At 63.3% G+C, this 44,391-nt stretch carries 41 protein-coding genes; 18 read left to right on the top strand and 23 right to left on the bottom strand.

Annotated features, from left to right (window positions below):
- From Q0139_RS00205 to Q0139_RS00195, 3 genes are all read right to left on the bottom strand, one after another.
- The coding region (locus tag Q0139_RS00205; protein WP_298015785.1) for a class II fumarate hydratase at positions 1-989 on the bottom strand (989 nt) is incomplete at its 3' end.
- Positions 990-1,034: 45 nt separating this feature from the next.
- A complete protein-coding gene (locus tag Q0139_RS00200; RefSeq protein WP_298015787.1) occupies positions 1,035-1,517 on the bottom strand; it encodes an SspB family protein in 483 nt (160 codons plus the stop codon).
- A gap of 383 nt (positions 1,518-1,900) precedes the next feature.
- A complete protein-coding gene (locus Q0139_RS00195) occupies positions 1,901-2,797 on the bottom strand; it encodes an FHIPEP family type III secretion protein (RefSeq protein WP_298015783.1) in 897 nt (298 codons plus the stop codon).
- Positions 2,798-2,964: 167 nt separating this feature from the next.
- Here Q0139_RS00195 and Q0139_RS00190 point away from each other — a divergent pair, with 167 nt between their 5' ends.
- From Q0139_RS00190 to Q0139_RS00145, 10 genes are all read left to right on the top strand, one after another.
- The gene (locus Q0139_RS00190) at positions 2,965-3,219 is read left to right on the top strand and encodes a hypothetical protein (protein WP_298015781.1); all 255 of its coding nucleotides are present in this window, start codon (positions 2,965-2,967) and stop codon (positions 3,217-3,219) included.
- Between the two features lie 17 nt (positions 3,220-3,236).
- Positions 3,237-3,947, top strand: a complete 711-nt coding sequence (locus Q0139_RS00185; protein ID WP_298015779.1) for a hypothetical protein — start codon at positions 3,237-3,239, stop codon at positions 3,945-3,947.
- A 113-nt stretch (positions 3,948-4,060) separates the two neighbouring features.
- Positions 4,061-6,439, top strand: a complete 2,379-nt coding sequence (locus Q0139_RS00180) for a LysM peptidoglycan-binding domain-containing protein (RefSeq protein WP_298015777.1) — start codon at positions 4,061-4,063, stop codon at positions 6,437-6,439.
- Positions 6,436-6,957 carry a hypothetical protein gene (locus tag Q0139_RS00175; RefSeq protein WP_298015775.1) on the top strand — a complete coding sequence of 174 codons (522 nt, stop codon included), beginning with the start codon at positions 6,436-6,438 and terminating at the stop codon, positions 6,955-6,957. The genes Q0139_RS00180 and Q0139_RS00175 overlap by 4 nt, the downstream gene beginning before the upstream one ends.
- A 199-nt stretch (positions 6,958-7,156) precedes the next feature.
- Positions 7,157-8,686: a hypothetical protein gene (locus tag Q0139_RS00170; protein ID WP_298015773.1), complete on the top strand. Its 1,530-nt coding sequence runs from the start codon at positions 7,157-7,159 to the stop codon at positions 8,684-8,686.
- Positions 8,687-8,690: 4 nt separating this feature from the next.
- Positions 8,691-9,206 (top strand): SMI1/KNR4 family protein, encoded by a 516-nt coding sequence (locus Q0139_RS00165; protein ID WP_298015772.1) that lies wholly within the window; start codon positions 8,691-8,693, stop codon positions 9,204-9,206.
- A 124-nt stretch (positions 9,207-9,330) separates the two neighbouring features.
- On the top strand, positions 9,331-10,029 hold the full coding sequence (locus Q0139_RS00160) for a transposase (RefSeq protein WP_298015769.1): 699 nt from the start codon (positions 9,331-9,333) through the stop codon (positions 10,027-10,029).
- A gap of 71 nt (positions 10,030-10,100) precedes the next feature.
- Positions 10,101-10,559, top strand: a complete 459-nt coding sequence (locus Q0139_RS00155) for an MgtC/SapB family protein (RefSeq protein ID WP_298015767.1) — start codon at positions 10,101-10,103, stop codon at positions 10,557-10,559.
- 60 nt (positions 10,560-10,619) lie between these two features.
- Entirely contained in the window at positions 10,620-12,743 is a 2,124-nt protein-coding gene (locus Q0139_RS00150; RefSeq protein WP_298015765.1) for a penicillin acylase family protein, read from the top strand.
- Between the two features lie 92 nt (positions 12,744-12,835).
- Positions 12,836-14,224, top strand: a complete 1,389-nt coding sequence (locus tag Q0139_RS00145; RefSeq protein ID WP_298015763.1) for a porin — start codon at positions 12,836-12,838, stop codon at positions 14,222-14,224.
- 155 nt (positions 14,225-14,379) lie between these two features.
- On the opposite strand, the gene Q0139_RS00140 is transcribed toward Q0139_RS00145, so the two are convergent.
- The 3 genes from Q0139_RS00140 to Q0139_RS00130 form a co-directional block, all read right to left on the bottom strand.
- Complete coding sequence (locus Q0139_RS00140) at positions 14,380-15,351, bottom strand: SDR family NAD(P)-dependent oxidoreductase (protein ID WP_298015761.1); 972 nt, start codon at positions 15,349-15,351, stop codon at positions 14,380-14,382.
- A 105-nt stretch (positions 15,352-15,456) separates the two neighbouring features.
- Positions 15,457-16,155, bottom strand: coding sequence for a phosphate signaling complex protein PhoU (phoU, locus tag Q0139_RS00135; protein ID WP_298015759.1), 699 nt, complete (start codon positions 16,153-16,155; stop codon positions 15,457-15,459).
- A gap of 157 nt (positions 16,156-16,312) precedes the next feature.
- Entirely contained in the window at positions 16,313-17,356 is a 1,044-nt protein-coding gene (locus Q0139_RS00130) for a substrate-binding domain-containing protein (RefSeq protein WP_367180710.1), read from the bottom strand.
- A gap of 162 nt (positions 17,357-17,518) precedes the next feature.
- Here Q0139_RS00130 and Q0139_RS00125 point away from each other — a divergent pair, with 162 nt between their 5' ends.
- The 3 genes from Q0139_RS00125 to Q0139_RS00115 all read left to right on the top strand — a co-directional run bounded on the left by Q0139_RS00125 (position 17,519) and on the right by Q0139_RS00115 (position 20,302).
- Positions 17,519-18,613: a sensor histidine kinase gene (locus tag Q0139_RS00125; protein ID WP_298015755.1), complete on the top strand. Its 1,095-nt coding sequence runs from the start codon at positions 17,519-17,521 to the stop codon at positions 18,611-18,613.
- Complete coding sequence (locus Q0139_RS00120) at positions 18,610-19,410, top strand: LytTR family DNA-binding domain-containing protein (protein WP_298015754.1); 801 nt, start codon at positions 18,610-18,612, stop codon at positions 19,408-19,410. The genes Q0139_RS00125 and Q0139_RS00120 overlap by 4 nt, the downstream gene beginning before the upstream one ends.
- A gap of 118 nt (positions 19,411-19,528) precedes the next feature.
- Positions 19,529-20,302: an isocitrate lyase/phosphoenolpyruvate mutase family protein gene (locus Q0139_RS00115; protein ID WP_298015753.1), complete on the top strand. Its 774-nt coding sequence runs from the start codon at positions 19,529-19,531 to the stop codon at positions 20,300-20,302.
- A 6-nt stretch (positions 20,303-20,308) separates the two neighbouring features.
- Here the strand turns inward: Q0139_RS00115 and Q0139_RS00110 are convergent, their stop codons facing one another.
- The gene (locus Q0139_RS00110; RefSeq protein WP_298015752.1) at positions 20,309-21,385 is read right to left on the bottom strand and encodes a PAS domain-containing protein; all 1,077 of its coding nucleotides are present in this window, start codon (positions 21,383-21,385) and stop codon (positions 20,309-20,311) included.
- A 162-nt stretch (positions 21,386-21,547) separates the two neighbouring features.
- Between Q0139_RS00110 and Q0139_RS00105 the strand changes: the two genes are divergently transcribed.
- From Q0139_RS00105 to Q0139_RS00095, 3 genes are all read left to right on the top strand, one after another.
- Entirely contained in the window at positions 21,548-22,789 is a 1,242-nt protein-coding gene (locus Q0139_RS00105) for an adenylate/guanylate cyclase domain-containing protein (protein ID WP_298015750.1), read from the top strand.
- Positions 22,790-22,849: 60 nt separating this feature from the next.
- Positions 22,850-25,633 (top strand): ATP-binding protein, encoded by a 2,784-nt coding sequence (locus tag Q0139_RS00100; RefSeq protein WP_298015748.1) that lies wholly within the window; start codon positions 22,850-22,852, stop codon positions 25,631-25,633.
- Positions 25,634-25,713: 80 nt separating this feature from the next.
- Positions 25,714-26,103, top strand: coding sequence for a response regulator (locus tag Q0139_RS00095; RefSeq protein ID WP_298015746.1), 390 nt, complete (start codon positions 25,714-25,716; stop codon positions 26,101-26,103).
- On the opposite strand, the gene Q0139_RS00090 is transcribed toward Q0139_RS00095, so the two are convergent.
- From Q0139_RS00090 to Q0139_RS00065, 6 genes are all read right to left on the bottom strand, one after another.
- Positions 26,100-27,368 carry a cytochrome P450 gene (locus Q0139_RS00090; protein ID WP_298015744.1) on the bottom strand — a complete coding sequence of 423 codons (1,269 nt, stop codon included), beginning with the start codon at positions 27,366-27,368 and terminating at the stop codon, positions 26,100-26,102. The two genes, Q0139_RS00095 and Q0139_RS00090, sit on opposite strands and share 4 nt — an antisense overlap.
- Positions 27,369-27,554: 186 nt before the next feature.
- On the bottom strand, positions 27,555-28,838 hold the full coding sequence (locus Q0139_RS00085; RefSeq protein ID WP_298015741.1) for a cytochrome P450: 1,284 nt from the start codon (positions 28,836-28,838) through the stop codon (positions 27,555-27,557).
- Positions 28,839-29,058: 220 nt separating this feature from the next.
- Positions 29,059-30,429 (bottom strand): cytochrome P450, encoded by a 1,371-nt coding sequence (locus Q0139_RS00080; protein ID WP_298015739.1) that lies wholly within the window; start codon positions 30,427-30,429, stop codon positions 29,059-29,061.
- A 115-nt stretch (positions 30,430-30,544) separates the two neighbouring features.
- Entirely contained in the window at positions 30,545-31,837 is a 1,293-nt protein-coding gene (locus Q0139_RS00075; RefSeq protein ID WP_298015737.1) for a cytochrome P450, read from the bottom strand.
- Positions 31,838-31,892: 55 nt separating this feature from the next.
- Positions 31,893-33,140, bottom strand: a complete 1,248-nt coding sequence (locus tag Q0139_RS00070; protein WP_298015735.1) for an ABC transporter permease — start codon at positions 33,138-33,140, stop codon at positions 31,893-31,895.
- Positions 33,137-34,075, bottom strand: coding sequence for an ABC transporter ATP-binding protein (locus tag Q0139_RS00065; protein ID WP_298015733.1), 939 nt, complete (start codon positions 34,073-34,075; stop codon positions 33,137-33,139). Before Q0139_RS00065 ends, Q0139_RS00070 begins: the two co-directional genes overlap by 4 nt.
- A 162-nt stretch (positions 34,076-34,237) precedes the next feature.
- Here Q0139_RS00065 and queG point away from each other — a divergent pair, with 162 nt between their 5' ends.
- Positions 34,238-35,272: a tRNA epoxyqueuosine(34) reductase QueG gene (queG, locus tag Q0139_RS00060; protein ID WP_298015731.1), complete on the top strand. Its 1,035-nt coding sequence runs from the start codon at positions 34,238-34,240 to the stop codon at positions 35,270-35,272.
- Between the two features lie 120 nt (positions 35,273-35,392).
- Here the strand turns inward: queG and Q0139_RS00055 are convergent, their stop codons facing one another.
- Together Q0139_RS00055 and Q0139_RS00050 are read right to left on the bottom strand one after the other, a co-directional pair.
- A complete protein-coding gene (locus Q0139_RS00055; RefSeq protein ID WP_298015729.1) occupies positions 35,393-35,734 on the bottom strand; it encodes a hypothetical protein in 342 nt (113 codons plus the stop codon).
- Positions 35,735-35,756: 22 nt separating this feature from the next.
- Positions 35,757-36,479: an EI24 domain-containing protein gene (locus Q0139_RS00050; RefSeq protein WP_298015727.1), complete on the bottom strand. Its 723-nt coding sequence runs from the start codon at positions 36,477-36,479 to the stop codon at positions 35,757-35,759.
- A 248-nt stretch (positions 36,480-36,727) separates the two neighbouring features.
- Here Q0139_RS00050 and Q0139_RS00045 point away from each other — a divergent pair, with 248 nt between their 5' ends.
- The gene (locus Q0139_RS00045; RefSeq protein ID WP_298015725.1) at positions 36,728-37,726 is read left to right on the top strand and encodes an adenosine kinase; all 999 of its coding nucleotides are present in this window, start codon (positions 36,728-36,730) and stop codon (positions 37,724-37,726) included.
- Between the two features lie 164 nt (positions 37,727-37,890).
- Here the strand turns inward: Q0139_RS00045 and Q0139_RS00040 are convergent, their stop codons facing one another.
- From Q0139_RS00040 to Q0139_RS00005, 8 genes are all read right to left on the bottom strand, one after another.
- Positions 37,891-39,456, bottom strand: coding sequence for an amino acid permease (locus Q0139_RS00040; RefSeq protein WP_298015723.1), 1,566 nt, complete (start codon positions 39,454-39,456; stop codon positions 37,891-37,893).
- Between the two features lie 103 nt (positions 39,457-39,559).
- On the bottom strand, positions 39,560-40,099 hold the full coding sequence (locus Q0139_RS00035) for a GrpB family protein (protein WP_298015721.1): 540 nt from the start codon (positions 40,097-40,099) through the stop codon (positions 39,560-39,562).
- 8 nt (positions 40,100-40,107) lie between these two features.
- Positions 40,108-41,559, bottom strand: coding sequence for a sodium-dependent transporter (locus tag Q0139_RS00030; protein WP_298015719.1), 1,452 nt, complete (start codon positions 41,557-41,559; stop codon positions 40,108-40,110).
- Positions 41,560-41,605: 46 nt separating this feature from the next.
- Positions 41,606-41,986: a histidine triad nucleotide-binding protein gene (locus tag Q0139_RS00025; RefSeq protein ID WP_298015717.1), complete on the bottom strand. Its 381-nt coding sequence runs from the start codon at positions 41,984-41,986 to the stop codon at positions 41,606-41,608.
- 62 nt (positions 41,987-42,048) lie between these two features.
- Positions 42,049-42,366 (bottom strand): phosphoribosyl-ATP diphosphatase, encoded by a 318-nt coding sequence (locus Q0139_RS00020; protein WP_298015715.1) that lies wholly within the window; start codon positions 42,364-42,366, stop codon positions 42,049-42,051.
- A gap of 33 nt (positions 42,367-42,399) precedes the next feature.
- Positions 42,400-42,648 carry a hypothetical protein gene (locus tag Q0139_RS00015; RefSeq protein WP_298015713.1) on the bottom strand — a complete coding sequence of 83 codons (249 nt, stop codon included), beginning with the start codon at positions 42,646-42,648 and terminating at the stop codon, positions 42,400-42,402.
- Positions 42,649-42,806: 158 nt separating this feature from the next.
- Positions 42,807-43,568: an imidazole glycerol phosphate synthase subunit HisF gene (gene hisF / locus Q0139_RS00010; RefSeq protein ID WP_298015711.1), complete on the bottom strand. Its 762-nt coding sequence runs from the start codon at positions 43,566-43,568 to the stop codon at positions 42,807-42,809.
- A gap of 409 nt (positions 43,569-43,977) precedes the next feature.
- On the bottom strand, positions 43,978-44,391 hold a 414-nt coding region (locus tag Q0139_RS00005), incomplete at its 5' end, for a HisA/HisF-related TIM barrel protein (protein WP_298015710.1).

Raw genomic sequence — 44,391 nt, 5'->3', positions numbered from 1 at the left:
TGGGTCGGGTTGACCTTGCCCGGCATGATCGAGCTGCCCGGCTCGTTCGCCGGCAGCGAAAGTTCGCCGAGGCCCGAACGTGGGCCGGAGCCCAGGAAGCGGATATCGTTGGCGATCTTGGTGAGGGCCACGGCGAGCGTGTTGAGTGCGCCCGAGAAGAAGACGAGCCCGTCCTTCGCCGCCAGCTGCTCGAACTTGTTCGGCGCAGGTTTGAATTTGAGTCTCGTAATATCTGACAATGCTTGAGCCATATCTTCGGCCCAGCCGCTCGGTGCATTCAGACCCGTTCCGACCGCAGTTCCACCAATCGCAAGATACAGCAGATCTTCGCCCGCAATATCCACTCGGTTGCGGCACGATGCCAATTGCGCTGCATAGCCGGAAAATTCCTGACCCAGCGTAAGTGGGGTTGCATCCTGTGTGTGGGTGCGGCCTATTTTGACCAGATGTTTCCACTTCTCGGCCTTCACGGTCAAAGAATCAGTAAGTTTATCGAGGGTGGGAAGAAGTTGGTCTCTTAACGCGAGCAGCGTGGCGATGTGCAGCGCGGTCGGGAAGCTGTCGTTCGAGCTTTGCGACATGTTGACGTGGTCGTTGGGGTGGACGGGCTCCTTGCCGCCGCGCGTTCCCGCCAGCGCCTCGTTGGCGATGCCCGCGATCACCTCGTTGACGTTCATGTTGGTCTGCGTGCCGCTGCCCGTCTGGAAGATCGTCAGCGGGAATTCGCCGTCGAACTCGCCATTGCGGATCTTCGTCGCGGCGTCGTCGATGGCGTCGGCGACCTTGCCGTCGAGCCCGTGCTTGCGGTTGGTCCGTGCCGCCGCCTGCTTCACCGCGGCCTGTGCATGGACGATGCCGATCGGCATCCGTTCGTGCGGCGGGAAGGGAAAGTTCTGCAGGCTCCGCTGCGTCTGCGCGCCCCAATAGGCGTCGGCGGCGACTTCGATCGGGCCGATGGAATCGGTTTCGGTGCGGGTTTCGGTGGTCATCGTGATTCGTCTTTCCCCTTAGTCAGGCGGGCGGGAGGACGAATGTCACTTCTTCCGCTTGAAATCCACCGCGACGACGTTCGATCCGTCCTCGATCGGTTCGGCTTCGGGCGGGTCGTTTTCGGCATGGTCGGCCGTTTCGGGACCGCCGCCCTCGCTGAGCGCCTGGAACTGGAGCGCGAAATTGACGGCGGGATCGACGAAGCCGGTGATCGCGGCGAAGGGGATGATCAGCGTCTGCGGCATCTCGTTGAAGCTCAGGCCGACCGAAAAGCCTTCCTCGGTCACCGTCAGGTCCCAGAAACGCTTTTGCAGCACGATCGTCATCTCGTCGGGAAAGCGCTCGATGAGGTGATTGGGCACGTCGACGCCCGGCGCCTGCGTCTTGAAGGTGATGTAGAAATGGTGCTGGCCGGGAAGGTCCTCGGCATCGCTGACCTCGCTGAGCACGCGGCCGACGACCGCGCGCAGCGCCTCCTGGACGATCTCGTCATAGGGAATCAGGCTGTCGGGCGGCGTTTCCGTCATACCCGACAGGTGGACGCGCGGACGGCGGGGGTCAAGAAGGCTTGTTGGCGTCTTTTGCGTCGTGCCCGGCGACCGGGCCGATGGGCTGGACATCTTCGCGTGGCTGCACGCAGCGGCAACGGTGACCGGTCACTATTCGAAATAGTCTCAGACCGGTCGTGGTGTGGCCCATGCATATCATGGCCCGACATCACCGAACCAGCCCTGCACCTGTGAGTCATGGTTATCAGCGAGGCCGTTCGGCGCGGGGCGAAGGTCTGTCGGGAGTCCGATGGGCTGGTCCAATCTTCATCTCGAGTAGCGTAACCGGAGAAATGCCGGACGAATTCCCGGTGATTTGTCGGCGAGTGAGCTGCTTTTAGAAGGGATATCCGCCATCTTCTCTAATCGTTTTCAGAGATCAGCGCGAAAGATTGCAGCGTAACCGAAACCGGTACTTCGTTGACTGAAATCACATGGAGCTTCGGCACCGTGCGGCGAATAAAGGCTTGAAGCTGGCGCCGGATTTCGGGACCGCAGAGCAGCACCGGCGACAAACCGCTGGAGAGCATGTTTTCGGTTTCGCCGGCGAGTTTGCGCAACAATGTTTCGGCGATCGACGGATCGATGATGAAGCCGGTCGAGGCGTCGTTCCGTTGCACCGCCGCACCGATCTTCGCTTCCAGCCGGGGGGCCAGGCTGATCACGGACAATGCTTCGCCGTCGCCGCGCAGCCGATGGCAGATCGTGTGTGCGATGCGCGTGCGGACGAGTTCGGTCAGTTCGGCGGGATCCTTCGTCTGTCGGCCGACATCGACAAGCGCTTCGGCGATCTGGTCGATGTTGCGGATCGACACATTCTCGGCGAGCAGATTGCGCAGCACCTGCTGTACGTCGGACACGGTCATCAGATTGGGGATCAATTCCTCGATCAGTCCGGGTTGGCGGTTGCGGACCTCTTCGAGCAGCTCGACGACATGGTTGCGCGACAGCAGCAACGGCATTTCCCGTTTGAGCAACTGGCCGAGATGCGTGATCAGCACGGTCACCGGATCAACCAGCGTGTATCCCGACGCAGCGGCGCGATCGCGTTCGGCATCGTCGATCCAGACGGCGGGCAGGCCGAAAGCCGGATCGGTGGTCGCGGCGCCCTTTGGCTCTTCATTCGCCTTGTCGCCGCGAATGGCGAGCGTACGATCGGGGTAGAGCGTCGCGCCGCCATGATGCGCCCCGAACAGTTCGATGCGATAGCTGTCGGAATCGAGTTGCGGCGCGTCCCTGACGAAATGGCCGATCCTCATCCTGCTCGCTCTGCCCTTCGCGCTCTGGTTCGGGTCACGGCAGCGCGCGCGAAGCGGAGCGGCCCGGTGAACCGCTCGGCGAGGAAGACGCACAAGCACTTGCCGACGGCGCGGTCAGCCCGATTGCCGTCCTGCTCGGTTCGTCGATCAGCGAATCCTGGCAGGGCATGAAGGCGATCCTGGGCGAACGGATGGCCGAGCTGCGCACCCAGACGTCGCAGGAGCGGGGCTTTGAACTCCCGCCCGTCACTCTGACTCCAAGGCAAGCTCAACACTATCCTTTCTTTGAAAGAAATGGTGGAATTATCGTAGGCAATGTAGGTGAAGCTATTGGTTTACCGGCGGGCACGCGAATCTCGCCGGCAGCAGTTACGCAAATTGATGGACCATCGATTATTGACGGGGCCTGGTGGGGAAGATGAAGCAACCGAATCGGACATTGGCCGATGCACTAAACCCATTTTTTGAGAAGCATGGATTCAAATTTATCAAATCTAGAAATTGTTTTATCCGGAAAAATCCCGCTGGCTTTGATAAATTTGGGTGGTCAACATATTCTTTGCCAACGGGCCCTAAATGGCAAGCCGGTTATTTTGAAGGCTATTATGGAATCGGGTTGCGGAATGATGCTGTCGAGACCGTGAGTCGTGTCACCATGCCAATCCATGGAGCTGACAACCAACGCTACGCTTTCACTATCTATCGAGCGATGGGCTTTCAAGGAGACTATTTTTCGTTTGATCCGTCCCGTGACCGTGGATTGTGCCTGCGGTTCGACCATCTGGAAGAAGATGTTGAAGAGACGGCTATTCGCATTGAATCAATGATGACCAACGATGGTTTTGAGTGGTATGAGCGGTATTCGGATCCCGTCACGCTCTCACAAGACTTGAATGCGAATTTCGATTTCCTGTCTCCCAATGCGTTGGTCAATAACCCACAGTTTTTGCCTTTGGTTGCGGTTTCCGCCGCTTGTGTGGCCGAACCGGAACGGGTCCAGACTTTGATCGGGTCGTGGCTGAAAGCGGCAAAGGAGCGCGACGAACGGTTTGCGGATGATGGTCAGGCAATGGCCCCAGAATTTGAGAAGAAATTCGGTATGATCGTTCAACGTGCGCGAGAAATCGGATACGAGGTTGCGTATGGTTAGGACTGCTGGAATCCTGGATTAGCCCGCCCGCGCCCGTCTTCACCGCCGACTTCGATCTCAACTATGCGCCGGTCAACCCCGCAACGCCGGGCGATGCGGCAACGCGCTAAACGGTGCGGTCGGGCGAGACGCTGGCGAGCATCGCGGGCGGACTGTGGGGCGATGCGGGGCTGTGGTACAAGATCGCCCAGGCGAACGGGCTGACCGGCATCGACGCCAACAGCGCGCTCGCCGCCGGCAGCACGCTCACCATCCCCAACATCGTCACCAACGTCCACAACAATAGCGGCACGTTCCAGGTCTACGACCCCGCGCAAGCCCTGGGCGACACCAGGCCCGACGCCATCGCGCCGCCCATCGACGATGGCGGGCAGTGTGCGGTCATCGGCCAGATCCTGATCGTCGCGGTCACGGTCGCGGTGACGTCGGCGCTGGCGGGCCCGCTGGGCAATATCGTCGGCAGCCAGGTGATCGGCGGCGCGCTGGCGGGCGCGGCGGGCAGCATCGCGGGACAGGGGTTCGGCGTGGCGACGGGCCTGCAGGAGAAGTTCAGCTTCAAACAGGTCGGGCTCGCGGCGATTGCGGGCGGCGTATCGGGCGGGCTCTCCGAACTAACCAGGCCGGGCAATCTGCTCGGCGGCGCGGGCGCGTTTGCCCGGGCGGCGAGCGATGCGGCGCGCGGGGTGATCGCCAGCGTGGCGAGCCAGGGCATCGGCGTGGCGACGGGGCTGCAGGACCGGTTCAGCTGGAGCAGTGTCGCGGCGGCAGGCATCGGCGCGGCGGCAGGCGGCTATGCCGGATCGCGGATCGGCGGGACCGGGCTTCCGGCCGAGATCGGCCGCAGCCTCGCCTCTGGCACTGCCGACGCCATCGCCCAGGCCGCGACGCGCACAGCACTCTCCGGCGCCAGCTTCGGCGACAATCTGCTGGCGAGCATGCCCAGCGTCATCGGCAACACGGTCGGCCAGACGATCAGCATGCAGATATCGGGCGGCAGCGCAAGCGCCTATGCCGCCGACCGGCGCGCGATCATTGAGGGCAAGGCCTTCGCTCGCGACTTCACCATCGCCAACAAGATCTTCGAGGCTGATATGCAGGCCAGCGGCACCGTGGACATCAACCTCGCCGACGGCGCGAGCGATTTCATGGCCGATTGGACCGCCGAGTGGCGAAGGATGGAGCGTGTCGCGGACATGCAGATTGCGGCCCTATCGGACGAACTCGGCGTTCGTATCGATGGCCCGGCGACGCTAGCCGGTATCCTGCCGGAGCGGATTGCGCGGCTTGCTCCCGCTGGGGCTGGATTGACGGAACTCGGCGCAAGTCACTTCACGCTGGAATCGGGCAACCGGTACGGGACATCGGCGGACGGCGCAGGGAGACTGACGGACTATGTGTTCGATGCGGCCACGGCTTATGAAACTGGCGCGTTCATCTCCGGATGGCGGGGGCTGTTCGACCCGACCAACCTCAACACCCGTATCGCCAGCCAGCTTCTGAGCGAGGTCGGCGGGGACGATGTCTTGCGGAAAGGAGTAGCAGCGCTGCTTCTCTATTCGCGCAATGCCGATGGCTATGAGATCGGCAACATCGTTGCGCCGGAAGTCGACCACTTCAACAGCCAACTCGGCCTCCCGCAACTCGAGCTTGCATCCGATCCTACCGGGTTCGGCATGCTCGACAGATATCCGCTCTTTACCGACCGCGACATCAGCCGTGTTCGGCTTTCTATGGCCGCCGATGCCTATCGCGATTTTCAAACCCATATGAGCGGTTATGAAAATCACTCAAGCGAGTGGTTCAGGCGCCGGGGAGCGCAGCTACGGCGAGAGGCGACCGACGCCGGATTTGTGCGTTCCGCCTTCGCCTTCGCGAACCGGGGCACCGCCCGTGATATCCGTCAAGAGCAGTATGCCGCCAATGTCGCACGCGAGAACACGCGATTGGGAATGGCGCTTGGTGCCGGGCCGGCGTTGGGCAGTCTGCCGACAACCATCGGCGGTAGTCTCATTACTGCTTACGGGGTAGGCCAGCTTGGCTATAATTCCTACCAGAACGGTACCGTCCCGTCGTCATTCGATATCGCAATGGTTCTGCCTGGTGCGAAACCAGTCCGCGCGATCGATGAAGTCGTTGATGTCGGGCGTGCAGCTAGCGGATTATACGGCTCACGTGATGTGGCAACAGACGGTATTGTCTATCTTCGAGTGGATCGTTCGGGAAATCTCGCAGACTATGTTGGTCGAACGACGGAGGCGAACCGGATTGCTAGGGAAGCCGCGCACAACAGGGCTCATCCAAATTCCCGATTTGAATTTTTTGAAATCGAAAGTGGTATACTGCGGGGTCGCCAGCTAGATATTGCCGAGCACAATGCGATTCAGGAAATCACCGATGGGGTTGCCGCGCGACATTCATCAGCTGTTTCGAATCAAAGGGATCCTGTTGGGCCGCTCCGTCGGCCGGAATTTGGGTTGCCGGAGCCAAGATGAATGGAGATTTTATGGCGGTTAAGCCAAGTGCGGGGGATGTCTTTTTTATCCCATTGAATGACCACTTAGGCGTTGGTGGGCAAGTTATTTCTATCCGAGAGGAAGAAGAGCTATACATAGCTGTTATGGGTGAATTAATAGAAAAAAATATAAATGATATTGGAATTATAATTGACCAAGAACCAATATTACTTACTTTAACATTCGACGCCAAGATTTATAATGAAGACTGGCCAATTTTGGGAAATTATATTGAAAATTTGAAATTTTATCCTGATCTAGCTTTCAAAATAAAACACACGGGGATTATGAGTGTCCAGTCAAGAGATAAGACATTTATACGCCCAGCGAAGGCAGATGAGCTAGATGAATTGGAGTATAGATCAATTGCGTCTCCGCAGATTATAGAAGACATAATTCGATCATATTTATACAATTCCGATTGGAATGAAGATTACGAAAAAAGACTGGCAAAATATGCTTATAGATCATCGAGATTAATTAATTTAATATCTTGAGATAAAGTATATAATTGCCATCAGAGGCGGTGTCGAAATGCGCCGTGTTCTTAACGCATTGTTTTGGCTTTTCCGTTTTATCAAAATGCCCAAGTCATAGCGGCAATTATGAATTACGGTGGCAGCCGCGGGCCTGTCGGCGGGCGCGACCGGGGCGACGGGACGCGCGCTCCACGATCCCTCCGGCGCGATCCCGGGCATGACCGGCGCCATCGCCAACGCCGCCACCCGCACCGCCCTCTCCGGCGGCGCCTTCGCCGACAACCTGTTCGCGAGCATACCGGATGTCATCGGGAATACCATCGGCAGCACCATCGCTCAGGGCATAGCAGCGGCCTCCGCGCAATCCGCACGAGAGGGAGATTTTGGGGATGTGCAGCTAAGCGGGCATCCGATGCTCTCCTGGTTCGGTGGCATATCCATCGATGATATCACCGCCGCCTATTACGAGACGTTGGGCGAATATCATCGCGAACATCCGATCGTCGTGACCGGTGCGCGGATGAGCGAAGGCGAGATGGCCTTCTACGATTCCAACCATGAGGCCTATGCCTGGGCGCGGCGGCTCGGCCTGACAGGCGTGTTCCGCGAGCATGGCGTCTGGGACGCACTGGCAGATTATCAGCGATCGCCGGTCGGCAGCAACGTGCTTTCCCTGGTCGGACGGGTCCGCTCGATTTCATCAACCGACTGGCTTCGGACGGTGATGCCGCGCACGCCGGATGGCGTCCGCGCACCGGTGACGGCGCCGGCCAACGCGCAAAGCAATGGCTGGGACGGGTTCTGGCTCGGCCAACTGGAAGCCAATCAGCGCCATGCGGGATCCTATGTCCAGACCCGGCAGGGCATCGACCATCACCTAGGCATTTTGAACTACGATCCACTTGCTCAGGGCGCGTTGTTTGCATATGACGTTACGACCGGGATGTCGCTGGGCGGCTCCGACACGATCTCATCGATAGCCTATGCGTTTGGCGACCCCGCCGGCCGGATCGCGCAGCCGGTCGCCGACGCCATCGACTATCTGATCGATACCACGCCGGCGCAGGGATGGCGCGATTTCAGCGGCTTGGCCGCGCGCGAATGGCGCGACGGCGCGGACTGGCTCCGGGACAGCAATTATATTGAGCGGCGCATCCTTGCCGGCCGTGTCGGAGGCGCCGGCGGCGCAGGTGCGATCATTGCCCGCGGCGTAATCGGCCGAGCCTTTCGCGGCGCCAATGAGCGGTTTGAGGGAGCTGGGACAACCGTGCATGTCGCTGATCGTGTAATCGTGGATCTAGATCTCAGGTCGACCAGCCTTTCGTTCGACACGCCTCATCTAGGTGGTTTTGAGCGCACGGCTGGCACCCTTCAGGCAAATGCTGGCCCAGTACGATTTGCAACTCCGCAGGGAGCGACACTTGAGGAGATAGCGCAAATTCAAGCATATGTATCCAATAGCAACAACGCCTCTCTAGCAGGGTCACTTTCGCCAACGGGACGTGTCAGCACAGAGGGCGCACTTCGAATTGAGGCATCACGCCAGGCGGCGCTGGAACGAGCGCGGGCGGAGGCGGCTGGCGCTCCCTACATTGGCCATGCGGGACACGTTCCTGACACGACTTGGACCGGCAACCCTCGGCCTCATTCCTGGATGGACTTAACACCGCGTGTGAACTCTAGCTTGGGTGGTCAAGCAGCTAGATACCCGGTAGGATATCGACCGACCATGTTCATCTTTGAGTGAGCAAATGAAACAAAATTTGAAAGCCTCGATTGTAAAAATCGTTGGGTGGAAACAGCTTGCTCATGAGTGTGACAAGCTTAACGCTCTTCCTTGGTATCTTCCCAAAGTTGCCGCGACCGGAGCTCAGATTGTCGAGGCGGAGAGGTGTATGGGAAAGCCATTCTCTGCTCCCTATCGTGAATTCTTGACTCTGGCCAACGGCTGGAAAGGTTTTATTGTCTCCACAGACCTGTTCGGGACAGAAGATTTCCAAAGTGGGCGCGCACTGGCTGTCAGAAATAGACCGGATGTGCAAGAATATATGTCCTCGCTTGAACTTGCCGAACGAGATGTAATACCTATTGGTGCTTCCGATGCTGACATGGACGTCTTTTTACTTATTTCGGAGAGCTCTCCCGAACGCCAAGGGGAAGTGCTCTGGCTTGCTGGATTTGAAATAGACAAATTTAAGGATTTTCAAGACTTCTTTGAATCTATGGTTAATTACAATGCTGATTTAGCAAAGAATATGAAATTATAAAAATAAAAGGTGTAAAATCTGATATTTCGACGAAACACAAATACAATGACATCGCGATAAATTTCCTGCATTTGCAATAACTCCAATATCTGGAATTACGGTGACAGTTTACTAAATGCACAAAATGCTGGAGGGATTGGGGATGGCGCGTCTGGCTCGTCTTGTGCTGCCCGGTCTGCCGCATCATGTGACCCAGCGTGGCAACCGGCGTATGCAGACCTTTTTCGAAGACGAAGACTATGCGCTGTACAAGCATTTGCTGTGCGAGGCGGCAGCGAAGGCGGGCTCCGAAATCTGGTGCTATTGCCTGATGCCCAACCATGTCCACATCATCATGGTGCCGTCGCATGAGGATGGCCTGTGCGCGACCTTTGCCGACGCGCACCGGCGCTACACCGGGGCGATCAACGCCCGTCTGCGGGAAACCGGGCATTTGTGGCAAGGCCGCTATGGTTCGGTGGTGATGGATGAGGCGCATCTTGCCCATGCGGTGCGCTATGTGGCGCTCAATCCGGTGCGGGCGCGGCTCGTGGGTCGGGCCGAAGAATGGCAATGGTCGAGCGTGAGGGCGCATCTTGACGAAGAGGATGACGGCCTGGTGAGCGTGGCTGCGATCAGGAAGCGGTACGGCAGGTTCCGTGAATTTCTGGGGGACGGCGAACTGCCGGAAGCGGCCTACCGTGCGCTGCGGCAATCGGAGACGACCGGGCGGCCGCTGGGTAGCGAGCAGTGGCTGGAAGAGCTGGAGAAGCAAACGGGCCGGCGGATCCGGCCGCGCAAGAGAGGGCCCAAACCGAAAACCGACAATAATTCGTATATTTAGCAAACTGTCACCGTAATTGCGGTCACCGTAATTGCGGAACCACCGCGTCACTTGCGCGTAGCAGAACTGTCATGCTCAACGATCCGATCCAGTTCGGCCCGCTCGCCTGGGATATCCTGTTGAGGCTCGGCCTTGCGGCGATCGTCGGGATGGCGCTCGGCTGGGATCGGGAGCGGCACGGTGTCGATGCCGGGCTACGCACCCACGGGATCATCTGCCTGTCCGCCGCCGTGGTGACGGTGACGGCGCTGCTGCTCTGGAACCAGCTCGGCGGCGTCGAATCGCGGCTCGATCCCTTGCGCGTGATCGAGGGGATGGCAGCGGCGGTCGGCATCGTCGCGGCGGGGCTGATCATCGTCAAGGGCGGCGACGTCAAGAACCTGACCAGCGCCGCGCATATCTGGCTGACCGTAACGATCGGCATCGCCTGCGGTGCGGGATACTGGCCGGTCGTGGCGATCGGCGGCGGGCTGGCGCTGCTGATGCTCGTCGTGCTGAAGGCTGTCGAGCGGCATATCGGGCCGGATTGATCCGGCTGGCCCGCGCTTCGCCGCGCTGCTAACATCGGTGCAAATAGTCTGGAGGATGCGATGCGGTTCAAGGCGTTTGCGGGAATGTTCGCGGCTGCGCTTGCGGTGGGCGGCGCGGCGGAAGCGGCCGAGATCGCCTGGGACAATTGGGGGGTGCCGCATATCGCCGGCGAGGACGCCAACGATGCGACCTATGCGCTGGGCTGGGCGCAGGCGCGCGGACGGCCCGACCAGCTGCTCGAACTGCTCGGCCAGGGACGCGGGCGCGCGGCGGAATATTGGGGCGAGCCCTATTATGAAGGCGATGCGCTGATGTGGCGCACGGGCATCCCGCAATCATTGGACGCGATCTACGATGTGCAGGGCGCGGACTATCAGGCGCGGCTCGAAGCCTTTGCCGCCGGGATCAACGCCTGGTTCGAAGCGAATCCGGAAAGCGGCAGCGAAGAGCGGCGCCGCATTCTGCCGGTGACGGCGCGCGATATCCTTGGCCACACCCAGCGCTCGATCAACCTCTATTTCATGGCCGGCGGGGAGCTGCAGGCGATGCAGCGTCAGCTTGCCGCGGCACGCGAAGCGACGCTGCAGGAGACGCCCGAGCCGGATGCCGACGAGCGCGGATCGAACGGCTGGGCGATCGCGCCCTCGCGCTCCGAAAGCGGCCATGCGCTGCTCCTCCAGAACCCGCATTTGCCCTGGACCGGCTTTTTCACCTGGTTCGAGGCGCATCTGCAAAGCCCCGGTCTCAACGCCTATGGCGTCGGCCTGCTCGGCCAGCCCTTTACGAGCATCATGTTCAACGAGCATCTGGGCTGGACGCACACGGTCAATCGCCACGACCCGGCGGACGTGTTCGCGGTGACGCCCGAAGGTAACGGCTATCGCTTCGGCGAGGAGGTCCGCCCGTTCGAAGTCGAGCAGGTGTCGCTCAACGTGCGCGGCGAGGATGGGACTATCGAGGCCCGCGACCTGACGATCACGCGCACGGTGCACGGACCCATATTGGGTCAAGGCAACGATCAGCTCTACGCCTTCCGCGTTGCCGGGCTTGCCGATCCCGCGCATGCCCGAACCTTCGCCCAGATCGATGCGATGTCGCGGGCGGAAAACCGGGAGCAATGGGAAGCCGCCTTCTCGGAGATCCAGCTGACCATGTTCAACGCCATCTATGCCGACGACAATGGCGAAATCCTCTACGTTTCGAACGGGCTCTATCCCGTCCGCTCGACGGGCGACGAGGATTATTGGGAAGCGCCGGTCGACGGTTCGGACCCGGCGCTGCTCTGGACCGAATACACGCCCTATGAAGGTCTGCTCCGCGTCGCCAACCCCGAAAGCGGGTTCGTCCAGAATTCGAACGAGACCGGCTTCACCGCGACGATCCCGGTTGAGCTCGACCCGGCCGATTATCCGGCCGACTGGATCCAGCCCGATATGCGGACCCGGCCCCAACACGGTCTCGAAATGCTGCTCGGCGACGAGAGCATCGGCTTCGACGAGTTGATCGCCTATGCCCATGATACCCGGCTCACCATGGCGGACAATGTGCTGCCCGATCTCGTCTCGGCGGCACGAACCGTCGGCAGCGAAGAAGCGGTGCGCGCGGCCGATGTGCTCGGGGCGTGGGATCGGCGGACCGATGCCGATAGCCGGGGCGCCTTGCTCTTCACGCTATGGGGCTTCGAATTCGCACGCGGCGAGCCGGTCTCGCTCTACGAAAATCCGTGGGACTTTCTCGCGCCGACAAGCTGGTCGTCGGGCATCGCCGACGATGTCGGTGCGGTGGAGGCGCTCGTCACCGTCGTGCAGCGTATGGACGCGGCAGGCGTTGCGCTCGACACGCCATGGGGCGAGGCGGCGCGCATTCCGGACGGCGAAGGCGGCAGCCTGCCCTCCGCGCTCGGCCTTGGCCGTTTCGGCGCTTTCCGCGTCGGTAGCTTCACACCCGATGAGACCGGCGTCGCATTCACCTTCGACGGCGGCACGACTTGGGTCGCGGCGATCGAATTCGGCGAAACGCCGCGCGCCCGCGCGATCCTGCCCTATGGCAATTTCGCCGATCGGCCCGAAGGGATCGAGAACCAGCTTCCGCTGCTTTCGCGCGGCGAATTGCGCGACGTGAACTATACGGCGGAGGCAATCGAAGCGGCGACGGTGATGGCCGAAACGGTCGAGGCGGAATAGGGGCCTGTCATTGAACTGTCATTTCGGACTCATGGGGCTGTAACAAAAAGTCCATAGACGCGCCGCATCCCCGTCACTGGAGTTACACCGAAATGAAACGGATCGCGTTCCTGCTGACCGCATCGGCGGCCGCCATCGCCGCACCCGCCATGGCGCAACAGACGCCGGCGGAGATGCAGGCCGAGCTCGAAGAATTGCGCAACCGCGTCCAGACGCTCGAAACGCTGGTCGAGCGGCTGACCCAGGACCAGAGCCGGACCGCCGCACAGGCCGCCGAAGCGGGACAGGCTGCCGCCGCCGCGCAGGCGAGCGCCGAACAGACGGCCGCCACCGTCGCCGCCGCCCCCGAAGTCAGCTTCGGCGCCGCCGCCCGCGCGAGCGACGACAATGGCTGGAGCTTCCAGCCTTTCGGCCGCCTCCAATATGATTTCGCCCATGTCGGCGAGCCTGATGGGATCGCCGATCCGGGCCTCGGTTTCTCTAACGAACTGCGCCGCGGCCGCGTCGGCGTGCAGGGCGATATTCCGGGCGGTTTCGGCTACAAGCTCGAAGTCGATTTCGCCGACAACGATGTCGCGGTCACCGATGCGATCATCACCTATGAGACCGGCGATTTCGATTTCACTGTGGGCCAGCACAACAATTTCCAGGGGCTCGAAGAGCTGACGTCGAGCCGCTTCACCAGCTTCATGGAGCGCGCCGCCTTTACCGACGCTTTCAATTTCGAGCGCCGCGTCGGCGCGTCGGTCGGCTATGCGGCGGGCGATGTGCGGGTCAATGCCGGCGTCTTCACCGACGATATCGACGCACTGACCGATGACGGCAATAACGGCCACAGCATCGACGGGCGGATCGTCTTCTCGCCGCAAGTCGGCGACACCCAGCTACATTTTGGCGCCAACGCGCATTGGCGCGAGCTGGCCGAACTGCGCGATGTCTCGGTCAATCCCGGCGCGCGATATCGCCAGCGGCCCTTCGTCCATACGACCGACACGCGCTTCATCGATACCGCCGGCCTTGCCGTGCAGGAAGAAACGAGTTTCGGCCTCGAAGCCGCCGTCATCTCCGGCCGTTTCCACGCCGTTGCCGAGGGACATTGGCTGACGGCCGAACTCGCGAACGCCGCCGATCCGACCTTTTTCGGCGGATATGTCGAGGCGGGCGTTTTCCTGACCGGCGACCGGCGCGGCTATCGCGGCGGCCGTTTCGATCGCACGCGGCCGAACAGCCCGGTCGGCGAGGGCGGGATCGGCGCGATCCAGTTCAACGTCCGCTACGACTATCTCGATCTCAGCGATGCCGGCGTCATGGGCGGCAGGCAGAACCTGATCGGCGCATCGCTCATCTGGACGCCGATCGACTATGCCCGGATCTCGATCAATTACGGCCGCGCCGAATATAACGATACGCCCATTCCCGGGCTGATCGACAATGATTTCGGCGTCGATGTGTTCGGCCTGCGGACCGAGGTGGATTTTTAGGGAGCTGTGTTTTTGTCAGACCTTGGCTATCGCCAAGGCGCCGCACCAGCCCGCACCCCCACCCGGCCTCCCATTCAGGATACTCACGTGGGAGGCCGGGTGGGGGTGGGGGTGCGGGCTGGTGCGGCGCTCGACCGTCAGGTCGAGTCTGACAATCAATACCCGAATTTCTCCCCCACCATCTCCTCCGACAGCGTCCAAAGCGCCTCGGCCTTGCCGGGATCGACAGCATAGGACCGCACGCCGTCCTGCCGGCTTTCGTCGTCGACTTGGGCAACGTGGCAATCCTCGAGATAGACCCCGCCCTTTCCTTCCAGCTCCGGCGCGGTGGCGGCGAAGCAGGTCGTCGCGGCGCCGGCGGGAATCGACTTGAAGCCGCCGCCGGACGAGGGCGACTGGCTCGCATTGTCCTCGATCCGCTTGCGCAGCATGGCGATGTCGTCCTCGGTCAGATGGCGGCCGAGATTGGTCATGATACCACCGGGATGAACGGCATAGGCGTGGACGCCCTTGCCGCCGAGCCGCTTTTCGAGGCCGACGGAGAATTGCACATTCGCCGTCTTCGACTGGCCGTAGGACGCCCATTTGTCATAGTCGCGGCGCTCGAAATTCGGGTCGTCGAGATGGACATCGTCGAATTGGTGACCGCGCGAGGAGAGGTTGACGATCCGTGCCGGCGCCGATTTTTCGAGCAAAGGCGCGAGCCGGTTCGTCAGCAGGAAATGGCCGAGATGATTGGTCCCGAACTGCATCTCGAACCCGTCCGCCGTGTGAGCGAGCGGACAGGCCATGACGCCGGCATTGTTGATCAGCAGATCGAGCCGGTCATATTTCGCGGCAAAGGTGTCCGCGCATTGGCGGATGCTGTCGAGCGAGGCGAGGTCGAGCTCGATGACGTCGACCTTGTCGCTGCCGCTGCCCTCGCGAATTTCTTTCGCCGCCGCCGCGCCCTTCTCCGTGTCGCGCACGGCGATCACCACGTGCGCGCCTCTTGCCGCCAACGCCCGCGCCGTCTCGGTGCCGAGCCCCGACGCGCCGCCGGTGACCAGCGCCAATTTGCCCGTCAGGTCGATGCCCTCCAGAACCTCGTCTGCCGTCGTGTCATGTCCGAAATTGTCGCGCGCCATGCCGCCTCTCCTTGCTGCGGGCGAGTGTCATCGGCCCGCCCTTGTTGAGGCGGTCATGTTCCACAGATGGAAAGCGAGTGCGAGTCCGGACCGGCCCAGTCGCGCTCAGGCGGCGAGGCGTTCGCCGTCGGTGTCGCGGACGGGCGGCTGGCGCCCGGTTGCGGCATAGGTGACCATTTCGGCGATATTGGTCGCCTGGTCGCCGATGCGTTCGATATGCTTGCCGATGAAGAGCAGGTGCGCCGCCTGGCCGATCTGGTCGGGCCGCTCGATCATGAGCTGGATCAGCCCTTCGGTCAGCTCGTCGTGCAACGCATCGACGATATCGTCATGCGCCGTCACCGCTTCTGCCAACGCAACGTCGCGGGTCGCGTACGCCTTGACGATGTCGGTCAGCATGGTTCCGGCCTCATCGCTCATCCTCTCGAGCGTCTGGCGCAGCGGCTTGGGATATTTCGCCGTCACTTCGGGAACGCGGCGGGCGATGTTGCGGGCATAGTCGGCCGTGCGTTCGAGCAGCGCGCTGATCTTGATCGCGGCGACCACGGTGCGCAGGTCGTCGGCCATCGGCGCGCGCAAGGCGATGATGTTGACGGCAAGCGCCTCGGCCTTGGCCTGCAACGCATCGATCGCGCCATCCTTCTCGACCACGCGGGCGGCCGCCACCGAATCCCGGTCGGCAAGCGCGGCCATCGCCTGGCGCATGGCCGCAGACGCACGGTCGCCCAGTTCGAGGATCATCGCCTCGAGTGCGGCGAGCTCTTCGTCGAAAGCGGTTACGGTATGGCGCGACTGTTCGTTCATATAATCCTGCTGGACACCCTGACTGACATTTTTGTTACAATAATATTACATCATTGTGACAGCGGCCGCAAGGGGCTCGTAACCATTGCCTTTTTGCCAAAAAAGAAGGCCGAACGGTCGCCCGCCCGGCCTTCATGGGATCGCATGGGAGATACGATCAGTTTGCGAGATCGGCGCGAGTCAGCGCTGTCATCGCCTCGGCGATCCCGGCATTGCGCTCGCGTACATCGTCGGGGCTGGCGATCATGCCGTGCTCGACAAGATAGCCGTCCGGGCCCCAGGCCGAGGCATATTCGGCGACGAATTCGCGCAGCCCCGGAATGGCCTCCAGATGGTTGCCCTTGATGTAGATGAAGAGCGGACGCGCACCGGGATATTCGAAGCTCGCGATCGTCTCATAGGTCGGCATCACGCCGTCCATCGCCACGCCGATGACCGCGCCCTCATTCTCTTCGAGGAAGCTGTAGCCGAGCAGGCCGAGATAGCCGGGATTCTGCGTCACTTTCTGGACGATCAGATTGTCGTTCTCACCGGCTTCGATGAACGCCTGGTCGGTGCGGATTGCGGTGCAGACAGCGTCGTGCCGGTCCTCATCGCTTTCGGCGAGCGCCTCCATGGCGGGATTGCTGTCGCAGCCGGGCTCCATGATCAGTTCGAGAAACGCGTCGCGCGTGCCGCTCGTCGTCGGCGGGCCGTAGACGCGGATCGGAATATCGGGGAGCGAGGGATCGATGTCCGACCAGTTCTCGTTGGTCTGCTCTTCGCCGAAGGGCTCGGCGGCCAGCGCCTCGTAGAGCTGGGCACGGGTCAGAGCGAAGGCCGGGCCATCGGGCGAGGTGACGACGGCAAGCCCGTCGATGCCGACCTGCAGCTCGATAATCTGATCGACGCCATTTTCCTGGCAGGTGTCGAATTCGGTATCCTTCATCCGCCGCGAGGCGTTGACGACATCGGGATGTTCGGTGCCGACACCGGCGCAGAACAGCTCGATGCCGCCGCCCGTGCCGGTCGATTCGACGACCGGCGCGGAAAATTCGGTGTTGCGGCCGAAGGCTTCCGCCACCGCACGCGTGAACGGATAGACGGTCGAGCTGCCGACGACGCGGATCGTGTCGCGCGTGCCGGCATCGCCGCCGCCACCGCCACAGGCCGCGACCGTCGCGGCGATAGCTGCAAAAAGTCCGATAATGCGAGAGCGCACTGAAACCTCCATGGGAAATGCGAGAAATTCGTGTCGGGCGCCGCCCCGGCGATACGCCCCTGATCCTGCGCCTCATGCGACATTCTTGTGACAGTTTCATGAAAGATGGCGCGATTGCACGCTCGCTTTCCGCGCATCGGCAAATCGACTAAGGACGGCGCTATGGCGTTCCAGAATCTTCGCCCGCGGGCGATCATTGCCGACAAGAACCGCGCATTCTGGCTGCTGCAGTCGATCGGCTGGACCGGCTATTTCACGCTGCGTTCGCTGGCCGGGATATCGAATGCGATGGGGCCGCTGTTCATCCTGCCCACCGCGATCGCGACGGCAACCGGCTATTGCCTGACGCTGATCATGGCGGTGATATTCCGTCAGCTGATCACCAAGTCTCCGCGCGTCACCTGGGGCGGCACGATCGTCGTCGTGCTCGTCGCATCGGCCTGTTTCTCTGCCATCGAAGTCTGGGCGCATGCCGCCTTCTATCGCGGCGGAGAGATGCCGACGGGGTTGCAGTTCTTCGGCGCGATCCTGCTCGATTTCACGCTGCTCGTCGCCTGGTCGGGGCTCTATTACGGCATCAATTTCTATCTGCTCGTCGAGGAACAGGGCGACCAGCTGCTGCGCCTTGAAACGCAATCGTCCAATGCCCAGCTGGCGATGCTGCGATACCAGCTCAACCCGCATTTCCTGTTCAACACGCTCAATTCGATCTCGACGCTGGTGCTGCTGAAACAGACCGAACGCGCCAACGCCATGCTCTCCCGCCTCTCCTCCTTCCTGCGCTACACGCTCGCCAACGAACCGACGGCGCGCGTGCCGCTCAGCCAGGAGGTCGAGACGCTGAAACTCTACCTCGAGATCGAGCGGATGCGTTTCGAGGAGCGGCTGCAATCGAGCTTCGACATCGACCCCGCCGTCGCGCGCGTGCGGCTTCCTTCGCTGCTCCTCCAGCCATTGGTCGAAAACGCGATCAAATATGCCGTCACGCCGCAGGAGGAAGGCGCCGAAATCCGCATCTCCGCGCAACAGGTCGGAAATCGCGTGCAGATCGCCGTATCGGACACCGGGCCGGGCTTGCACAATGCGCAGCCGCAGCGCCAAGCATCGACCGGGGTCGGCCTCGCCAACATCCAGGACCGTTTGGCCCAGGCTTTCCCGGACGACCACCGATTCGAAATCAAGACGAACAAAGATGGGGGCTTTTGCGTTGAGATCGAGATTCCACTAGAATTCGAAGAGGCAAAGGAAGCCGCATGACCATTCGTACCATTATCGTCGATGACGAACCGCTGGCGATCCAGGGCCTGCAGGTCCGGCTCGAGCTGCATGACGATGTCGAGATCGTCGATACCTGCACCAATGGCCGCGAGGCGATCCGATCGGTCAAGACACACAAGCCCGATCTCGTCTTCCTCGACATCCAGATGCCGGGTTTCGACGGCTTTTCGGTCGTCCAGGGGCTGATGGACATCGATCCGCCGCTGTTCGTCTTCGTCACCGCCTATTCCGATCACGCGATCCGCGCCTTCGAGGCGCAGGCGGTCGACTATCTGATGAAGCCGGTGGAAGAGGACCGCCTGTCCGACACGCTGGCGCGGGTGCGCGAGCGGCTTTCGGAAAAGAGCAATGCCGACGAGATCGCCAAGCTGAAAGAGGTCCTCGCCGAGGTCGCGCCCGAAGCGGCCGAGGAAATGGCCGGCGATTCCGACTCCCCCTCATCGAGCCGCTACGAGAAGCTGCTCAACGTCAAGGACCGCGGCCAGATCTTCCGCGTCGATGTCGAGAGCATCGAGCGGATCGACGCCGCGGGCGACTATATGTGCATCTATACCGGCGACAACACGCTGATCCTGCGCGAGACGATGAAGGACCTCGAAAAGCGCCTCGACCCCCGCACCTTCCAGCGCGTCCACCGATCGACCATCGTCAACCTCGACCAGGTGAGACAGGTGAAACCGCACACCAATGGCGAATGCTTCCTGGTGCTGGAATCGGGCGCGCAGGTGAAGGTGTCGCGCTCCTATCGCGACGTTGTGGCGAGGTTCGTGCACTAGGATCGCTGCGCCCTGCCGTCATTCGCGGAAATGGCGGGCAATGTTTCAACGTTGATCGCAAAAAACGGGAGGACGCCGGCCGACCGGACGCCTATTCACACGGCAAAGGAGACACACCATGTCCGCTTCCGACCAGCAGGCCCGTGCCAAGGCCTTCCACGCGCTCCACGTTCCCGGCGATCCCGTCATCCTGTTCAACATCTGGGATGCGGGGAGCGCAAAGGCGGTCGCCGAGGCGGGGGCCAGCGCGATTGCCACGGGGAGCGCATCGGTCGCCGGGTCCCGCGGGTATCACGACGCGGAATCGCTGCCGATGGAGCAGGCGCTCAATAACGCGGCGCGGATTGTCGATAGCGTCGACTTGCCGCTGACGATCGATTTCGAGGGGGGCTATGCGGCCGAACCCGCGCTCGTCGCCGTCCATGCCGCGGCGATGATCGAGATCGGCGTGATCGGCATCAATTTCGAGGACCAGATGATCGGCGGCGCCGGGCTGCACACGGTCGATTTCCAGTGCGAGCGGATCGCCGCGATCCGCGCCGCGGCCGACAAGGCGGGGATCGATTTCTTCATCAATGCCCGCACCGACGTCTGGCTCAAGGCGGGGCGGGAGACGCTCGACGGGGACGCGCTGTTCGACGAGGCGGTCAACCGCGGCAAGGCCTTTGCCGAAGCGGGCGCCGACGGGTTCTTCGTGCCGGGGTTGAGCGACGAGGGCAAGATCGCCGCGATCTGCGAAGCCTCTCCCCTGCCCGTCAACGCGATGATGTTCGATGCGATGCCGCCGAAGGAACGCCTCGCCGAACTCGGCGTGGCGCGGATCAGCCATGGTCCCGGCCCGTGGCGCCAGGCGATGGCGGCACTGACCGAGGCGGCGCGCGCCGCGCTTTAGGCGCGTTCAGCCCGCCATTTCGAGCGTGATGCGCGTGCCCGTCTCGTCGCTGTCGACATCGACATCGGCGCGCAGGCTGCGGATCAACGAACGGGCGATCGAGACGCCGAGGCCGTTGCGGGCGCCCGAACTGATCCGGTCCGCCGTGGCCTCCGCACTCACTTCACCTTCGCCGCCGCCGGTCGCGAGCTTGCGCCAGTTACTGTCCGATGGGAGGCCGCGCCCGTCGTCGCAAACCTGAAGCCGAATCCGTCCGTCGTCGAGCGTTGTCATACGCATTTCGACCAGCCCGTCGTCGCGATCGTCGAAGGCGTGCTTGAAGGCGTTGGTGAGGAATTCGGAAACCAGCAGGCCGAGCCGGCCGGCGCGATCCGCATCCATCTCGATATCGTCGCACTCGATCGTCAGCCGGATCGCGCGGCGGCCGTCGAGATGGCCGATGGCCGAGGCGACGCGGCTGATATAGGCGCCGGTCCTGACCGTATCGCTGTCGATCGAGGACACGCCCGACGCGGTCATTTCCTGGTAGAGCGTCTGCAGCGCCTCGACCCGGTTGGCGAGCGCGTCGTAGCTTTTCGCCGGATCGGTGTCCTTGGCCTGCATCCGGATCATCGCGACGATCATCGACAGATGGTTCTTCACCCGGTGCTGGACTTCGCGCAGCACCCGGTCCGCATGGCGCGAGACGCGGACATCGTCGCGGATCGCCGACATGTCGTTCTGGATACCGACATAGAAGCGAAGCTCCCCGTCATCGTCAAACAGCGGACCGATGATCAGCCGGTTCCAGAAACCGCTGCCGTCGGCGCGGTAATTGTAGATATCGATGGTCGCCGTCTCGCGCTTCGCGATCGCCTCGCGGATCGCGACGCGCGCTTCCTCGTCGGTGTTCTCGCCCTGCAGGAAGCGGCAATTGCGGCCGACCGCCATCGCCCGGCTATAGCCCGACATCGTCTCGAACGCGGCATTCACATAGACGATCGGATTGTCGTCCAGCCCGGGGTCGGTGATGACCAAAGCAAGCGGCAGCTTGAGCAGCGCCTCTTGCGACAGGAAATCATCAAGGTTCTTGTCGAGCGACACGGCAACGTTCCTACAGGAGATGGGGGATTGATAGCCTTGAATCGAGCGATTTCAAGGTGCTGGAGCCTTTGCGCCCCGGCGCTTAACCCCGGATGAGCGAACGCTCGCCCGCATCGCCGCTTTGTGGCATGTTCGAACCGGCCGATCCGAGGGGGAAGCGCGGTGCCGATTTTCAACCGTTTCGACGATGCCGAAACCGAGCGCGCCTATGTCACGAGCGAGCGCCGCGCGCGGATTCCGGCGAGCCGGGCGCTGATCCTCATCGGAATCGCCACCTTCGTCAGCTATATCACGCTCAACCCGATGTATTTCCCGCGCGAGGGCGTGATCGCCTACAATATCGCGGCGGGCCTGTTCATGGCGGTGCTTGCGGGGTTCTTCCTGCTGACGCGCACGCGCTTCTACCTCGAACAGGGCTGGATCGACCTCGCGCTCTTCACCGCGCTGACGGTGGCGATGGCGATGCTGATCGAGGCGCTGGGCGACCAGGCGGACGTCACCGGCATTTCGCGCTTCGGCATGGCGATCATCAACATGGGCATCCTCGTCGTCTTCGCCAGCGTCGGCTTCGTCGCGACGACGCGGCTGTTCTTCCTGTGGGCGCTGACGATCATGGCGCTGTATCTCGCCTATCTCATCTCCATCGAGCGCGCGTTCATCACCAAGGTCTACACCCTCACCAATTTTTCGACCTTCTTCGTCTTTGCGAGCTTCGTGAACTGGGACATCGACCGGCGCGCGCGCAAGACCTTCGCCGCCAACCGGGCGCTCGACGCGGAGAAGCAGAAGTCCGAAGAATTGCTCTACAACGTCCTGCCGCAGCATATCGCCGCGCGGCTGAAAAGCGGCGAGGCGGTCGCCGATGCCTTTTCCGACGTTTCGGTGATCTTCGTCGATATCGTCGGCTTTTCGCAGCTCGCGAAGCGGATGTCGGCCGGGCATCTGGTCGAGCTGCTCAACCGCTTCTTCCTGCTCGCCGACGAATGCGCCCAGCGTTATGAGGTTGAAAAGGTGAAGACGATCGGCGATGCCTATCTCGCCGTGTGCGGCGGGACGGCGTCGTGCGATTCGGGCGCCGAATGCGCGATCCGCTTCGGTCGCGACCTGATCGAGGCGGTGGAGGCGCTGGGGGCGGAAACGGGCGTCGATATCCAGCTGCGCATCGGCATCCATACCGGCCCCGTCGTCGGCGGCGTCGTCGGCGCGAGCCGGCTGTCCTACGATTATTGGGGCGACACGATGAACATCGCCAGCCGGATCGAGGGCGTGGCCGAACCGAACGGCATCGCCGTTTCCGAGACAACCTTCTACCAGGCAAAGCCGCATTTCGAATTTTCCGCCGGCGAGACGCTGATCCTCAAAGGCGTCGGCGAAACGCAGGTTTACCGGCTGCTGCAAGGCTAAGCGCGCATTAACGATGGTTCAACGCGGGCCCGGTAGAAGGGCCCCGCGAGGAGACCCCCGTTGCACGCGAAGATTCCGCCGAAATATTGGGAGATGGCGATAGCCGCCACGGCGACGGCAACCGCCGTCTGCCTCGCCGGCATAGTCGGCATCTTCCTGGCCCAGGGTCCGCAAAACCTGACCATATTGTGGCCCGCAAACGCCATCCTGCTCGTCGCGCTGCTGCTGCGGCCGCGCCGCGAATGGGCCGCGATCTGCGGCATGAGCTGGATCGCCCTTTTCGTCCTTGCGGGGACGGTGTTCCACTCCTCGGTAACGACAGGCGCTCTTTCCGCCGTGAACATCGTCGAAGCCCTGGTCGGCGCGTGGGTGCTGCGCCGCAAGCATGGCCGCAACATCGATATCACGCGACGCCGCGTGTTCGCCGATGTCTTCCTTTGGGCGGCGCTCGTGGCGTGCCTCATCTCGTCCGTGCTGGCGGCTCCGCTGCTCGCGCCGGACTCCGCGGACATCTTCGCATTCTGGCTGTCCTACTTCCCCTCGCACCTGCTGGGCGTGATGATCCTCGCACCCCTTCTGCTCGCGCTGACGACCGATCGCGCAGCGGTGTTCCGCAGAAGGAGCCGGAGCGAGATCGGACTCGTCATCGGCGGCGCTGCATTGGCCTCGATCGCGATATTCGGACAATCGGCCTATCCGGTCATGTTTCTGGCCTTCCCGGTATTGACCTTCGCCGCCTTCCGTGTCGGCATGGCGGGCGCCAGCGCGTCGACCTTCGTCTTCTCGATGGTGGCGATCTGGTTTACCGTGCGCGGCATCGGGCCGGTGACGTTGATCAGCGACGTCGATGCGACGCGAATCCTGTTCCTGCAGATATTGATCGCCGGCGCGACGCTATCGACCTTTCCGATCGCCGTGGCGATCGCCGGGCGCCAGCGGGTCGCGATGCAGCTCGCGGAGAGCGAACAGCAAAAACGCCGTATCCTCGCGCAGATCGACGAGGTGGTGTTCGAAACGGATCTGCAAGGCCGCTGGACCTATCTCAATCCTGCATGGGAGGACATCACCGGCTACAGCCGCGAAGACACCATCGGCCGGCCATGGGACGAGATCGTCCATCCCGAGGACAAGGAAATCGTTGTCGATGCCGTCAACAGGCTGATCACCAGCGACGAGGAACTGGCCGAATACAATATCCGCTATGTCCGCAGCGAGGGCACGATCCGCTGGAACGCGTCGATGGTCAGGGCACTCTATGACGAGCAGGGGCGTTTCGCCGGGGTTGCCGGGACGATGCGCGACGATACCGAGCGCAAGCTGGCCGAAGAGCAGCTGGTCGCCGCGCGCGAGGCGGCCGAACAGGCGACACGTGCAAAGACGACCTTCCTCGCCAATATGAGCCATGAGATCCGCACGCCGATGAACGGGATTCTCGGCTTTTCGGAGCTGCTGCTCGGCAGCGAGCTGACCGGGGAACAGCGACGGCAGGTGCAGCTCATCGCCTCTTCCGCCGATGCCCTGCTCGCCCTGCTCAACGATATTCTCGATATCTCGAAAATCGAATCGGGACGGCTAGATATCGCCCGCGAGGGCGTCGACATCGCGCAACGCCTGCGGGACTGCACCGCGCTCGTCACACCGATGGCCGAGGCGAAAGGCCTGCAAGTCGAATATTCGCTCGATCCCGAAATCCCCTGCTGGATCATGGGGGACGGGCTGCGGCTGCGGCAGATCCTGCTCAACCTGCTCGGCAACGCCGTCAAGTTCACCGAGAGCGGTCATGTTCGCGCCGATGCGACGCGGCGCGAGGCCGGACGCGAAAGCTGGCTCGATATTGCGGTCTCTGACACCGGCATCGGCGTCGCCGCGGACCGGCAGGACAAGATCTTCGAGGAGTTCCAGCAGGCCGAATACGATACCGCGCGGCGGTTCGGCGGAACCGGGCTTGGCCTCGCCATCAGCCGACGGCTCGCCACCATGATGGGCGGGACGCTGACCATGACAAGCGAGATCGGCAAGGGCACGACGGTCACACTGTCCATCCCCTTGACCGCGGCCGATCCCGTCTATTGGCAGGAACCGAGCCGCCCGATGCCCAAGGCCGAAAATGTCGGCGCGCACGTGTTGCTGGCCGAGGATCTCGACATCAATCGCGAGGTGATCGGCGCGATGCTGCGCAAGCTCGGCTGTTCGGTCGATTTCGCGCATGACGGCCATGATGCCATCGGCGCGGTCGAGCGCAGCGAAATCCTGGGACGGCCCTATGACCTGGTTCTGATGGACTTGCAGATGCCGCGGCTCGGCGGCGTCGATGCCGCGCGCGCCATCATCGCGCGCGATCCCGAAAGTGCGCCGCCTGTCGTTGCGCTGACGGCCAATATCTTTGCCCGCGACGCACAGGCCTGCCGCGACGCCGGGATAAAGGACATCCTCACCAAGCCGATCCGTTTCGACGCGCTCGGCGAGCTGGTGCAGAAATGGGCCGGTGCGGGTGTAGATGCCGGTGGCGATGCCGCCTCCACCGTTGCCCAGCCGGTGGCCGACATGGCGGAGCAGCGCGACGCGGCGGCCGTCGCGCCGTCGCTCGAGGAACGCTATGCGATGCGAAAGCGCGACAGCATCGAGCGGATCGGAGCGCTGATCCGGCAGGGCAAGCTAGGCGAGGCCGAACTGGGCGAGATCGCGGCACTGGCGCACAAGCTTGCCGGATCCGCCGGAATGTTCGGCGATGCCGATTTCGGCACGCTGGCCGGCGACCTGGAAGAAGCGATCGAGGCGACGGCGGCTGACGAACGGCTGGAACGCGTCGAATCCCTCTTCGCGCGACTATCCGAGGCCGCCTAAAGAACCGTAAATTCGAATTAACCTTTGCGCACTAATGTCGAAGCTGCCGGGGGGCATGTGACGATTGCCGGAGGCCCATCATGGCGCGTATTGTTTATGCCGAAGACGATGAACTCATTGCCGAACATGTCCGTGAGACGCTGAGCGAGGCGGGCTATGTCGTCGGGATCGTCAATGACGGCATCTCGGCGCTGCAGGCGATCAAGATCAAGCATCCCGACCTCGTCATCCTCGATGCCGAAATGCCCGGCCTTCCCGGCCCGGAAGTGCTGCGCAAGATGCGGACCGACCCGAAGCTTTTCGACATTCCCGTCCTCATGCTGACGGCGCGCCGCAGCAAGGGGGACGAGGATCTCGCCAAATATGCCGGCGCCAACGAATATCTCCGCAAGCCGTACGATCCGGATCAATTGGTCGCGGTGGTGAACAGCCTCGTGCCTGACGCGCCGAAGCGCCGGGCGTTCGGCTAATAGGCCGAAAGCTCGGCCTTCATGCTGCGATAGCCATGCACGAAACAGGCGGCGACGCGTTCGGGTTCGCCGATGACGTTCACGCGCAGGCGGCGCTCCGCCATCTCTTCCAGCAATATCCTTAGCTGCAATTCCGCCAGCCGCGCGCCGACGCAGCGGTGGATGCCGTAGCCGAAGCTGATCTGCCGCCGGGCGTTTTCGCGATCGACGATGATGTCGTCGGGCCGCTCGAACACGTTCTCGTCGCGATTGGCCGAGATATACCACAGGATCATCTTGTCGCCCTCGGCGATCGGATGCCCGAACAATTCGGTATCCTCGGTCGCCGTGCGCCGCATATGCGCGAGCGGCGTCTGCCAGCGGATGATCTCCTGCACCGCCGTCGGGATGAGATCGGGGTTCTGTTCGAGCTTGGCGCGCTCGCCCGGAAACTGTTCGAGGCCATAGGCATAGGCCGACATCGAATTGCGCGTCGTATCGTTGCCGCCGATGATGAGCAGCGTCATATTGCCGATAAAGGTGTAGCGATCCATGTTCGACATCGCGTCGGAATGGATCATCCGGCTCAGCAGATCTGGCGCCTCGGGCTTGTCGAGCCGCTCCTGCCACAGCTCCATGAACCGCGCCGTCATGTCGCGCATATGCTCGCGGCGCTCATAGGCGCGTTTGACATTGCCGACGGTATCGGCATCGGCCGCCCAGTCGGACCATAGGGTCAGCTTGCGCCGTTCCTCCCAGGGGAAATCGAACAGGATGGCGAGCATCTGCGTCGTCAGCTCGATCGAGACGGTGTCGACCCAGTCGAACGTTTCCCCGCGCGGCAATGAATCGAGGATATCGCCCGTCCGCCGCCGGATATCGCCGGACAGCCGCTCCATCTCGGCCGGGGTGAAGGCCGGCGCGACGGTGCGCCGCTGCGCGGTATGTTCGGGCCGGTCCATCGAGATGAAGCTCGGCGTCTGGCGCCGCAATTCCTCGGGCATGTTTTCGAGCCCGCCGAAGATGGTGATCCCGCCGCGCGACGTGTCCGACGAATAGATGTCGGGCAGCGCCTCGACATGCTGGATCGGCTTCATCGTCGTGACGTTCCAATAATCGCCGAACGCCGAGCCCGTGATCTTGTTGATCGGCGCGGTGGCGCGCATTTCGGCAAAGATCGGCTGCCAGCGATCCTCGGCATAGATTTCCGGGCGGCTGACATCCCAGGGATGCGGCGCGGCGTGGACGACGGTCTCGACGGGCCCGGTTTCGGCGGCGGTTGCCATGGCTCTCTCCTCGGCGATGAGTGTCGGAGCGGGGGCGGGGTGAGTCAATCCTCCCCGGGACGGGGAGGGGAACCGCGACGCGAAGCGGCGGGGTGGAGGGGCACACACCACATTAGGGATTCGCTGAAGTGGCAGGGGCCCCTCCACCATGCTTCGCATGGTCCCCCTCCCCGCGCAGGGGAGGAACTAGTATTCGCTCAGTTCCACATCCATCGACCGGTATCCATGGACGAAGCAGGCGCGAACGCGTTCGGGTTCGCCGGTTACGTTCACGCGCAGGCGGCGCTTGGCCATTTCCTCGAGCAGGATGCGAATCTGCAGTTCCGCCAGCCGGGCGCCGACGCAGCGGTGGATGCCGTAGCCGAAGGAGAGCTGCCGCCGGGCGTTTTCGCGGTCGACGATGATCTCGTCGGGCCGTTCGAACACGCTCTCGTCGCGATTTGCCGACAGGTACCACATGATGACCTTGTCGCCCTGCTTGATCTCATGCCCGAACAGATTGTGATCGGAGAGCGCGGTGCGGCGCATATGCGCGAGCGGCGTCTGCCAGCGGATGATTTCCTGCACGGCGTTCGGGATCAGCTCGGGGTCCTGCTCCAGCTTCGCCCGCTGGTCGGGGAACTGTTCGAGGCCATAGGCATAGCCCGACATCGTGTTGCGCGTCGTGTCGTTGCCGCCGACGATCAGCAGGACGAGATTTCCCATGAACTCGAAATCGTCCATGTCGCGCATCGCTTCGGAATGGATCATGCGGCTGAGCAGGTCGGGCGCCTCGGGCCCGTCCAGCCGCTGGTTCCACAGTTCCTTGAAATAGGCCGCCATCTCGTAGAGGTGCTTGATCCGCTCCTCGACCATCGCCGGGTCGTTGGCGAGTTCGACATCGCCGGCCCAGTCCGACCACAATGTGAGCTTGCGGCGATCCTCCCAGGGGAAATCGAAGAGGATCGCCAGCATCTGCGTCGTCAGTTCGATCGAGACCTTGTCGACCCAGTCGAAGGTTTCGCCGCGCGGCAATTCGTCGAGGATCTCGGCCGTGCGCTGGCGAATGTCGTCGTCGAGCCGCTTCATTTCGGCAGGGGTGAAGGCCGGCGCGACGGTGCGGCGCTGTTCGGTATGCTTGGGCCGGTCCATGGCGATGAACATCGGCAGCTGGAACCGGAATTCCTCGGGAATGTCGTCGAGCTCGTCGCCGATCGTGATGCCGCCATACTCAAAGGAGCTGCTGTAGATATCGGGCAGTGCCTCGACATGCTGGATGGGTTTGAGCGTCGTGACGTTCCAGTAATCGCCGAACCCGGACCCGGTGATCTTGTTGATCGGCGCCGTTTCCCGCATCTCCCTGAAGATTGGCTGCCAGCGGTCCTCGACGTAGATATCGGCCTTGCTGACATCCCAGTCGTGCGGCGTCTCGCTCACATCGGTGACGATCGATTCGACCGTTTCTTCGGGTTCTGCCGCTGCGGTGGCCATGTCTCTCTCCTGTCCTTTGGTGCAAATGTTCGTTGAGGCATCTTTCAAGTCGATCCTCCCCAGCGCGAAGCGCGCCGGGGGAGGGGAACCGCCGAAGGCGGTGGAGGGGTTTGGCGGGGCAATTCCCTTTTCGCTCGTTCTCGGTCGGAGCACCATCTCCCCTCCGGCGCGTTCGCGCCACCTCCCCTGACGCGCTTCGCGCTGGGGAGGATCGTGCCGCTCAATATTTCGCCAGCTTCACCGGCATGTATTTGTACCCATGGACGAAGTTCGAGTTCACACGCTCGATGTCCCCGTCGATCTCCGGCCGCAGCCGCCGCGCCGTCAGTTCCTCGAGCAGGATCTGGAGCTGCAATTCCGCCAGCCGGGCGCCGACGCAGCGATGGATACCGTAGCCGAAAGCGAGCTGCCGCCGCGCATTTTCCCGGTCGACGATCCATTCATTGGCGTTTTCGAACACCTCCTCGTCGCGATTGGCGGAGATGTACCACATGATGAGCTTGTCGCCCTTCTTGATCTGCTTTCCTTCGAGCTCGTAATCCTCCATCGCCGTGCGCCGCATATGGGCGAGCGGGGTCTGCATCCGGATCGTTTCGCTGACCGCATTCTTGATGAGGCCGGGATTGTTTTCGAGCTTTTCGCGCTGATCGGCGAACTGGTCCATGAACCAGGCGACGCCCGACATCGAATTGCGCGTCGTATCGTTGCCGCCGACGATCAGCAGCGTGATGTTGCCGAGGAAATTGCGGTCGTCCATGTCGCGCATCGCCTCGGAATGCGCCATCATCGAGAGGAGATCGGGGCCGGGATCGCTTTCCTTGCGCTGCTTCCAGAGCGCCTGGAAATAGGCCGCCGCCTCGTACATCTTCGCCATCCGAACCGGACCGAGCTCGGGGTCCATCGCGGCGTTGACATCGCCCATCCAGTCCGACCATTCGGTCAGCTTGCGCCGGTCTTCCCAAGGGAAGCCGAAGAGGATGGCGAGCATCCCCGTCGTCAGCTCGATCGACACCGTATCGACCCAGTCGAACGTCTCGCCGATCGGCAGGCTGTCGAGCAGCTCGCCGGTCCGGCGGCGAACGTCCTCGTCGAGCCGGCTCATCTCGCTCGGCGTGAAGGCGGGGGAGACGGTGCGGCGCTGCGCGGTATGTTCGGGACGATCCATGCCGATGAACATCGGCAGCGCGATCGTCTTGTCGTCGGTCGAATTGAGGATCGTGAAGCCGCCATTGCGCCAGTCCGAGCTGAAGATATCGGGCAGCGCCTCGACATGGACGATCGGCTTGTAGGTGGTCAGCGACCAGAAGGAGCCGTAGACGCTGTCCTTGCAATAATGGACCGGGTCCTCGCGGCGCAGCTTTTCGAACACCGGCTGCCACTGGTCGAGCGCATAGAGTTCGGGCCGCGAAACGTCGATCTCGTCGAGCGGCGTATCGGCGGTCGCGAGCGGCTTTTCGAGCGTCGATCGATCGAGGCTCGCGCGCCATTCATCGGCGAATTCGGCGCGATAGCGCTGTTCGGGCGTCATCGACTCGCGGTCGATCGCCTTCAGATCTTCGGGTTTGACTTCGGCCCGGGACTGGGTGGCCATGGCGCTCTCCAACTGCTGAATTCGGGAACGCCGGTCTTCTCGTCGCCGGCTTTGCGCGATCCCCCATGCCACCGGTTTCGGTAGCAGAATGAGACTGACACAGTTGACAGCAATGTCAATAGCGTTCGAGCCGGACCCTCATCCGCTGAATGCCGTGGAGGAAGTTGGAGGCGATGCGGCGGGGTTCGCCGACGCGCACCGGCCGCAGCCGCCGTTCGCGCAGCTCTTCGAACAGGATGCGCAGCTGCAGTTCGGCCAGCCGCGCGCCGACGCAGCGATGGACGCCATGGCCGAAGGCAATGTGGCGGCGCGAATTTTCGCGGCCCAGATCCCAATTTTCCGCATCGGGGAAGATGCTCTCGTCGTGATTGGCCGAGATGTGCCAGAGCACGACCTTGTCGCCGGCCCGGATCGCCTGACCGCCGAGTTCGGCGTCCTCGATCGCAGTGCGGCGCATATGCGGCAACGGCGATTGCTTGCGGATCGTTTCGCTGACCGCGTTCGCAACAAGATCGCCATCGCCCTCCAGCGCCTCGCGCTGTTGGGGAAATTCGGTCATGAAATCGACCGCGCCGGACATCGAATTGCGCGTCGTATCGTTCCCGCCCACGATCAGCAGCATCATGTTGCCCAGTATCTGCCGCTGGTCGGCATCGGCGAGCACGTCGCTTTCGGCCATCATCGAGATCAGGTCCGCGGCGCCCTTTCCTTTGCGCTCCGCCCAGAGCTTGCCGAAATAGCTCGCCGCTTCGAACAGGATGCGCCCGCGCTGTTCGCGCCAGGCGCCATCGGTCGCGGCGCCGGTATCGCCCATCCAGTCTGACCAGAAGGTCAGCTTGCGCCGGTCGTCCCAGGGGAAATCGAAAAGGATGGCCAGCATCCCGGTCGTGAGCTCGATCGACACGCTGTCGACCCAGTCGAACTCCTCGTCGCGGGGCAGCCGGTCGAGCAATTCCCCGGTGCGGCGCCGGACATCGCTTTCGAGAGCCGCCATGGCGCTCGGCGCGAAAGCGGGCGCGACGCTGCGCCGCTGGTGGGCATGGGCCTCGCCGTCCAGTGCGATGAACATCGGCACCGAGGCTTCGGCATCGCTCGCCATGTCCTGGATCGTGAAGCCGCCGCGTTCGAAGCTCGACGAGAAAATCTCCGGCCGTGACGAGACCTGGACGACGGGATCATAGCCGGCCACGCTCCAATAGGGACCGTAGGGGCCCGATTCGACGCGCAGGACGGGGGCTTCGGCACGAAGCCGCGCGAAAATCTCGCGCCATGTGCCGGTTGCGAAAAGATCGGGGTGGCTGGGGTCGATTTCGGCAAGCGGCATGGCCGCCGAAGGCATTTCGCCATGCCCCGCACCGTTCGCTACCAAACCTTTGCCGAATTGATCGGCCGATCCCCGGCTTGTCATGAAATTTTACTCAAACCCCCTACTCGAACAATTTGCCGCAGTTAGGCAGGCAATGTCAATTTTGCTTTGCACTATTATGAAATGGATTGAACCTGCGCAGTAATGAAGGGCCGGATTTGAGCACACCTTTTCGGAACCAGCGCGCGCCGATCGCGATCGTGATCGCCACCCAGAGCAGTTGCCAGGCGATTGCCGCGAGATGCGGCCAGATCGCGGCATCGGTCGCGCCGCGCGCGACCATGGCGAAGGGCGAGCTGAACGGAAACAATTCGGCGATCAGCGCCAGCGTGCTTCCCGGCGTCGCCGCGGCGGCCGAGGCCAGCCCGAACATCGCCATCTGGAAGAAGGCGATGGGCAGAGAGAGCATCTGGATTTCGCGCATCGAACTCGCCTGCGCGCCGACGGCGAGGAACACCGAGCCCAGTAGCAGATAGCCCATGGCGAAATAGACGATGCCGAGGGTGAGAAAGGTCGACAATCCGATCGCCGGATCGATGACGCCCATCATCCCCGGCCCCGCCAGCGCGCCGATCGCCATCGAGACGAGCCCGCCCCAGAAGGCGACGAAGAGCAGCGCCACGCCGAACAGGCCGGCCAGCTTGCCGACGAACACCGCCTCGAGCGGTGCGGCGGCGGCGAGGATTTCAATGACCTTGTTGCCCTTTTCCTCGGCCAGCACGCTGACCGTCTGCCCCGCGAGCAGCAGCGTCAGCAGGAACAGCACGAACAGCGCGCCCATGCCGGCCGATTGCCGGTCGCTCGAACTCGCCTCCTGCCGCTGGAAAGGTGTGCGAGGAATGGCCGGTGGGTCGGCGCCCGGCGAAATATCGGCCAGCCTGTCGCGCCGCGCGTCTTCGGCAAGGGCCGCGAGATAGTTGGCGCTGAAACTGGCATTGCCGCCGTCGATGATATGCCAGCCGGCATCGTCGCCCGTGCCGTCGCGATAGAGCACGGCGGTGACATCGATGCCGCTTTCGCTGAACACGGCCCGGGCCTGCGCTTCCGGATCGCCGCGTGGTTCGCGCGTTTCGAGCTGCGGCGGTGCGATCGGCGCCGGGATGAGATCGCGCCGCCTCCCGTCCGCCGCGCGAATCAGCGCATTCTCCTCGGCCGAAGCGATGACGACGATCCGCTGCCCGGCCTCGCCGCTATCGGCGATCATCCGCGCGCCCGTCCCGCCGACCGTCGCGAAGACGAGCATGAAGAGAGGCGCGAGCAGGAAGATCAGGAAAGCGGGCGTAAAGACGGTGGCGATGAAATCGCGGCGCGCGATGACGACGGCCTGGCGCAGGAACATGTTCATGCCTCCAGCTCTTCGCCGGATTCCATCCGCTCGACCGTTTCCGCGCCGACCAGCGCGACGAAGGCGTCGTGCAATCCCGGCCGTTCGAGCGACAGGCCGGCAATGCCGTGTCCACTGTCGAGCAGCGTCTGGAGCAGGCTCTCCATCCCGTCCTCGGGGACGGGGAAGCGGTAGTCCTTGCCGTCGCGCACGGCTTCGGGTGGCAGCAGCGGCAGCAGCGCGGAGCTGTCCTCGCGGGGCGTGTAATGCGCCTCCATCGGCAGCGTCGCGCGCGCCTCCTCGACGCTGCCTTCATAGCGCCGCTTGCCGCCGGCGATGATCGCCAGCCGGTCGCAGAGCCGCTCGGCATGCGCCATGATATGCGTCGAAAACAGGATGGTTGCGCCGCGATCGCGTTCGGCCAACACCAGTTTCTCCAGCCGTTCCTGGTTGACCGGGTCGAGGCCCGAAAACGGTTCGTCGAGCACGATCAGGTCGGGCCGGTGGACGATCGATCCCTGCAGCTGGACGAGCTGCGCCATGCCCTTGGAAAGCTTCTTGATCTTCTCATGGGCCGAACCGCCAAGGCCGACCGCTTCCAGCATCTCGTCCGCCCGTTCGCGTCCCGTGCGCCAATCCAGCCCGCGCAGCGCGCCCATGAAGGCGATCGCCTCGCGCGCCTTCATGCTGGGATAGAGACCGCGTTCTTCGGGCAGATAGCCGACCCGGTCGCTCTGCGTGCGCGGGCGCGGCGAGCCGAGCAGCATCCGGCTGCCCTCGTCCGGTTCGATGATCCCGAGCAACATCCTGAGCGTCGTCGTCTTGCCCGCGCCATTGGGGCCGAGAATGCCGTAGATGCTGCCCGCCGGCACGGCGATATCGACGCCGTCCACGGCGCGCTTGTCGCCGAAATATTTGACGAGGCCGGTGGCCGACATGGCGAGATCAGGGGACATGGGAGGCGTGTAGCGGGGGCGCGATTAAGAAAACACCCCAATCCTCCCCCACCGGGGGAGGGGGACCCACCTCGTTAGCGCAGCACTTGCGGAAGTTGCCCCTCCACCGCACTTCGCGCGGTCCCCCTCCCCGTTCCGGGGAGGAACGGCTAGGTTCGCACCATGGACACCAACCGCCTCAAGGCCCAAGCCGCCGCCGAAGGCTTCGCCGCCTGCGGCGTTGCGCCCGCCGATGCCGCGCCGCGCGCGGGCGAGCGGCTCGAGACGTGGCTGGCCGATGGCGCGCATGGCGACATGCTGTGGATGGAGAGCCGCGCGCATCACCGGGTGAGCCCCAAGGCGCTCTGGCTCGAGGTGCGCTCGGTCGTCATGCTCGGCATGAGCTACGCGCCGGCGGGGGACCCGCTGGCGCTCGAAGAGGCTGGCGATATCGGCCGGATCTCGGTCTACGCGCAGGGCAAGGACTATCACGACGTCGTCAAGAAGGCGCTTAAACGGCTTGCCCGCTGGCTGGTCGCGGAGGCGGGTGGCGATGTGAAGGTCTTCGTCGATACGGCACCGGTGATGGAAAAGCCGCTCGCCGAGGCGGCGGGGATCGGCTGGCAGGGCAAGCACACCAACCTGCTCAGCCGCGAGAACGGCAACTGGCTGTTCCTCGGCGCGATCTACACGACGCTCGACCTCATGCCCGATACGCCGGGGCGCGATCGGTGCGGCAGCTGCACCGCCTGCCAGGATATCTGCCCTACGCAAGCCTTTCCCGCGCCCTATCGGCTCGATGCGCGGCGCTGCATTTCCTACCTCACCATCGAGCATAAGGGCCCGATCCCGCACGAATTTCGCGAGGGCGTAGGCAACCGCATCTATGGCTGCGACGATTGTCTCGCCATTTGCCCGTGGAACAAGTTTGCCGAGCAAGCCCAGGCCAACCGCCACTTCCTGCCGCGTGCCGAACTCGTCGCCCCGCCCCTCGCCGACCTGCTGGCGCTCGACGATGCGGGGTTTCGCGAGGTGTTTTCCGGCTCGGCGATCAAGCGGATCGGGCGCGACCGGTTCGTGCGCAACTGCCTGATCGCGGCGGGGAACAGCGGGGACGCGGGGTTGGTGGGGCCGGTTCGGGCGTTGCTGGGCGATCCGGACGAAGTGGTGCGCGAGGCGGCGGAGTGGGCGTTTGCGAGATTGTCAGACTCGACCTGACGGTCGAGCGCCGCACCAGCCCGCACCCCCACCCGGCCTCCCATCCAGGATACTTACGTGGGAGGCCGGGTGGGGGTGCGGGCTGGTGCGGCGATTTTCCGCCAGGAAAATTCTGACAAACTATCTCGCCAACGCCTCGACGCACTGCGCCCGGTCCACATCCTGCCCCGCCGCGTTGCGCGCATCGACATGCGTCACGACATATTCGCTGCCGCTACCCTGCGGATAGAGATAAGTGTCGAGGACGCACGGCGTACCCGTGAATTGCAGCTTGCGCGCGCCTTCTTCGCGGAAATCCTGTGCCGGTTCGCCGAACAGCGCGGCGAGCTGCGAGGCGCTTGCGCCCATGACCCGCTCGAGGCCGCGTGTGGACACCGTCGGCGTGGTCGTGGTCGTCGGCACCGGCGTCACGGCGCAGCCCGCCAGCACGAGGCCCGTCGCCAGGGCGAAATATTTGCGCATCTTCAAACTCCCCTACCCCCGCTCACCGCTGGCGATGCAGCATGTGTGCGGCCATTGCGGCGCTCAGGATCGGCGCCAGCAGATTGGCGACAGGAACCACGAACAGCCCCGCCGCGACAAGCCCGATCTGCATCCGTCTGCCGCGCGTGGAGCGCAGCCAGTCTTGCCAGGCGGGCCGGGGGACATGCCGGACGGCGATCAGCTCGCCCAGATCGCGCGACAGCAGCAGCGCATTGACGATGAAAAAGGCGGCGACGGTGCCGATCCCGGTCACGAGCAGGACGATGTAGACAGGCAGCGCCAGCAGGTTCCAGCCAATGGCCCGCCCGACGCTTCCGAGCGCGACGCGCGTCTGCGTCGTATAGGAGGCGCGGACAGCGCGGGCGCGCTGATCGGGATAGTGTTTCGCCTCGACCGCATCGACGATCTCGTCGGTGAACAGCCCGATCACGGCAATCGCGATGACGCGGAACAGCAGCCCGCCCGACAGCGCCGCGACGATCACCGCGCCGGCCGCCGCAACGAATCCGCTCCCCTGGCCCCAGCCGAGCCAGGCGAAGAGCCATACAAGGCCGAAATAGAGCAGCACGCCGAACACCGCGAACAGCAGCAGCGTCAGCGCCAGCGACTTGCCGAGCACCTTCAGGAAGGCCGGATCGCCGAGCTGGCCGATCGAGAGGGAGAGCGCACGGAGCATGTCGTTGATGTGTGGCGGCTTTGCAGGTACGTCAATTGCATGAACCATCACGGTGCGGAAGCATCGAAATCCTCCCCGAGAAGGGGAGGGGGACCACGAAGTGGTGGAGGGGTATTCCCGGCAGCGTAAGGAGAAACGCGAATGCCTACACCCCTCCGTCAGCCCTGCGGGCTGCCACCTCCCCTTCCCGGGGATGATTCTGTGCGATCGCCGACAGTATCCGTTCCGGTTGCGCCATGCCGCACCGCCCCCTAGGTGGCGTGCAACAGCTTCCCCGCAATTTTTCAGGAGTCCCCATGACCGAACCCACGCTCGATATCGTCGCCATCGGCAACGCCATCGTCGATGTCATCTCTCAGGCCGAGGACAGCTTCCTCGCCGAAGAGGGCCTCAACAAGGGTTCGATGCAGCTGCTCTTCACGACCGAGGAGGCCGAGGCGCTTTATGCCAAGATGGGTCCGGGCGTCGAAGCGAGCGGCGGATCGGCGGCGAACACGATCGCGGGCATCGGCGCGCTGGGCGGCAAGACCGGCTTTATCGGCCAGGTCGCCGACGACGAACTCGGCGACGTGTTTCGCCACGACATCACCGCGCTCGGCGTGAAATTCGACACCGCAGCGCGCAGCGGCGAACCGGCAACGGCGCGCTGCCTGATCCTCGTCACCCCCGATGGCGAGCGGACGATGAACACCTTTCTCGGCGCCTCGCAGCATCTGCCGGCCTCCGCGCTCGACCACGAGCTGATCGAAAGCGCCGCGATCCTCTATCTCGAAGGATATCTCTGGGATCCCGAAGAACCCCGCGCGGCGATGGACAAGGCGATCGATATCGCCCGGAATGCGGGCCGCAAGGTCGCCTTCACCCTGTCCGACGGCTTTTGCGTCGACCGCCATCGCAACGGCTTCCTGAAGCTGATCGAGGACGGGCGGATCGATATCTTGTTCGCCAATGAAGACGAGATCAAATCGCTGCAACAGACCGAGGATTTCGACGAGGCGGTCGAGAAGACCGCCGCCAGGGTGCCGACGCTCGTCGTCACGCGCAGCGAAAAGGGCGCCATTGCGGTCAAGGACGGCGAGCGCGCCGAAGTCGCCGCCGAACCGATCGACAGGATGGTCGATGCCACCGGCGCCGGCGACCAGTTCGCCGCGGGCTTCCTCCACGGCCAGGCGCAGGACAAATCGGTCGCCGACAGCCTCGCCATGGGCGCCGTCTGCGCGGCCGAAGTGATCCAGCATTACGGGCCGCGCCCGGAGGCGGACACCAAGGCGCTGATCGCGAAACGATTGGGGTGAATTTCTCCCTCCTCTTCAGAGGAGGGATGCAAGCGTGGTGCAAGAGAAGGCAGGGGTTCGATGCCCCTGTCGGCTCTCTTTAGTTCGCGCTTGGGGCTTTTACGCTCGCTTCCGCTCGCTCTACCACCACCCCAACCCCTCCTCTAAAGAGGAGGGGCTCTTTGTCACTCCGTCCCCGGGATGCTCGGTTCGATATCCTCGATCTCGGTTTCGTGCACCTCGACGCGGCCTTTGCCGAGATGGCTCTTGCGATAGCCGTAAAAGGCGTAGATCGCGATGCCGATCACGGTCCAGATCGGCAGCATCAGCATCGCCGCCGTCGGCAGGTTCACGAACAGGAACACGCACCCCCCGATCGCCAGCGGCCCGACGAGCCAGAGCGCCGGCACGCGGAAGGGGCGCCCGCGTGCCGGATCGCTCCGCCGCAACACCATCACGGCGACTGCGACCATGGCAAAAGCGTATAGGGTCCCCGCATTGGCGATATCGGCCAGCTGCCCGACCGGGAAGAAGGCCGCGCCGATCGCCACGACGACGCCGGTCACCGCAGTGACCACATAGGGCGTGTGCCATTTCGGGTGCACCTTCGAAAGGACCTCGGGGAGCAGCCCGTCGCGGCTCATGACGAAGAAGATGCGCGTCTGGGCGAAGAGCAGCACGAGGATCACGCTGGGCAGGGCCACGAAGGCGGCGATACCCAGCAAATTGCCGATCCCCGAAAAGCCGATTTGCCTGAGGACATGCGCCAGCGCCTCGTTCGAACAGACCAGCGCGGCGGCATGTTCGGGCATCGCGCATTGCCGGGCGAGTTCCTCCGACCCTGCCGGGAACGGCACACCGCCCGGCCCCATGATTGGCTGCCCGCCGATGGTGCCGATCGCCCCCGCGGCGACGAGGATGTAGAAGACGGTACAGAAGAGCAGCGAACCGACAAGGCCGATCGGTACGTTGCGCTGCGGATCGCGCGTTTCCTCCGCCGCGGTCGAGACGGCGTCGAAGCCGACATAGGCGAAGAAGATCGTCGCCGCCGCGCCGACAGCACCGACGCCGGTGCCGAACCCGCCAAACACGCCGGCTGGCAGGAACGGGTTGAACCGGTCCAGTTCGACTTGCGGCAGGGTCAGCACGATGAAAGCGGTGAGCGCGGTCACCTTGATCGCGACGAGGATGGCATTGACCTTCGCGCTTTCGCTCGTGCCGATCATCAGCAGCCAGGTGACGAGCAACGCGATGACGAGCGCGGGCAGGTTGATAAGGCCGCCCGGCGCGCCGCCCAGCGCAACCGGCCCCGCGGCGAGCCAGGCGGGCAGATGGATCCCCAGCCCCTCCTGCAGGATCGTACCGGCGAAATAGCCCGACCAGCCGACCGATACCGCGCTCGCGGCGATCGCATATTCGAGCACGAGCGCCCAGCCGACCGTCCAGGCAAGAAACTCGCCCATCGTCGCATAGCTATAGGTATAGGCAGAGCCCGCGACCGGGATCATCGCCGCGATCTCGGCATAGCAGAGCGCGGCGACGATGCAGACCGCGCCGGCGATGGCGAAAGCGAGCATCAGTCCCGGGCCCGCCTTTTGCGCGCCCGCCGCCGTCAGCACGAAGATGCCGGTGCCGATGATGCAGCCGATGCCGAACAGCATCAGCTGCACGGGACCGAGCGAACGATGGAGCGATTTCTTTTCCGCCGTCTCGAGAATGGCATCGAGCGGCTTGATACGACCGAAGTGCATCGGCGGTGATCCCGAAGTCACGCGTGATGGCCACGATGGCCGTGCGGCTCCGCAAAATCGCCTCTACGCCTTTTTTCGAAACGCGCAATCGGGAAAATGCGTGTCAGCTGTCCGCGTCGCGTCGCGCCCCGATGCGCGCCATAATCGCCCCGATAAAATCGCCCTTGGCCTCGGTATAGGCTTCGCGGTCATCGGCATATCGCGCGGCGAGATCGCGTTTCAGCGCCGCATACCGCTCCGCATCCTCGGGATGCGCGCGCAGATGGTCGCGAAAGCCGAGCTGGCTCCACAATTTGCCCGGCCGTTCGCAGATATGGAGGTGATGCGTCCGCTTTTCGCCGAAGGGCGGCATGCCCTTGACGAAATAGAGTCGGCCCGGCCTTGGATCCTCCCGCCAGAAGACATAGTCGAGGTTCACCAGCCGGGCCGGAAACGCGCCCCTCGCCTCTTCCAGCGCGGGGACGGCGACAAGGATGTCGATGACGGGCTTCGCCGCGAGGCCGGGAACGGCGGTGCTGCCGAAATGCTCGATCGCATCGATGTCCTCTCCGGCCAGCACCGTGCGCAGCCGTTCGGCTTCCGCAGAAAACATTGCGGGCCAGGTCGGATCGTAATCGACGATCTCGACCCGGTCGCCGGCCACCGGAGCTTCTACCCGATCAGTTCGGGAAAGATGCCGAGGATCAGGATTACCGTCAGCGCGATCGGGCAGAGCCACGCGACGAGGAAGCGCCAGAACAGGTGCAGCCCGCCCGAAATGCCGTTCTCCGCGTCGGTCAGCCGCCGGTCGGCGACCCAGCCGATGAAGATCGCGGTCAGCAGCCCCGACAGCGGCAGCATGATCTTGCCGGTAAAGCCGTCGACGACGCCGAAGAAATTCTGCTCGCGGAACATCGCGATGAAATCGAGCGGGTACCATTCGCCCATCACGTTGAACGACAGCGCCGAGAAGATTCCGATCACGAAGGCGAGGCCGCCGACAAGCACCGCCGTCCTGGCGCGCGTCCACCCGAACTTATACCTTATCCAGTTGGTTGGCGCATCGAGCAGCGACACCGAACTCGTCAGCGCGGCGAAGAAGACCATGACGAAGAACAGCAGTCCGATCAGCGAACCGGCCGGCATCGTCTGGAAGCTCGCGGGCAAGGTCTGGAACATCAATGTCGGACCGCTGTCGACGGCGAGCCCGGCGGCAAAGACGATCGGGAAGATGCAAAGCCCCGCGATGATCGCGACCGAGGTATCGCAGGCGGCGATCATGCCCGACGTCTTGGCGAGATTGACGCCGCGATCGGCATAGGCGCCATAGGTGATCATGATCGCAGAGCCCAGCGACAGCGAGAAAAAGGCCTGCCCCAGCGCCGACAGCATGACCGGGCCGTGCAGCAGCCGCGCAGGATCGAAGGCGAACATGAAAGCGAGCGCCTCGGCGAAATCGCCGCTGAACGCGCCATAGACCGTGATGCCGAGAAACAGGATGAAGAAGGCCGGCATCAGATAGACCGCGACCTTTTCGATACCGCCGGTCACGCCGCGCGCTACGACGTAGATGGTGAGGCCCATGAACAACGCGTGGAGCGGCAGCATGACGGCGTTGTTGTCGAACAGCGCCGGCATCAGCCCCTGCACCTGTTCCGCGCTCTGCCCCGCAAAGGCGCCGCCGGTCAGATTGCCGCTACCGATCGACGCGAAGAGATCCCCCGCGAACACGCCGATATAGTAGAGCACCCAGCCGGCGATGACGCTGTAGAAGCTGACGATGAGGAACGAGGCGATGGCGCCGACCACCGCGAGCGCCGACCAGGCGGTCGATCCGCCCGATTCCCGTGCAACGACGCGCACGCTCTCGACCGCCGAGCTCTTGCCGTGACGGCCGATCAGCGTTTCCGATAGCAGCAGCGGCAAGCCGATCAGCGCGACGCAAGCGATGTAGAAGATGACAAAGGCACCGCCGCCATTCTGGCCGGCCTCGGCAGGGAAACGCCAGAGATTGCCGAGCCCCACGGCCGACCCGACCGCCGCCATGACGAAGGCGAAACGCGACGACCAGTGCTCCTGCGCCGTTGCCGAACCCGCAACGCCCGGATCGCCGCCTGCCACCATCGTTACATCCTCCCCGTCACTCTTTTACTTTTCAGCGTCCTAGCGCCTAACCGCGCGCGATCATAGGGCCGAGCGGTTCGCCGGCGAAGATATGGACGTGGAGGTGCGGCACTTCCTGCCCGCCATGCCTGCCGATATTGGCGAGCAGGCGATAGCCGGGCTCGACGAAGCCGTGTTCGCGCGCGATCTTGCCGATCGTGCGGATGAAATGGGCGATCTCCTGATCGGAGGCCGTTTTCGTGAAATCGTCCCAGCTGACATATTCGCCCTTGGGAATGACGAGGATGTGGTTCGACGCCTGCGGGTTGATGTCCTTGAAGGCGAGGACGCGATCGTCCTCGTACACCGTCTCGTTCGGAATTTCACCGCGCAGGATCCTGGCGAAGATATTGTCGCTGTCATAGGGCTCGGTCGGGTCGATCGGCATGGCGTCTCCGGCTCTTCATCGAAATTCAACCATGTAAGGCATCGCCGCCGGGCCTTGGAAAATCAAGCCTTTCGCGTGGCTTTCTCGGCGATCCCCGATACACCCTCGCGCCGTTCGAGCTCGGCGAGCACATCGGCGAAGGCGACGCCGCGATCGGCGCACAGCACCAGCAGGTGGAAGAGCAGGTCGGCCGCTTCGCCGGTGAACGCCTGATCGTCCTCGGTGAGCGCGGCGATTACCGCTTCGGTCGCCTCCTCGCCCAGTTTCTGCGCGATCTTCGGCCGGCCCTTCGAAAAGAGCTTCGCGACATAGGAAGATTCCGGATCGCCGTCGCGGCGATCGGCGATCAGCTGTTCGAGACGGGCGAGGACATCGGACACGGCGCCGCTTCTGACGCGACGCGCGCCGATGCGTCAAGCGTCGCGGTCGTTCTTCTTCTTTTTGCGCTTGGCGAGATAACGGCCGCCGATAACGCCGCCCGCGGCGATCGCGAAGAGCAGGACCATCGGCGGCTCGTCGACCGGCGTGGCGCTGCCGCTGCCCGGCGACGCGGTCTCGGGCTGCGGGGCTTCACGCGAAGAGGGCGGCGTATCCATCGCCTGTGCGGGGATCGCCGCGAGCATGGCGGCGGACGCGGCGAGTGCGAGACGGCGTAATGTCATGCGTGATCCCCTGGTTCGCCCGCAACGAAACGTCGCGGACGAGTGGATCGCTAGCATGCCGGTAGGCCCCCGCACCTGTAAATCAGGGTTAATTTCACGTCAGAAGACGAAGTAAATAGTTAATTGACACGCCGTGCGGCGGACTGTCCCGATCCGGGTCAGTTGCCGCGAACCGGGATGCCCTTTTCGGCCAGCGCCGCATGCGCGTCGGCGATGCTGTGTTCGCCGAAATGGAAGATCGAGGCGGCGAGCACCGCAGAAGCATGACCCTCGATCACGCCCTCGACGAGGTGATCGAGTGTCCCGACGCCGCCCGAGGCGACGACCGGGACGGCAACGACATCGGCGATGGTTCGGGTAAGATCGAGGTCGAAGCCCTCGCGCGTCCCGTCCCTGTCCATAGACGTGACGAGCAATTCGCCCGCGCCGAGATCGGCGAGGCGTTTGGCGTGTTCGATCGCGTCGATGCCCGTGCCGCGCCGCCCGCCATGGGTGAAGACCTCCCAGCCGCCATCGACGCGCCGCGCATCGACCGATCCGACGACGCACTGGCTTCCGAAGCGTGCCGCCATTTCACCGACGAGTTCGGGCCGGGCAACGGCGGCGGAGTTGACCGCGACCTTGTCGGCGCCCGCGAGCAGCAGCTTGCGCGCATCGTCCGCCGTCCGCACGCCGCCGCCGACGGTGAGCGGCATGAAGCAGACCGCCGCGGTGCGCGCGACGATATCGAGCAGCGTGTCGCGCTCCTCATGGCTCGCGGTGATGTCGAGGAAGCAGAGTTCGTCGGCGCCGGCCGCATCATAGACCCGCGCCTGTTCGACCGGGTCGCCGGCATCGGCGAGATCGACGAAATTGACGCCCTTCACAACGCGGCCGTCCTTGACGTCGAGACAGGGGATGACGCGGGTGCGGACGGTCATATGTCGAGTTGGATCGGATACGATAACGCCGATCTAAATTTCGTTTCCAACTTCATATCGAAAGTCTGCGACGGCTTCCATTTCCTGCCGTTCGCTACTCCTTCAATAGTAGCAAGCAGCCCGCCTTCCACCCAGATAATGAAGGAGAATCCCTCGCGCATAGATCGGCTCGTACCGCCTACCCCGTGGAGGCCAAAAACCTCCTGAGGATCGCAGGGCACCACTTCGTTACGAAGTGTCAGATCGGTGAAAAACCCCTTCCCGGTCCATTCTCGCTCACGTGCTCTTATGAAGGGAGTCTGCCTTCGTAGCGAAGCCAGAATGGGATGGTCTCCTTCGAGAGCCATTCTAAGCGCTTCATCCTCCATAAAGATTTGCCACTTCTCTCTGGAGTGACCAAACAGACCTCTCATTTCTCTGCCACCGCCAGTGCAGCGCCCAGATCGAGACTCCCGTCATAGATGGCACGACCGCAAATCACGCCCTCAATCCCGTCGCGCGCATGGACGTTGAGCGCATGGATATCGGCGATGCCGCGAACGCCGCCGCTCGCAATCACCGGGATATCGGTCGCACGGGCCAGATCGACGGTCGCGTCGATGTTGCAACCCTTCATCATCCCGTCGCGGCCGACATCGGTGAAGAGCAGCGCAGCAACGCCCGCATCCTCGAAGCGTTTCGCCATGTCGGCGACCGAAACCTCGGTCGTTTCGGCCCAGCCGCGCGTTGCGACCATGCCGCCCTTGGCATCGACGGCGACGACGATGCCGCCGGGGAAGTCCTTCGCGGCGCCCTTGACGAGATCGGGGTCTTCCATCGCCGC

The sequence above is a fragment of the uncultured Parasphingopyxis sp. genome (assembly GCF_937129435.1).
Taxonomy (GTDB): domain Bacteria; phylum Pseudomonadota; class Alphaproteobacteria; order Sphingomonadales; family Sphingomonadaceae; genus Parasphingopyxis.
This window is presented reverse-complemented; position numbering and strand designations above follow the sequence as displayed.

Bases quoted from the DNA above. Each gene is read 5' to 3' on its own strand.
- Q0139_RS00025 (WP_298015717.1), bottom strand. From the start codon at position 41,986: ATGCCGATCGACCCGACCGAGCCCTATGACAGCGACAATATCTTCGCC.
- Q0139_RS00075 (WP_298015737.1), bottom strand. From the start codon at position 31,837: ATGACAAGCCGGGGATCGGCCGATCAATTCGGCAAAGGTTTGGTAGCG.
- Q0139_RS00065 (WP_298015733.1), bottom strand. From the start codon at position 34,075: ATGTCCCCTGATCTCGCCATGTCGGCCACCGGCCTCGTCAAATATTTC.
- Q0139_RS00085 (WP_298015741.1), bottom strand. From the start codon at position 28,838: ATGGCCACCGCAGCGGCAGAACCCGAAGAAACGGTCGAATCGATCGTC.
- Q0139_RS00125 (WP_298015755.1), top strand. From the start codon at position 17,519: ATGGCGTTCCAGAATCTTCGCCCGCGGGCGATCATTGCCGACAAGAAC.
- Q0139_RS00145 (WP_298015763.1), top strand. From the start codon at position 12,836: ATGAAACGGATCGCGTTCCTGCTGACCGCATCGGCGGCCGCCATCGCC.
- Q0139_RS00190 (WP_298015781.1), top strand. From the start codon at position 2,965: ATGAAGGCGATCCTGGGCGAACGGATGGCCGAGCTGCGCACCCAGACG.
- phoU (WP_298015759.1), bottom strand. From the start codon at position 16,155: ATGAACGAACAGTCGCGCCATACCGTAACCGCTTTCGACGAAGAGCTC.
- Q0139_RS00055 (WP_298015729.1), bottom strand. From the start codon at position 35,734: ATGCGCAAATATTTCGCCCTGGCGACGGGCCTCGTGCTGGCGGGCTGC.
- hisF (WP_298015711.1), bottom strand. From the start codon at position 43,568: ATGACCGTCCGCACCCGCGTCATCCCCTGTCTCGACGTCAAGGACGGC.
- Q0139_RS00165 (WP_298015772.1), top strand. From the start codon at position 8,691: ATGAAACAAAATTTGAAAGCCTCGATTGTAAAAATCGTTGGGTGGAAA.
- Q0139_RS00070 (WP_298015735.1), bottom strand. From the start codon at position 33,140: ATGAACATGTTCCTGCGCCAGGCCGTCGTCATCGCGCGCCGCGATTTC.
- Q0139_RS00170 (WP_298015773.1), top strand. From the start codon at position 7,157: ATGACCGGCGCCATCGCCAACGCCGCCACCCGCACCGCCCTCTCCGGC.
- Q0139_RS00200 (WP_298015787.1), bottom strand. From the start codon at position 1,517: ATGACGGAAACGCCGCCCGACAGCCTGATTCCCTATGACGAGATCGTC.
- Q0139_RS00095 (WP_298015746.1), top strand. From the start codon at position 25,714: ATGGCGCGTATTGTTTATGCCGAAGACGATGAACTCATTGCCGAACAT.
- Q0139_RS00155 (WP_298015767.1), top strand. From the start codon at position 10,101: ATGCTCAACGATCCGATCCAGTTCGGCCCGCTCGCCTGGGATATCCTG.
- Q0139_RS00115 (WP_298015753.1), top strand. From the start codon at position 19,529: ATGTCCGCTTCCGACCAGCAGGCCCGTGCCAAGGCCTTCCACGCGCTC.
- Q0139_RS00030 (WP_298015719.1), bottom strand. From the start codon at position 41,559: ATGGTGGCAGGCGGCGATCCGGGCGTTGCGGGTTCGGCAACGGCGCAG.
- Q0139_RS00160 (WP_298015769.1), top strand. From the start codon at position 9,331: ATGCTGGAGGGATTGGGGATGGCGCGTCTGGCTCGTCTTGTGCTGCCC.
- Q0139_RS00175 (WP_298015775.1), top strand. From the start codon at position 6,436: ATGAATGGAGATTTTATGGCGGTTAAGCCAAGTGCGGGGGATGTCTTT.
- Q0139_RS00195 (WP_298015783.1), bottom strand. From the start codon at position 2,797: ATGAGGATCGGCCATTTCGTCAGGGACGCGCCGCAACTCGATTCCGAC.
- Q0139_RS00080 (WP_298015739.1), bottom strand. From the start codon at position 30,429: ATGGCCACCCAGTCCCGGGCCGAAGTCAAACCCGAAGATCTGAAGGCG.
- Q0139_RS00040 (WP_298015723.1), bottom strand. From the start codon at position 39,456: ATGCACTTCGGTCGTATCAAGCCGCTCGATGCCATTCTCGAGACGGCG.
- Q0139_RS00120 (WP_298015754.1), top strand. From the start codon at position 18,610: ATGACCATTCGTACCATTATCGTCGATGACGAACCGCTGGCGATCCAG.
- Q0139_RS00090 (WP_298015744.1), bottom strand. From the start codon at position 27,368: ATGGCAACCGCCGCCGAAACCGGGCCCGTCGAGACCGTCGTCCACGCC.
- Q0139_RS00015 (WP_298015713.1), bottom strand. From the start codon at position 42,648: ATGACATTACGCCGTCTCGCACTCGCCGCGTCCGCCGCCATGCTCGCG.
- Q0139_RS00050 (WP_298015727.1), bottom strand. From the start codon at position 36,479: ATGGTTCATGCAATTGACGTACCTGCAAAGCCGCCACACATCAACGAC.
- Q0139_RS00140 (WP_298015761.1), bottom strand. From the start codon at position 15,351: ATGGCGCGCGACAATTTCGGACATGACACGACGGCAGACGAGGTTCTG.
- Q0139_RS00150 (WP_298015765.1), top strand. From the start codon at position 10,620: ATGCGGTTCAAGGCGTTTGCGGGAATGTTCGCGGCTGCGCTTGCGGTG.
- Q0139_RS00045 (WP_298015725.1), top strand. From the start codon at position 36,728: ATGACCGAACCCACGCTCGATATCGTCGCCATCGGCAACGCCATCGTC.
- queG (WP_298015731.1), top strand. From the start codon at position 34,238: ATGGACACCAACCGCCTCAAGGCCCAAGCCGCCGCCGAAGGCTTCGCC.